52 protein-coding genes, 1 tRNA gene and 2 pseudogenes (1 of these 55 only partly in view) are annotated in these 56,594 nt (G+C 56.3%); 32 read left to right on the top strand and 23 right to left on the bottom strand.

Translation table 11 applies throughout. The features are described 5' to 3' along the window. Positions 1-26 precede the first annotated feature (26 nt). Positions 27-746: a hypothetical protein gene (locus B347_RS0104210; RefSeq protein ID WP_019408459.1), complete on the top strand. Its 720-nt coding sequence runs from the start codon at positions 27-29 to the stop codon at positions 744-746. Then, positions 743-1,690 carry a hypothetical protein gene (locus tag B347_RS0104205; protein WP_019408458.1) on the top strand — a complete coding sequence of 316 codons (948 nt, stop codon included), beginning with the start codon at positions 743-745 and terminating at the stop codon, positions 1,688-1,690. The genes B347_RS0104210 and B347_RS0104205 overlap by 4 nt, the downstream gene beginning before the upstream one ends. Positions 1,691-1,993: 303 nt before the next feature. On the opposite strand, the gene B347_RS0104200 is transcribed toward B347_RS0104205, so the two are convergent. From B347_RS0104200 to B347_RS0104185, 4 genes and pseudogenes are all read right to left on the bottom strand, one after another. After that, positions 1,994-3,745, bottom strand: coding sequence for an NtaA/DmoA family FMN-dependent monooxygenase (locus B347_RS0104200; protein ID WP_019408457.1), 1,752 nt, complete (start codon positions 3,743-3,745; stop codon positions 1,994-1,996). 64 nt (positions 3,746-3,809) lie between these two features. Beyond that, positions 3,810-4,190, bottom strand: coding sequence for a putative quinol monooxygenase (locus B347_RS0104195; protein ID WP_019408456.1), 381 nt, complete (start codon positions 4,188-4,190; stop codon positions 3,810-3,812). Positions 4,191-4,665: 475 nt separating this feature from the next. After that, positions 4,666-4,797 (bottom strand): annotated as a pseudogene (locus tag B347_RS25405) (tyrosine-type recombinase/integrase); the annotation flags it as partial. A gap of 167 nt (positions 4,798-4,964) precedes the next feature. Beyond that, a tRNA-Arg gene (locus B347_RS0104185) sits at positions 4,965-5,041 on the bottom strand. A gap of 491 nt (positions 5,042-5,532) precedes the next feature. Between B347_RS0104185 and gabD the strand changes: the two genes are divergently transcribed. The 3 genes from gabD (at position 5,533) to B347_RS0104170 (ending at position 9,809) form a co-directional block, all read left to right on the top strand. Beyond that, positions 5,533-6,975, top strand: coding sequence for an NADP-dependent succinate-semialdehyde dehydrogenase (gene gabD, locus B347_RS0104180; RefSeq protein ID WP_019408454.1), 1,443 nt, complete (start codon positions 5,533-5,535; stop codon positions 6,973-6,975). Positions 6,976-7,153: 178 nt separating this feature from the next. Further along, positions 7,154-8,437: a 4-aminobutyrate--2-oxoglutarate transaminase gene (gene gabT / locus B347_RS0104175; RefSeq protein WP_019408453.1), complete on the top strand. Its 1,284-nt coding sequence runs from the start codon at positions 7,154-7,156 to the stop codon at positions 8,435-8,437. A gap of 145 nt (positions 8,438-8,582) precedes the next feature. Then, the gene (locus B347_RS0104170; RefSeq protein ID WP_019408452.1) at positions 8,583-9,809 is read left to right on the top strand and encodes an HDOD domain-containing protein; all 1,227 of its coding nucleotides are present in this window, start codon (positions 8,583-8,585) and stop codon (positions 9,807-9,809) included. Between the two features lie 62 nt (positions 9,810-9,871). Here B347_RS0104170 and desA read toward each other — a convergent pair whose 3' ends face one another. Next, complete coding sequence (gene desA / locus B347_RS0104165; protein ID WP_019408451.1) at positions 9,872-11,056, bottom strand: delta-9 fatty acid desaturase DesA; 1,185 nt, start codon at positions 11,054-11,056, stop codon at positions 9,872-9,874. Between the two features lie 149 nt (positions 11,057-11,205). On the opposite strand from desA, the gene dibA reads away from it, so the two are divergent. Continuing rightward, on the top strand, positions 11,206-13,128 hold the full coding sequence (gene dibA, locus B347_RS0104160; protein WP_019408450.1) for a phosphodiesterase DibA: 1,923 nt from the start codon (positions 11,206-11,208) through the stop codon (positions 13,126-13,128). 8 nt (positions 13,129-13,136) lie between these two features. On the opposite strand, the gene B347_RS0104155 is transcribed toward dibA, so the two are convergent. Beyond that, the gene (locus B347_RS0104155; RefSeq protein ID WP_019408449.1) at positions 13,137-13,421 is read right to left on the bottom strand and encodes a hypothetical protein; all 285 of its coding nucleotides are present in this window, start codon (positions 13,419-13,421) and stop codon (positions 13,137-13,139) included. Between the two features lie 126 nt (positions 13,422-13,547). Between B347_RS0104155 and B347_RS0104150 the strand changes: the two genes are divergently transcribed. Next, a complete protein-coding gene (locus B347_RS0104150) occupies positions 13,548-14,207 on the top strand; it encodes a glutathione S-transferase family protein (RefSeq protein WP_019408448.1) in 660 nt (219 codons plus the stop codon). Positions 14,208-14,395: 188 nt separating this feature from the next. After that, on the top strand, positions 14,396-15,055 hold the full coding sequence (locus B347_RS0104145) for a glutathione S-transferase family protein (RefSeq protein ID WP_019408447.1): 660 nt from the start codon (positions 14,396-14,398) through the stop codon (positions 15,053-15,055). A gap of 81 nt (positions 15,056-15,136) precedes the next feature. Here B347_RS0104145 and argH read toward each other — a convergent pair whose 3' ends face one another. Beyond that, entirely contained in the window at positions 15,137-16,531 is a 1,395-nt protein-coding gene (argH, locus tag B347_RS0104140; RefSeq protein ID WP_026013981.1) for an argininosuccinate lyase, read from the bottom strand. 271 nt (positions 16,532-16,802) lie between these two features. Between argH and B347_RS26370 the strand changes: the two are divergent. The 8 genes and pseudogenes from B347_RS26370 to B347_RS0104105 form a co-directional block, all read left to right on the top strand. After that, positions 16,803-16,919 (top strand): annotated as a pseudogene (locus B347_RS26370) (sensor histidine kinase); the annotation flags it as partial. Beyond that, positions 16,916-17,662 carry a LytR/AlgR family response regulator transcription factor gene (locus tag B347_RS0104135; protein ID WP_019408445.1) on the top strand — a complete coding sequence of 249 codons (747 nt, stop codon included), beginning with the start codon at positions 16,916-16,918 and terminating at the stop codon, positions 17,660-17,662. The pseudogene B347_RS26370 and the gene B347_RS0104135, both read left to right, overlap by 4 nt. 128 nt (positions 17,663-17,790) lie before the next feature. Continuing rightward, positions 17,791-18,732, top strand: coding sequence for a hydroxymethylbilane synthase (hemC, locus tag B347_RS0104130; RefSeq protein ID WP_019408444.1), 942 nt, complete (start codon positions 17,791-17,793; stop codon positions 18,730-18,732). Further along, a complete protein-coding gene (locus B347_RS0104125) occupies positions 18,729-19,496 on the top strand; it encodes a uroporphyrinogen-III synthase (protein WP_019408443.1) in 768 nt (255 codons plus the stop codon). Before hemC ends, B347_RS0104125 begins: the two co-directional genes overlap by 4 nt. A gap of 16 nt (positions 19,497-19,512) precedes the next feature. Further along, the gene (locus tag B347_RS0104120; RefSeq protein ID WP_019408442.1) at positions 19,513-20,640 is read left to right on the top strand and encodes a uroporphyrinogen-III C-methyltransferase; all 1,128 of its coding nucleotides are present in this window, start codon (positions 19,513-19,515) and stop codon (positions 20,638-20,640) included. Further along, positions 20,637-21,863, top strand: a complete 1,227-nt coding sequence (locus B347_RS0104115; RefSeq protein WP_019408441.1) for a heme biosynthesis protein HemY — start codon at positions 20,637-20,639, stop codon at positions 21,861-21,863. Before B347_RS0104120 ends, B347_RS0104115 begins: the two co-directional genes overlap by 4 nt. A 192-nt stretch (positions 21,864-22,055) precedes the next feature. Next, entirely contained in the window at positions 22,056-22,589 is a 534-nt protein-coding gene (locus tag B347_RS0104110) for a disulfide bond formation protein B (protein WP_019408440.1), read from the top strand. 185 nt (positions 22,590-22,774) lie between these two features. Beyond that, positions 22,775-23,245, top strand: coding sequence for an Rsd/AlgQ family anti-sigma factor (locus B347_RS0104105; RefSeq protein ID WP_019408439.1), 471 nt, complete (start codon positions 22,775-22,777; stop codon positions 23,243-23,245). Between the two features lie 125 nt (positions 23,246-23,370). Here B347_RS0104105 and B347_RS0104100 read toward each other — a convergent pair whose 3' ends face one another. Continuing rightward, positions 23,371-24,033: an FKBP-type peptidyl-prolyl cis-trans isomerase gene (locus B347_RS0104100; protein ID WP_019408438.1), complete on the bottom strand. Its 663-nt coding sequence runs from the start codon at positions 24,031-24,033 to the stop codon at positions 23,371-23,373. A gap of 237 nt (positions 24,034-24,270) precedes the next feature. Here B347_RS0104100 and B347_RS0104090 point away from each other — a divergent pair, with 237 nt between their 5' ends. Next, positions 24,271-25,215, top strand: a complete 945-nt coding sequence (locus B347_RS0104090; protein ID WP_019408436.1) for an AlgP family protein — start codon at positions 24,271-24,273, stop codon at positions 25,213-25,215. On the opposite strand, the gene B347_RS0104085 is transcribed toward B347_RS0104090, so the two are convergent. Further along, positions 25,212-25,676 (bottom strand): TIGR02444 family protein, encoded by a 465-nt coding sequence (locus B347_RS0104085; protein ID WP_019408435.1) that lies wholly within the window; start codon positions 25,674-25,676, stop codon positions 25,212-25,214. The two genes, B347_RS0104090 and B347_RS0104085, sit on opposite strands and share 4 nt — an antisense overlap. A gap of 50 nt (positions 25,677-25,726) precedes the next feature. On the opposite strand from B347_RS0104085, the gene B347_RS0104080 reads away from it, so the two are divergent. The 4 genes from B347_RS0104080 to B347_RS0104065 all read left to right on the top strand — a co-directional run bounded on the left by B347_RS0104080 (position 25,727) and on the right by B347_RS0104065 (position 30,937). Then, a complete protein-coding gene (locus B347_RS0104080) occupies positions 25,727-27,637 on the top strand; it encodes an ATP-binding cassette domain-containing protein (protein ID WP_019408434.1) in 1,911 nt (636 codons plus the stop codon). Continuing rightward, complete coding sequence (locus B347_RS0104075; RefSeq protein ID WP_019408433.1) at positions 27,637-28,194, top strand: mechanosensitive ion channel family protein; 558 nt, start codon at positions 27,637-27,639, stop codon at positions 28,192-28,194. Before B347_RS0104080 ends, B347_RS0104075 begins: the two co-directional genes overlap by 1 nt. 145 nt (positions 28,195-28,339) lie before the next feature. Further along, on the top strand, positions 28,340-28,972 hold the full coding sequence (locus tag B347_RS0104070; RefSeq protein WP_019408432.1) for a LysE family transporter: 633 nt from the start codon (positions 28,340-28,342) through the stop codon (positions 28,970-28,972). A gap of 66 nt (positions 28,973-29,038) precedes the next feature. Then, positions 29,039-30,937: an FTR1 family protein gene (locus tag B347_RS0104065; RefSeq protein WP_019408431.1), complete on the top strand. Its 1,899-nt coding sequence runs from the start codon at positions 29,039-29,041 to the stop codon at positions 30,935-30,937. Positions 30,938-30,969: 32 nt separating this feature from the next. Here B347_RS0104065 and B347_RS0104060 read toward each other — a convergent pair whose 3' ends face one another. Continuing rightward, positions 30,970-31,896 carry a hypothetical protein gene (locus tag B347_RS0104060; RefSeq protein ID WP_026013980.1) on the bottom strand — a complete coding sequence of 309 codons (927 nt, stop codon included), beginning with the start codon at positions 31,894-31,896 and terminating at the stop codon, positions 30,970-30,972. Between the two features lie 467 nt (positions 31,897-32,363). Between B347_RS0104060 and B347_RS0104055 the strand changes: the two genes are divergently transcribed. Then, the gene (locus B347_RS0104055; protein WP_026013979.1) at positions 32,364-33,503 is read left to right on the top strand and encodes a hypothetical protein; all 1,140 of its coding nucleotides are present in this window, start codon (positions 32,364-32,366) and stop codon (positions 33,501-33,503) included. Between the two features lie 71 nt (positions 33,504-33,574). Then, a complete protein-coding gene (locus tag B347_RS0104050) occupies positions 33,575-34,027 on the top strand; it encodes a YaiI/YqxD family protein (RefSeq protein WP_019408428.1) in 453 nt (150 codons plus the stop codon). On the opposite strand, the gene elbB is transcribed toward B347_RS0104050, so the two are convergent. Both elbB and B347_RS0104040 read right to left on the bottom strand, forming a co-directional pair. Beyond that, complete coding sequence (elbB, locus tag B347_RS0104045) at positions 34,028-34,693, bottom strand: isoprenoid biosynthesis glyoxalase ElbB (protein ID WP_019408427.1); 666 nt, start codon at positions 34,691-34,693, stop codon at positions 34,028-34,030. A gap of 131 nt (positions 34,694-34,824) precedes the next feature. Further along, positions 34,825-35,445: a DedA family protein gene (locus tag B347_RS0104040; RefSeq protein WP_019408426.1), complete on the bottom strand. Its 621-nt coding sequence runs from the start codon at positions 35,443-35,445 to the stop codon at positions 34,825-34,827. 351 nt (positions 35,446-35,796) lie between these two features. On the opposite strand from B347_RS0104040, the gene ppk1 reads away from it, so the two are divergent. Further along, the gene (gene ppk1, locus B347_RS0104035) at positions 35,797-38,034 is read left to right on the top strand and encodes a polyphosphate kinase 1 (protein ID WP_019408425.1); all 2,238 of its coding nucleotides are present in this window, start codon (positions 35,797-35,799) and stop codon (positions 38,032-38,034) included. A gap of 121 nt (positions 38,035-38,155) precedes the next feature. Here ppk1 and ppx read toward each other — a convergent pair whose 3' ends face one another. The 5 genes from ppx to B347_RS0104010 form a co-directional block, all read right to left on the bottom strand. Next, positions 38,156-39,658: an exopolyphosphatase gene (ppx, locus tag B347_RS0104030; RefSeq protein ID WP_019408424.1), complete on the bottom strand. Its 1,503-nt coding sequence runs from the start codon at positions 39,656-39,658 to the stop codon at positions 38,156-38,158. Positions 39,659-39,912: 254 nt separating this feature from the next. Then, positions 39,913-40,644 carry an amino acid ABC transporter ATP-binding protein gene (locus B347_RS0104025; RefSeq protein WP_019408423.1) on the bottom strand — a complete coding sequence of 244 codons (732 nt, stop codon included), beginning with the start codon at positions 40,642-40,644 and terminating at the stop codon, positions 39,913-39,915. After that, positions 40,631-41,281, bottom strand: coding sequence for an amino acid ABC transporter permease (locus B347_RS0104020; protein ID WP_026013978.1), 651 nt, complete (start codon positions 41,279-41,281; stop codon positions 40,631-40,633). Before B347_RS0104020 ends, B347_RS0104025 begins: the two co-directional genes overlap by 14 nt. Then, entirely contained in the window at positions 41,278-41,943 is a 666-nt protein-coding gene (locus B347_RS0104015) for an amino acid ABC transporter permease (protein WP_019408421.1), read from the bottom strand. Before B347_RS0104015 ends, B347_RS0104020 begins: the two co-directional genes overlap by 4 nt. Before the next feature lie 21 nt (positions 41,944-41,964). Then, positions 41,965-42,750, bottom strand: a complete 786-nt coding sequence (locus B347_RS0104010) for a transporter substrate-binding domain-containing protein (protein WP_019408420.1) — start codon at positions 42,748-42,750, stop codon at positions 41,965-41,967. A 257-nt stretch (positions 42,751-43,007) separates the two neighbouring features. On the opposite strand from B347_RS0104010, the gene B347_RS0104005 reads away from it, so the two are divergent. From B347_RS0104005 to B347_RS0103985, 5 genes are all read left to right on the top strand, one after another. Further along, positions 43,008-43,715, top strand: a complete 708-nt coding sequence (locus B347_RS0104005) for a FadR/GntR family transcriptional regulator (RefSeq protein WP_019408419.1) — start codon at positions 43,008-43,010, stop codon at positions 43,713-43,715. A 120-nt stretch (positions 43,716-43,835) separates the two neighbouring features. Continuing rightward, positions 43,836-44,165: a thioredoxin TrxA gene (gene trxA, locus B347_RS0104000; RefSeq protein ID WP_003206727.1), complete on the top strand. Its 330-nt coding sequence runs from the start codon at positions 43,836-43,838 to the stop codon at positions 44,163-44,165. Positions 44,166-44,398: 233 nt separating this feature from the next. After that, the gene (rho, locus tag B347_RS0103995; protein WP_003438291.1) at positions 44,399-45,658 is read left to right on the top strand and encodes a transcription termination factor Rho; all 1,260 of its coding nucleotides are present in this window, start codon (positions 44,399-44,401) and stop codon (positions 45,656-45,658) included. A 154-nt stretch (positions 45,659-45,812) separates the two neighbouring features. Next, on the top strand, positions 45,813-47,279 hold the full coding sequence (ubiD, locus tag B347_RS0103990) for a 4-hydroxy-3-polyprenylbenzoate decarboxylase (protein ID WP_019408418.1): 1,467 nt from the start codon (positions 45,813-45,815) through the stop codon (positions 47,277-47,279). After that, the gene (locus tag B347_RS0103985; RefSeq protein ID WP_019408417.1) at positions 47,279-48,247 is read left to right on the top strand and encodes a CDP-6-deoxy-delta-3,4-glucoseen reductase; all 969 of its coding nucleotides are present in this window, start codon (positions 47,279-47,281) and stop codon (positions 48,245-48,247) included. Before ubiD ends, B347_RS0103985 begins: the two co-directional genes overlap by 1 nt. A gap of 171 nt (positions 48,248-48,418) precedes the next feature. Here B347_RS0103985 and B347_RS0103980 read toward each other — a convergent pair whose 3' ends face one another. Then, on the bottom strand, positions 48,419-48,901 hold the full coding sequence (locus B347_RS0103980; RefSeq protein ID WP_019408416.1) for a hypothetical protein: 483 nt from the start codon (positions 48,899-48,901) through the stop codon (positions 48,419-48,421). A gap of 218 nt (positions 48,902-49,119) precedes the next feature. On the opposite strand from B347_RS0103980, the gene B347_RS0103975 reads away from it, so the two are divergent. Both B347_RS0103975 and B347_RS0103970 read left to right on the top strand, forming a co-directional pair. Continuing rightward, positions 49,120-49,776 (top strand): gamma-glutamylcyclotransferase, encoded by a 657-nt coding sequence (locus B347_RS0103975; RefSeq protein ID WP_423812766.1) that lies wholly within the window; start codon positions 49,120-49,122, stop codon positions 49,774-49,776. A 101-nt stretch (positions 49,777-49,877) separates the two neighbouring features. Next, a complete protein-coding gene (locus B347_RS0103970; protein WP_019408414.1) occupies positions 49,878-50,282 on the top strand; it encodes a flagellar basal body-associated protein FliL in 405 nt (134 codons plus the stop codon). 159 nt (positions 50,283-50,441) lie between these two features. On the opposite strand, the gene B347_RS0103965 is transcribed toward B347_RS0103970, so the two are convergent. From B347_RS0103965 to B347_RS0103950, 4 genes are all read right to left on the bottom strand, one after another. Then, complete coding sequence (locus tag B347_RS0103965) at positions 50,442-51,560, bottom strand: ABC transporter permease (RefSeq protein ID WP_019408413.1); 1,119 nt, start codon at positions 51,558-51,560, stop codon at positions 50,442-50,444. After that, complete coding sequence (gene rbbA, locus B347_RS0103960) at positions 51,560-54,292, bottom strand: ribosome-associated ATPase/putative transporter RbbA (RefSeq protein WP_019408412.1); 2,733 nt, start codon at positions 54,290-54,292, stop codon at positions 51,560-51,562. Before rbbA ends, B347_RS0103965 begins: the two co-directional genes overlap by 1 nt. Continuing rightward, complete coding sequence (locus tag B347_RS0103955; protein ID WP_019408411.1) at positions 54,289-55,254, bottom strand: HlyD family secretion protein; 966 nt, start codon at positions 55,252-55,254, stop codon at positions 54,289-54,291. The genes rbbA and B347_RS0103955 overlap by 4 nt, the downstream gene beginning before the upstream one ends. A gap of 317 nt (positions 55,255-55,571) precedes the next feature. Then, positions 55,572-56,021 (bottom strand): EVE domain-containing protein, encoded by a 450-nt coding sequence (locus B347_RS0103950; protein WP_019408410.1) that lies wholly within the window; start codon positions 56,019-56,021, stop codon positions 55,572-55,574. 196 nt (positions 56,022-56,217) lie between these two features. Here B347_RS0103950 and B347_RS26650 point away from each other — a divergent pair, with 196 nt between their 5' ends. Beyond that, positions 56,218-56,367 (top strand): hypothetical protein, encoded by a 150-nt coding sequence (locus B347_RS26650; protein ID WP_019408409.1) that lies wholly within the window; start codon positions 56,218-56,220, stop codon positions 56,365-56,367. Positions 56,368-56,412: 45 nt separating this feature from the next. On the opposite strand, the gene B347_RS0103940 is transcribed toward B347_RS26650, so the two are convergent. Beyond that, on the bottom strand, positions 56,413-56,594 hold the 3' end of the coding sequence (locus tag B347_RS0103940) for a 5-formyltetrahydrofolate cyclo-ligase (protein ID WP_019408408.1). The gene runs 424 nt beyond the window's last position; only the last 182 of its 606 coding nucleotides appear in the window; its start codon lies beyond the right edge, outside the window; its stop codon occupies positions 56,413-56,415.

Below are 56,594 nucleotides of genomic sequence, written 5' to 3'. Positions count from 1 at the left end.
TCATGCATAAAAAAAAGGACCTATGTATGAGCAATAGTGGAAATTTACCGCTGATCAAAAAGCATATCTCGCTGGAAGAGGTGCTGCGGCTGGCGACGCCGGATGAGTTGCACGCCATCGCCGATATTTTGCTGGCTAAATCCAATGACCGCTTGCTAGGTAATGACGCTTCTAGGCAGAAACTTGCCCGCTGCCACCAAGAGGGCCAGCTATACCCAGCCGTCAACGAAATTGCTTTCGAAATTCGTGCGCTGGGCAGCGTCAGCCTTGCCAGTTTGCTGCGCCGAGGCGAGCCCGTCAGTTACGACGAAGTTGTGCGGGATGTCGCCAGTGAGTTGAAAATAAAATTTAGCAAGCAAGACACGACCGCGCGTATCGAGCAGATGATGCTCGAGATGCTTGCCGAAAAGTTGGCAGAGCAAGACGTGCAAGTGACTACAAAACCTTCAACTGTGGCTTCATCATTCGGCTCTTTACTCGGGCCGTTGAGCAAGTCGCGCTTAGGTCGAGTAGGAGCAACCGTAGTTGGCAGTGCGCTGGGTTCAGTTGCAGCAGCGGCCATGCACAAAGTATTACCGCTTGGCGCAATCGGTGTTGTTACCGCCAGCGTTTTGGCAGTGAAAAATAAAGCGCGACCAGAATTGGAAGGGCTGACCATGATTACCGTCCACATCGCGCGGATCCGTGCTGGCGTTGTCGCCGCGGACCACGAGGACTTCGCCAACAGATTGAGGGCGTGCGTATGAGCGCTGAAATTATTGCTAGAGCTATCAGTTCCGCGCCGGAGATTCTCGAGGGCATTAGCTCCGGGCTGTATACGGTGTGGGGCGGCGTTGTCAGGTTTTCTAAAGGTAACCCTAGAGGCGGGGAGATCGTGGGTCATCTGCAGTTTCCTGATAATGCAGACCAAGCTTCAGAACAGATTGGCCGTGTCTTGGAAACCCTAAGCGGTGCTGGCGGCATACAGGAGTCCTTGGGCGCGTTGCAAAGCCTGCAGTACGCGAACCTAGCGTTGTCTGGACTGAATCTGGCTGTTTCTGTCGCCGGTTTTGCGATTGTGTGCAAAAAGCTCAACGGTATTTCCGAGCAGTTGCACCAGCAATCGGAAAAGCTCGATCTGCTGCTGGATATGGCTCGCGATGTCAAAGCTCGGGAAGCGTTGCGCGATGACGCGCGTTTCCGTGCCGCGCTCAAGACCGTCCGCCAATTCGCCGAGCTTGGTGATCTTCAAGGGCTTAAGAGTCAAGTGGGTAATCTGCACGAGCAATACGAGATCACAAAACTGACATTGAACAGAGCGACAGCTGACGTCACCGGCGCAGGCTTCGTTGAATCCTTGGATGTGTTGAAAAGTTTGCAGCAACGCATGATGTACCTCGGATTTTTGCAGTCATACGTTCAGCAGCGCACAGCGGGGGAGACGTATGCCATCGAGACATTGCGAGAACTACAAGAGGATTGGCTGCACGTTAATAAGTCGGTTATAGACACCATCGCAGCTAATCAGGAGTGGGTAGAGCAGTTAACGCAGGATGCCGCTGACAACATCATTTCCTTTCTTGAGTACCGTAAACAGGCAGCTCCGGCCATCGAATACCAGAGTAGCTTGTTAGCGTTCACTGCCCAGCACCCTCAGGCGGTCGAGTTGCTCAATGAAAGTGTCACGCAAATTCGATTTCTGGCTGCCTGATTCAGGCTCGCCACCGTTACCTTGAGCCCAAGTAAGACGCTGATGTTGCGCTGGATCTGAGTAAGGCCTTGGTAGTGGTGGGCTCCTGGTAAATGGTTTACTCGATAGGCTTGCAGCCATAAAACGTTGGTGGACGTTTTATGGCTCACGGCCTGAGGTAGTAATCGGCCAGAAGCGAAAGTTCATTTACGCCGAGCATCGCTGAGTTATATCGGCTAGTGCGCAGCAGTCTGTCAGCCACTGCCGCGCTAGCCTAAAGCCGCTCCACCGAAACGCCAATGCACGTTGGAATGAGAAAGGCGCTTACACCAAAGCCTTAGGTGAGCTTTTCACCGCCAGCAAGTCGACTTGTCGAATTTCTGGCGGAATGGCCAGCATGTCGTGCTGTTCTTTGCGAAGTGACTTCACGATATTCCCGTGAATGTGCTGCTCGCGCCCTTCCTCCGTCAGGAACGTGTCATAGATGCCAAAGGTATGCTCATCGAGTTTGAACGCGTACCACGTCACGGTCCCTTGCTCATCCAGTGCAAAGCGCTGCATATCTTTGAGCCAGTTCTCCAGTTGGTGCGCGCTTTCGGGCTTTGCTGTCAGCGTCACCAGCAAGCCAACATTGCGTGGCGATGTGCGCAGGGTCACGGGAGCCGATCTACGTTGCGGTGCAGAGTGCGACTTGCCGTGCTTGAAGTGCGAGCCCAAATGATCGTCGCGAAGTTGAGAGTGGCCGTAGACGCGCTCGCGCAGCGTCTGGGAAGGCTGTTCTGAGGCCTCGGCGATCAGACCTCGGCGTCTTAATTCTGGAGTAATCAAGTCGCGAAAATCTTCAAACGTACCGAAGTTCGTCACGCGGGCAATGTTGAATCCGTCGACATCGGCGACCTCAAGCCACTCCTCCATATGATCCACAATCGTTTGTGGCGAGCCAACGCAGCTTGCGCTCATACCGCCTACGCAGAGCCATTCAGCTAAGCGGCGGGGGGTCCAGACCAGTTCGCTGTCAACACGGGTCAGCATATCGCTGAACGCACGAATGCCGTCTCCGCGGAATTGATCGAGTGGTTTGTCTGGATCAGCCCCGGCCAGGTCGATGCCGGTCCAGCCGCCCCAAAGCGCCAGCGCCGCATCGACTTGGGCGCATTCCTTGATGGTCGCCAGCTTCTGTTGGGCGAGTTCATCCGTTTGCGCAACAATTGGCGTCAGCATGATGATGATCTTCAGACTGCGCGGGTCGCGGCCTTGCTCAGCGGCCAGCATGCGGTACTGATCGACGACGGTACGCGTATCCTTCGGGTTGGTGCCAATCAGAAAGACCGCTTCAGCATGGGAGGCGGCGAAATTACGCCCCCTTGCCGACGCACCTGCTTGGAAAAGAAAAGGGGTTCTTTGTGGCGACGGCTCGCAAAGATGCGCGCCTGGAACTTTGAAATACTTTCCGACATGGTTGATGTCATGCACTTTCGACGAGTCGGTATACACACCTCGCTCTATATCCCTGACAACGGCGCCGTCCTCCCAGGATCCCTCCCAAAGCTTGTAGCAAACCTCCATAAACTCGTCGGCGATATCGTAGCGCTCATCATGTTCGATCTGGCGGTCAAGCCCGAGATTGACGGCAGCGCTCTGCTGATAGGATGTCACGATGTTCCAGGCGATTCGGCCCTTGGTAAGGTGGTCCAGCGTGGTCATCGTCTTCGCGAATTTGTAAGGCAACTCGTAGGTCAGCGAAACCGTGGCGCCGAAGCTCAGTCTTTTGGTGACGGCCGCCATAGCCGCTATCGTCATCAACGGATCCCCAACCGGTGCCTGCGCGGCGGTTCGCAAGGCCGCATCGCGATTGCCGCCATACACGTCGTAAAAGCCAAGAACATCAGCAATGAACAAGGCATCGAATCCACCTTGTTCCAGGACCTTTGCCATCTCTACCCAGTACTCGATGTCCTTGTAATTGTGTGTCTGGTCGTCCGGGTATCTCCACATGCCAGGGTTCTGGTGCACGACACAGTGCATATCAAAAGCGCTCAGGAAGATATGGGCACGGTTATTGTATTGTTTGGGCATGTTTGATCCTGCGTACGCTAATAAAATTAGGTGAGCTTCACTGGCCAAAGACGAATGGCGAACTTTAAATTTTCGAGGTCACGATCGACAGCGCTTGTATATCCAACGCGCCGTCCAGAAGTTCATCACTGACTTGCGCTAACGTCTTGCCGATATCACCGTTGAGATGAGCGCTGCGGCTCTCTTCGTCATTGAAGGTGTCGAAGATTCCGAATTTTGTGTTGGTAATGCGATAGGCATACCAGGTGACGGTGCCCGACTCACGAACGGCGACACTGAGGGCATTGCTGAGAATCGCAGCCACCTGGTCTTGCTTGCCGGCCTTTGCGGTCAGGGTCACGAGCAGCCCATACTTGGGGTCTTGAGCGTTACCGGCAGACGACCCAGCGTTAATACGTCGGTTAGATTCATTATTCGCAAGGTTGGCTTTTTCGGGGAGGGACATGCGTATAGCTTCCTTTGACAATTATCGACTGTTAATTGCACTCAGTCTGGGTCGAGGAATGACAGAGCAGGAACCGGGCCATTTATTAAATTAACTTTAAAATCAATGAGTTAAATATAATTCAGGCTGATCTTGGCTTTATTTGCTGCTACACACTGTTGAACTGCTGTTTGCCGGGCAACACTTATCTCTAAAGGCAGGTTGTTCTGCTGTTATTGGAAGCGAGAGTCGGGTTTTATTTGTCCGCCTGATGTTATGTCCGCTTCTTGCCGAGAGGTCCCGGTCATAAACTGCAGCAATCGACCCAAGGCAGACTTCCAGAGAGTCACGTCAAATCGCAGCCTTCGGCAGCTAGGAAACCCACCTCCGGCGGGCGTCGGGGATTTGAGCATGAGGGTTGCCAACAGCTACGCCTGGATTACTTCAAAGCACTCTGATCGAAGGGATAAGTTGCCATTTTTTCAAAGCCCGTCTTTTTTTGCCCATTAGCCTTTCCCCGGGAATACAGACCGTTGCCGTCCTGTTCGCGGTACGTTGCACTTTCTGGCTCCAAGCCTGCGCGCGTGGTATCAGCCAAGGGGCGGCGTTTGATTTCAGTTCGTTTCACTGCTTGTAGGCCTCCAGTTCAAGGAATTTCAAGGCATATACGTGGGCATACACGGCGTGAAGGTATAGGGGTGGACAGGGACGGATAGCCAGAAACAAGAAAGCCCGCACAGGGCGGGCTTCTTGAGGGGATTCGTAGACTGTCTGAGACAGGTCTAGATTGCTATATGGTGCACCAGACGGGATTCGAACCCATGACCCCTGCCTTCGGAGGGCAGTACTCTATCCAGCTGAGCTACTGGTGCGACGCGGGCGCCATAATACTCATCTGCGTGTCGCTCGTCCATGGAGATGATTCGTAGGGTGTTTCCTTTCGCGTTATGAGCTATTAATGGGGGCTAGGTGAGAAAAGGGTAAACAACACCGTTTGTTCTTTTTTTCGAACAAACTATTGTCCTTTACCCCCGTTGAACCTAGGATTCGTTTGAGATTTCAAACGCTCTTGTCTGAGTGCTGAACCGCACGGCTTATCATTTGTGCGCTATACAGGTACTTTGGCCAGTGAATGACTTCCTGACGGCAGCCTGCGAGGCTGCATGAAAACTGCTGCACTCGGAAATACTGCGTTAAAAACAGACTCGGAATGCTCATTTACAATCCGTAGACTCCGCTTCCTTGCCTGTTTTTATCTTGTCTTTCCTTCGCTCGCGACGTTTTCAAGCATCTCGCTTTATGGCGCCTTTCTTCTATTAATAATTCGCTCCGCGCCTGCGCGGTGCTGTTAAGGAAAGCCAACATGCAGCTCAAAGACGCCCAGTTGTTCCGCCAACAAGCCTATATCGATGGTGCTTGGGTGGATGCGGACGGTGGTCAGACGATCAAGGTTAACAATCCGGCGACCGGCGAAATTATTGGTACCGTGCCAAAAATGGGCGCCGCCGAAACGCGTCGTGCCATTGAAGCCGCCGACAATGCATTGCCCGCCTGGCGTGCTCTGACTGCCAAAGAGCGTGCTACCAAACTGCGTCGCTGGTTTGAACTGTTGATTGAAAACCAGGACGACCTCGGCCGCCTGATGACCCTGGAACAAGGCAAGCCACTGGCCGAAGCCAAGGGCGAAATCGTTTACGCCGCTTCGTTCATCGAGTGGTTCGCTGAAGAAGCCAAGCGTATCTATGGCGACGTGATTCCTGGTCACCAGCCGGACAAGCGCCTGATCGTGATCAAACAACCGATTGGTGTGACTGCGGCCATTACGCCGTGGAACTTCCCGGCCGCCATGATCACCCGTAAAGCAGGCCCGGCTTTGGCCGCTGGCTGCACGATGGTAATCAAGCCTGCTTCGCAAACGCCGTTCTCGGCCTTGGCTCTGGTTGAGCTGGCGCACCGTGCCGGCATTCCGAAAGGCGTGTTGAGCGTTGTGACTGGCAGCGCTGGCGACATCGGCGGCGAGCTGACCAGCAACCCAATCGTGCGCAAACTGTCCTTCACTGGCTCGACTGAAATCGGTCGCCAACTGATGGCCGAATGCGCGAAAGACATCAAAAAAGTGTCGCTGGAACTGGGCGGCAACGCGCCGTTCATCGTGTTTGACGACGCGGACCTAGATAAGGCCGTTGAAGGCGCGATCATCTCCAAGTACCGCAACAACGGCCAGACCTGCGTCTGCGCCAACCGTCTGTACATTCAAGATGGCGTGTACGACGCATTCGCCGAAAAACTGAAAGCGGCCGTGGCTAAGTTGAAGATCGGTAACGGTCTGGACGAAGGCACCACCACAGGCCCGCTGATCGATGACAAAGCTGTGGCCAAAGTCAAAGAGCATATTGCTGACGCATTGAGCAAAGGCGCAACCTTGCTGGCAGGCGGCAACAGCCTGGAAGGCAGCTTCTTCGAGCCGACCATTCTGATCAACGTGCCTAAAAATGCTGCTGTCGCTAAGGAAGAAACCTTCGGCCCGCTGGCGCCACTGTTCCGTTTTAAAGACGAAGCTGAAGTGATCGCAATGGCCAACGACACCGAGTTTGGCTTGGCCTCGTACTTCTATGCCCGTGACCTGAGCCGCGTCTTCCGTGTGGCAGAAGCCTTGGAGTACGGCATGGTCGGCGTCAACACCGGCCTGATTTCCAACGAAGTCGCCCCGTTTGGCGGTATTAAGGCGTCGGGCCTGGGCCGTGAAGGTTCCAAGTACGGCATCGAAGACTATCTGGAAATCAAATATCTCTGCCTGGGTATCTAAACCCGGCGGGTGGTTCAAGCAGAAGGGGCACGAGAGCGATGCTTCTTCTGCGTTTCAAACTGTTAATTTTTGTGGCCGGGCGCGCCATGCCAGTCGATCATCGCATGCTGGCATGAGTGACACCTCGGCGCGTCAGCCTTGAACCACGCTGCTTGATAAGCAGCGAATGAGGAACACCATGAGCAACAAGACCAACGCATCTCTGATGAAACGCCGTGAAGCCGCTGTCCCGCGCGGCGTTGGCCAGATCCACCCGATTTTTGCCGAGTCGGCGAAAAACGCTACCGTGACCGACGTTGAAGGGCGTGAATTCATCGACTTCGCAGGCGGTATTGCGGTACTGAACACCGGTCACCTGCACCCAAAAATCATTGCCGCCGTGCAAGAACAACTGACCAAGTTGACCCACACCTGCTTCCAAGTGCTGGCTTACGAGCCGTACGTAGAGCTGTGCGAAAAAATCAACGCCAAAGTGCCGGGTGACTTCGAGAAGAAAACCCTGCTGGTGACCACTGGTTCTGAAGCGGTCGAAAACGCCGTCAAGATCGCCCGTGCAGCCACTGGCCGTGCTGGCGTGATCGCTTTCACTGGCGCTTACCACGGTCGCACCATGATGACCCTGGGCCTGACCGGTAAAGTTGTACCGTACTCGGCGGGCATGGGCCTGATGCCAGGCGGTATCTTCCGCGCACTGTACCCATGCGAGCTGCATGGCATCAGCGTTGACGATTCCATCGCCAGCATCGAACGCATCTTCAAAAACGATGCCGAGCCTAAAGACATCGCCGCCATCATCATCGAGCCTGTTCAGGGTGAAGGTGGTTTCTACGTGGCGCCGAAAGCGTTCATGGCTCGCCTGCGCGAACTGTGCGACAAGCACGGCATTCTGCTGATCGCGGACGAAGTACAAACTGGCGCTGGCCGTACCGGTACGTTCTTCGCCATGGAACAGATGGGCGTCACTGCCGACCTGACCACCTTCGCTAAATCCATCGCTGGCGGCTTCCCGCTGGCCGGTGTGTGCGGCAAGGCTGAACTGATGGACGCCATTGCTCCAGGCGGTTTGGGCGGCACGTATGCCGGTAGCCCGATTGCATGCGCAGCGGCACTGGCAGTGCTCGAAGTGTTCGAAGAAGAGCACCTGCTGGATCGCTGCAAAGCTGTAGGCGAGCGTCTGGTGACTGGCCTCAAAGCCATCCAGGCCAAGTACCCGGTGATCGGCGACGTTCGTGCGCTGGGCGCCATGATCGCGGTCGAGCTTTTCGAAGGCGGCGACTCGCACAAACCAAACGCTGCAGCCGTGGCTCAAGTAGTCGCCAAAGCTCGTGAGAAAGGTCTGATCCTGCTGTCGTGCGGTCCTTACGGCAACGTATTGCGCGTGCTGGTGCCGTTGACCTCGCCAGACGAGCAACTGGATAAAGGCTTGGCCATTATCGAAGAGTGCTTCGCTGAACTGGCGTAAGCCCAACAGTGAAGATGTGACTCGATAGACAAAAAAAACCGCTTCGGCGGTTTTTTTTGGTTTGAGCGGTCTATTTACATGCTTTTTTCTGTATCCACGCGCTGCCTTTGACTAAGGTGCAGGCACTGTGCTGGGAGCAAATTGCATGACTGCTGTAGATTTATCCGCTGTACCGAGTGTGTTGATTGCAGAGGCCGATCCTTGGTCTCGGGATTTGCTCAAACAAGTGGTCTTAAGTGTGCGTTGTGACGCGCAGTTGGACGTGTGTAGTGAAGGCCAGCAAGCGCTCGTGCTGCTGAGCCAAAAAAGCTATGACCTAGTGATTGCAGACCGGGATCTTCCTGGCGTTAGCGGTCTAGACGTTTTGCGCTCAGTGCGCCAACGCCGCCGCAGCCCGGCCTTACCGTTTATGTTGCTGAGCAGCCGCAATGACAGCGCCAGTGTGCGTGAAGCCTTGCCGCTGGCGCCGACCGCCTACCTGACCAAGCCGCTGGACATGAACGGTCTGACCAAACGTCTGCACGCACTGTTGCTGAGCGCTGGACAAGAAGTGTTATGCGACGTAGTGGCGCTGGCCCCTGGCATGACCCTCAAGCGCTTTCTGACACAGCGCCGAGGGTCTTCAGACGGCGCGCCGTTGTGGGTTGACGCCCGAGCGGCGGTCAAGCGCAGCTTGAAACCTAATGGGTTGGACTTGAATGCGCTGGAACAGGAAGTGCACACCGATCCACAAATTACTGCCGTGCTGATTGCGGCGGCCAACAGCGCGGCGCAACACCTCACGCGCCCAGCCCAGACGCTTGCCCATGCGTTGCAACGGCTGGGCCCTGCGCAGAGCATGAACCTGGTGCAAGGGCTCACGCTCAAGAACAGCGCGCAGTTAAACGACCCTCGTTTGGCTGATTACGCCGAACACCAATGGGCCGTGTCATTGCGGGCGGCTGAGTATGGTCGCACGTTGGCAAACATGCTGAACCTGGACCAGGAACGCTGCTATTGCGCCGGCTTGCTGCATCGTTTAGGTGACTTGGCCGTGTTGCGATGTTTACAGAATTGGCAGCAGGCGGGCGGCGAACTGGACACCGCAGTGATCGACGAGTCGCTGGACGAGTTTGGGGCTGCTTACGGCTCAGCATTGCGCACGCGCTGGCGCCTGCCGCTGGAGTTGCGCGAGTTGATCGCGGCGGTCTACCACTTGGGGGGCGGGGTGTATTCGCGTGAAGCGCTGGTCATGAACCTGGCGGGGCAGGCGGCCCTTCTGGAGTCAGAAGAAGGCATTGAGACATTGGCTCACAGCAAAACAGCTCGCCTATTGAAAGTCGGCACCTCTGAGCTGTCTCGGTTGATGGGCAAGGTACAACGCATCCCATAAACCCGTAGTCGCTGCCGAGGTACGAAGGCAGCGACTACAGTGGTCGCTGCCTATGACCGCTCTTAAACCGCCGCAGGACGCAGCGAGTAAGTTTTCAATTGCTTGGCAAATTCGTGCAGCGAATGAATCCCGCTCGCCTCTGCCTCGTGTACCCATTCTTTGATGGCTGCCAGCATGTCGTGGCCATTGCTACTGGTCTTAACCCATATCTGTTGCAACGCCAAACGCTTCTCGTAAATCACTTTGAGCGAGTGGCTGTGCTCCAGCAGGGTTTCGATGCGCTGGTGATGGCGCTCTTCAAGCAGGCTGGTTTCACGCGACAGCAGACGCTTCGCGCGGCGGAACTGATGGCGCACCGAGTGATCGACCTTGGCCAGCTCTTGCTGAACCAGCGGCGCGATTACCAACTTGCGGTACTGAGCCATGATCTGGAAACGGTTGTTGAGGATCGCCATCGCGGTGTCCATGTCCAGGTTGCCTTTGCCCTCGACCCGATGGGCGATAGGCGCAACGCGCTGAACTTTGGCAAGACGCAAAAAGCTGAACACTTTGATCCAGGCCCAGCCCAGGTCGAACTCCCACTTCTTGACCGACAACTTGGCCGAGTTCGGGTACGTGTGGTGATTGTTATGCAGCTCTTCGCCGCCAATGATGATGCCCCACGGCACCAGATTGGTCGCGGCGTCGCGGCATTCAAAGTTGCGATAACCCACTGCATGGCCTAAACCGTTTACAACGCCTGCTGCCCAAACTGGGATCCACATCATCTGGATAGCCCAGATTGTCAGCCCGATGGCGCCGAACAGCAGCAAGTCGATAGCCAGCATCAACATCACGCCCAGCAGCTTGTAGCGTGAATAGAGGTTGCGCTCAATCCAGTCTTCAGGGCAGTTTTTACCGTAAATACGCAGCGTTTCAGGATTTTGCGCTTCTTCGCGATAAAGCTCTGCACCTTTTCGCAAAACGGTCGATAACCCTTTGACGACTGGGCTATGCGGGTCATCAGCGGTTTCACATTTGGCGTGGTGTTTGCGGTGGATAGCTGTCCACTCGCGCGTGTTCTGAGCCGTGGTCAGCCACAGCCAGAAGCGGAAGAAATGCTTTAGGCCACCGTTGAGCTCAAGTGAACGGTGCGCTGAATAGCGGTGTAGATAAACCGTGACACCGATAATGGTCACGTGGGTCATCAACAGGGTGACTGCAACCAATTGCCAGGCTGACAAGTCGAGAAAACCGTTGTACCACATAGGCTGTTTGGCCCTCGGGAAAATGAAAAAAACTGCAACACGCATTATCACTATGCAGCCAGATAAAACCAGTCGCCCTTTCAGATAAGAGTGCCCGGATGTTTCTTACACTATAATTCCCTTTTTTTTGTAGGCGCTATAACTTTCATATGTCGGTTTCTTATCGTGATGCCTTGCGTGCGGCCCTGTTATACGTACTGATATCGGTAGTCTGGCTGCAACTAACTGATTATTTATTGAGCAGCTATTTCTATGAGCCGACGCAGTTGGCCCGCTGGGAACTCATAAATAGCTACGTTTGGGCGTTTGTCAGCGCCGTACTGATTTTTGTCGCCCGAGCCCGGCTGTTGAGCTTTTTGGGAGCGGGCGCCAGCTTGCAGCGTCAACATCAGGACCGAGAGCGTCTACGCCAAGCTGAGGTGGTTTTTGATTGTACGCGCGAAGGTGTGCTGGTCACCGACCGTAATGGCGTGATTGTGCATGTGAATCGCGCTCTGGTTGAAATCACCGGATATACGGTAGAAGAGGTGCTGGGTCGACGTCCCAACATGTTCAAATCAGGCCACCATGGCCCCGAGTTCTATCAGGCAGTATTCAAGGCATTAAAAGACAACGGTGACTGGCAAGGCGAGATTTGGAACCGTCGCAAAAGCGGTGAAATTTTTCCGCAATGGCAAACCGTTCGTGCGATCAACGATTCCCAAGGGCAACTTAGCCACTACGTCGCGGTGTTCACGGACATATCGGCGATTAAAAAGTCGCAGAGTGAATTGGCACGGCTGGTCCACCATGACCCGCTGACCGAACTGCCTAATCGCCTGCTATTCACTGATCGCACCGAACAGGCACTGGTCACGGCGCAACGTCATACCTCAGGCTGCGCGCTGCTAATCATCGACCTTGATCATTTCAAAATTATTAATGACAGCCTTGGGCACAACGTCGGCGACCTTTTGCTCAAAGGGGTCAGCGATCGTTTGCAGGGGGTTTTTGGCAAGGGTTTTACCGTAGCCCGGTTGGGCGGCGACGAATTTGCCGTGCTGATAGAAAATTGCGCAACAGACAGCCAAGCAGAAGCCTTGGCGCAACAGGTGCTGGAGGTCATGAAGGCGGCTTTTGATATCGAAAAGCATCAGCTGTTTATCAGTGCCAGCGTGGGTATCAGCGTGTTTCCCAGTGACGCGCAGAACGCCGAACAGTTGCTGCGTAACGCGGACTCAGCCTTGTTCAAGGCCAAAAATGCGGGTCGTGAAGGCTACGCCTTGTATACCGAAGAACTGACGGTGCATGCACTTAACCGCATTGAGGTGGCCAGCGACTTGCGCCGTGCGCTGGAGCAACATGAACTGCGGGTTTACTACCAGCCCGTGCATGACCTGAACTCCAGCCGACTAATTGGCGTTGAAGCATTGGTGCGCTGGCAGCATCCGCTGCGAGGCTTGGTGCCCCCAGGCGAGTTTATTCCCATCGCCGAGCGCACCGGGCTGATTGCCGAAATCGACGCGTGGGTGTTGGAGCAAGCGTGTTGGCAGATGTGTCAGTGGCAATCGGCAGGAGTGGACTTGTCGTTCGTGGCCGTGAACATATCTAGCCGCTTGTTTGCTCGTCCGGAGTTGTACACGCTGGTTTCGACCGTGCTGGCGGACACCGGGTTAGACCCGGCCCTGCTGGAGCTCGAAGTCACCGAAAGCGCGGTAATGGATGACTCGCAAGGCGCGCTAGAGCAGATGCACCGGCTGCGAGCGCTGGGTTTGCGCTTGGCCATAGATGACTTCGGAACCGGTTTCTCATCACTGCTGCGGCTCAAGCGCCTGCCTGTGCAGAAACTCAAAATCGATCAGGGGTTTGTCGCCGGGCTGCCTGAAGATAACGACGACGTGGCGATTGTTCGCGCGGTCATCGCGCTTTCTCAGAGCATGGGGCTGCAAGTGCACGCAGAAGGGATCGAGCAAATTGAACAGGCGCAGTTTCTGCTCAACCTTAACTGCAATCTGGGGCAGGGCTACTGGTTTGGGCGCCCGATGCCGGCCAGTGAACTGGATTGGCAGCGAGCGCCTGTGATCAGTCGCTGAGCTAAGGATTAAGGCTTCTCGGGCGGCAACTCAGGCAGTGCACGAAGCGCAGTCTCGTACCACTCGGTGTTAAATGCGCGATCTTCATCGAGCATCGCGTCAATTTCTACGGCCAACACGTGGGCCATCAAGTTCAGAATCTCTTCGCGCTCGTAACCGACCAAGGTCAATTTATTGAACGTAGCTTTGGCGGCTGGAGGCGTGTCGCTTTCGATCTGGTTCTCAATCGCCTGGGTCAGCGTGGACTCGGTGAACTCTTCTTCGTCGTTGTCGATATCTGTTGGCTCGCTCACGGGCAGGCTCCTTAAGTTAAGACCGGCAGTTTAGCGGTATTCACCAAGGTGATGCTGCTAGCCAGCTTAGCGGCGAAGCTCTATAACAGCCGCTGCCAACCCCAACACGGCCTGGAGGTATAAGTAATGCTCAAGCTTTATGGATTCGCGGTTAGTAACTACTACAACATGGTCAAGCTGGCGCTGCTGGAAAAGGGCCTTTGCTTTGAAGAGGTGCCATTTTTTGCCGGGCAAACCCCCGAGGCGCTCATCGTAAGTCCGTGCGGTAAAGTGCCGGTGTTGGGTGTCGAGCAAGGTTTCGTCAACGAAACCAGCGTTATTCTCGACTACATCGAGCAGACTCAACCAGGCCCTAAACTGCTGCCGACCGATCCCTTTGAGCGCGCTCACGTGTTGGCGTTGGCTAAAGAAATCGAGTTGTATATCGAGCTTCCTGCCCGTGCTTGTTACGCCGAAGCCTTCTTCGGTATGCCCGTGCCCGATGCAATCAAGAAAAAGTCCAAGGCTGAACTGCTGCAAGGCATTTCTTCGCTCGCACGGCACGGAAAATTCTCACCCTATGTCGCTGGCGAAACGCTGAGCATGGCGGACATTTACTTCCTCTACAGCGTCAGCCTGGCCTGTGCTGTAGGTCATAAAGTGTTCAATCTGGACCTGCTGGCTGAGTTGCCAGCGGCCAAGGCGCTCCTTGAGCGCTTTGAGCAAAACCCGCACGTGAAGCGTATTGCTGCCGACAGAGAGGCGGCAATGCCGCAGTTCCTAGAGTGGGTCAGCGGTAAACAGTAACGGTTAGTCGTACGAACGCCAGCTATTACGCTGGCGTTTTTTCGAACACAGAAGTAGGGTTTTTCTCTAAGTTGTTGTCATAAGTAAACACATTTAGATGCATTCTGTAATAGGTCGTTTAGTGCGAATTCCGTCGCAGTCATTAGCCTAAATAGAGTTGATGCTCTAACTATTTAAGGATGACCGAGATGCTGAAACTTTACGGATTTGCGGCCAGTAACTACTTCAATATGGTCAAGTTAGCACTATTGGAAAAGGGTATTGCTTACGAGGTTGTGCCTTTTCACGGGTGTCAGAACCCGGCCATTCTCGCGGTCAGCCCGCGCGGCAAAGTCCCGGCGCTAGAGACCGAACAAGGGTTTCTCAGTGAAACCGATGCGATTCTGGACTACCTCGAAGAGACTCAATGTGGGCCTGCGCTATTACCGCCTGACCCTTTCGCCCGCGCCCAAGTGCGCGCCATGGCTAAAGAAATCGAGCTATACATCGAACTGCCTGCGCGGCTGTGTTACGCCGAAGTGATTTTTGGCGGACGACCTACGCCCGAGGCACTCAAGCGCAAGGCTGAGCGGGACATGATCAAGGGATTTGCGACATTGTCGCGGCGCGCGAAATTTGCCCCGTACGTGATGGGTGAGCAATTCACGGTGGCGGATCTGTACTTTCTCTACAGCGTGGATTTGGCCGCCATGGTGGCGAAAAAGCTGTTTGATGTGGATGTGCTGGCTGACATGCCCAAAGCGCGGGCGTTGCTGGCGTTGTTAGCCAAAAATCCGAACGTACAGAGAGTCGCGGCAGAGCGGATGGAGGATATTCCGCTGTTTCTGGAGCGAATCAAAACAGCCTGAGTTTGTAGGCCCGAGCTGCCTCGCGATCTTTTGAATGTTTAAAAGATCGCGAACAAGCTCGCTCCTACACGGTTCGCGCTATTAACGGCTGGCCAACAACGCCTTGCCGCGAACAACAGCTGCTTTCACCTGAGCAGGTGCAGTGCCGCCGATGTGGTTACGCGCATTGACCGAACCTTCCAGGGTCAGCACCGCAAACACATCGTCTTCGATCTGATCGCTGAACTGGCGCAGTTCTTCCAGGCTCATTTCAGCCAGGTCTTTGCCCGTCTCCACGCCATACTTCACGGCATGGCCCACGATCTCGTGGCAGTCACGGAACGGTAAGCCACGGCGCACTAGGTAGTCGGCTAAGTCAGTTGCCGTCGAGAAACCACGTAGCGCTGCTTCACGCATGATCGCGTGCTTGGGTTTGATCGCCGGGATCATGTCCGCAAAGGCGCGCAGCGAATCACGCAAGGTGTCGGCAGCGTCGAACAGCGGCTCTTTGTCTTCTTGGTTGTCCTTGTTGTAGGCCAATGGCTGGCCTTTCATCAGGGTCAGCAGGCCCATCAAGGCGCCAAACACACGGCCACTTTTGCCACGAACCAGCTCGGGCACGTCGGGGTTTTTCTTTTGCGGCATGATCGAGCTGCCGGTGCAGAAACGGTCTGGCAGATCAATGAACTGGAATTGAGCGCTGGTCCACAGCACCAGCTCTTCGGAGAAGCGCGACAAGTGCATCATCGCGATGCTGGCGGCGGCGCAGAATTCGATGGCGAAATCGCGGTCGGAAACGTTGTCCAGCGAGTTGCCGCCCACAGCGTCAAAGCCCAGCAATTGAGCAGTCAGTTCGCGGTCAATCGGGTAGGTCGTACCGGCCAGTGCGGCGCTGCCCAGAGGCATGCGGTTAGTGCGCTTGCGGCAGTCGATAAGGCGCTCATAGTCGCGGCTCAGCATTTCGAACCAGGCCAGCATGTGGTGACCGAAAGTCACCGGTTGAGCCGTTTGCAGGTGCGTGAAGCCCGGCATGATGGTCTCGGCTTCGCGCTCGGCTTGCTCCAGCAGGCCTTTTTGCAGGCGCGTAATTTCAGCCAGGATGACGTCGATTTCATCACGCAGCCACAGGCGAATATCGGTTGCTACCTGGTCGTTACGGCTACGGCCGGTGTGCAATTTTTTACCGGTCACACCGATGCGATCGGTCAGGCGCGCCTCAATGTTCATGTGCACGTCTTCTAGGTCGATGCGCCAGTCAAAGGTGCCGGCCTCGATTTCGCCCTGGATGGTTTTCAAACCTTCGATGATGCTGTCGCGCTCGGCATCGGTCAGCACGCCGACCTTGGCCAGCATGGTGGCGTGGGCCACAGAGCCCATGATGTCGTGACGATAAAGGCGCTGGTCGAAAGTGACGGAGGCAGTGAAGCGCGCAACGAAGGCGTCGACGGGTTCACTGAAGCGGCCGCCCCAGGACTGATTGGTCTTGTCGGTGCTCATGGATTCGCTCGTAATCGGCTGAGGGGAGTACATAAAAAAGTTGCTGCAGATCATAACAGGGTTGCCATTCATGGCGTTGACGCAGGTCGGCAGGTTTTAGATGAAGTGAGGTATAAACAAAATACCGAAACGAAATGTATCGATTGGCCACTTTCGTCTTGGCAAACGTCTACAGTTGCTCGTAGGGATCAGTCTTTACAGGTCGTTGTAGATTGTTGGACGTATCCGGTATTAAATCGAGCAACAGACACAGGTGAATTTTGCTGTGCCACTTGCGGCACTTTTTGGCCTTCGCGCTAGTCTTAGCGTGGATCGCCGTGACAGTCGTCACTTCACCTGTCTACGCTATCCTTGTGCGAGACTCACGCAGGAATACAGCGCTATATGAATGTCCTGATCGTTGATGACGAAACCTTGGCCCGCGAACATTTGAGCCGTTTGCTCAGCGTCGCCGGGGGTTATACGTTGCTAGAGCCCGCCGCCACTCATGGCGAAGAGGCACTGAGCCTGATCGAAAGTCTGAAACCGGATGTCGTTCTTCTCGACATCCAGATGCCGGGCTTGGACGGGTTACAGGTAGCAGCCAAATTATGTGAGCGTGAGTTGCCACCCGCGGTGGTGTTTTGCGTCGCGCCTGACGAGTTTTCCGTGCAGGCCTTGCAAGACAGCGGTGTCAGCTACGTGCACAAGCCGGTCAGCGCCGAGGCCCTGAGTGCGGCCTTGAAAGACGCCCACCGGCCAAATCGCGTGCAACTGGCGGCCCTTACGCGGCCTGCTGCGCAAACGGGCAGCGGCCCGCGTAGTCACATCAGTGCCCGAACCCGAAAAGGCATTGAGCTGATCCCCATCGACAAAGTGATTTACTTCATTGCTGATCATAAATACGTGACCTTGCGTCACGAGGGCGGCGAAGTCCTGCTTGATGAACCGCTCAAAGCCCTTGAAGACGAATTCGGTGATCGTTTTGTACGCATTCACCGCAATGCATTGGTGGCGCGTGATCGCATAGAGCGTATGCAGCGCACTCCGTTGGGGCATTTTCAGTTGTTCCTCAAGGGGCTCAATGGCGATGCGCTGATTGTAAGTCGACGTCATGTCGCGGGTGTGCGAAAAATGATGCAACAGCTTTAGCCTGCAGGGCTAAAGAGCACATGGGGGACGGTTTTGGGCCAGGGAGGCCACGTACTTTCTGATACAAGTCAAAGCTGTTTTGGCTGAGCTGTTATTATCAGCCGTATCTTTTCAGTACGGATTGATCCATGTCCTCTCGCGAAATCCGCATCGCTACCCGTAAAAGCGCCTTGGCCCTGTGGCAGGCCGAATACGTTAAAGCCCGTTTAGAGCAGGCTCACCCAAGTCTTGTGGTGACGCTGGTGCCTATGGTCAGCCGTGGCGACAAGCTGCTGGACTCACCACTGTCGAAAATCGGCGGCAAGGGCCTGTTCGTCAAAGAACTAGAAACCGCCCTGCTCGAAAACGAAGCCGACATCGCTGTGCACTCGATGAAAGACGTCCCGATGGACTTCCCTGAAGGCCTTGGTTTGTTCTGCATCTGCGAGCGCGAAGACCCGCGCGACGCTTTCGTCTCCAATACGTTTGCCAGCCTCGACGATTTGCCTCAAGGCAGCGTGGTCGGAACGTCTAGCCTGCGCCGTCAGGCCCAGTTATTGACCCGTCGTCCTGATCTGCAAATCCGTTTTCTGCGCGGCAACGTCAACACCCGTCTGGCCAAGCTCGACGCGGGCGAATACGACGCCATCATCCTGGCTGCTGCGGGCCTGATCCGCTTGGGCTTTGAAGACCGCATTACCTCGGCGATCAGCATCGAAGACAGCCTGCCGGCTGGCGGCCAAGGCGCCGTAGGTATTGAATGCCGCAGCGCTGACAACGAAATTCACGCCTTGCTGGCGCCGCTGCACCATGCCGACACAGCCGTGCGCGTCACTGCCGAGCGAGCGCTTAACAAACATCTGAATGGCGGCTGTCAGGTGCCGATTGCCTGTTATGCAGTGCTTGAAGGTGAGCAAATTTGGCTACGTGGCCTGGTCGGCGAACCGAGCGGTGGCGTGCTATTGAGCGCCCAGGCCCGTGCCCCGCAAAGCGCAGCGACAGCATTGGGGATTCAGGTGGCTGAAGACTTGCTGGCGCAAGGTGCTGGTGCGATTCTCAAAGCGGTTTACGGTGAGGCGGGCCACGAGTGACAGGCTGGCGCCTGCTGCTGACCCGACCCGCCGAAGAGTCGGCGGCTCTCGCGAGCGCGTTGGCCGCCGCGGGGGTGTTCAGCAGTCGTCTGCCGCTGCTGGCCATCGAGCCATTGGCATTGAGCGATAGTCAGCGCGATCTGATCGCGAACCTGAACCGTTATTGCGCGGTGATCGTGGTAAGCAAACCTGCGGCTCGACTTGGCCTAGAGCTGGTCAGCCACTACTGGCCGCAACCCCCCGCGCAAAAGTGGTTCAGTGTCGGTGCCGCTACCGCGCAGATTCTCGCCGACTATGGCCTCGATGTTAGCTACCCTTTATCCGCAGATGACAGCGAGGCCTTGCTGGCGCTGCCGGCATTTACGCAGGCTGTTGCGTGTAACGAGCCACGGGTGTTGATCATGCGGGGCGAAGGCGGGCGAGAGATGCTGGCTGAACGCATGCGCAGCCTTGGCGCACAGGTCGACTACCTTGAACTGTATCGTCGAGACTTGCCGTTATACCCGCCTCAAACACTGCCTCAGCGCGTAAAAGTGGAACGCCTGAACGGCCTAGTGGTCAGCAGTGGACAGGGGTTTGAACATTTGCACCAGTTGGCAGGCGATGCCTGGCCGCAACTTGGCTGCATGACGTTGTTTGTTCCAAGCCCTCGGGTTGCGCAGATAGCGCGCAGTGCGGGGGCCAAAAACGTTGTGGATTGTCGTGGCGCGAGCGCTGCGGCTTTGCTGGCGGCGCTACGGGAACACCCCGTACCTGCTTTCTAACGCAAAGGATGGATACGTGAGCGAAACAGTCTTGCCAAAAGAACACGTGCAGCCCGCGCCAGAAGCGCCGGTTGAAAAGCCAGTGAGCAAACCTGAGCGTCGGAGCAATGGCTTGGCCGCCTTTGCACTGTTGCTAGGTGCTGCCGGTATTGCGATTGGCGGTTGGGGGGTGTGGCAGGTGCGTCACCTGCAGGCCAGCACCGCAGAGCAGTTGTCTGAGGTTCAGGCACTGGGCGCGCAAACACTGTCGATCAAACAGGGCGAGCAACAATTGCTGACCCGCCTCAATCAATTGCCTGCTGCCAACGAGTTGGATAACCAACGCCAGTTGGTTGTGCAATTGCAGGGCGATCAACAGCGCTTGAATCAGCGCCTTGAAACGGTACTGGGTGCGAGCCGCAAAGACTGGCGTCTGGCTGAAGCCGAGCACTTGCTACGCCTGGCCAGCTTGCGTTTGTCAGCACTACAAGACATCAGCAGTGCGCAGGCATTGGTGCAGGGCGCGGATGATATTTTGCGTGAACAAAATGATCCGGCCTCATTCGCTGCGCGCGAACAATTAGCCAAGAGTCTGGCAGCCTTGCGCAGCGTTGAGCAGCCTGACCGCACCGGCTTGTTTTTGCAGTTGGCGGCCTTGCGCGATCAAGTGGTTCAGCTCAACGCATTAGCGCCCGAATTCAAGGATTCAGGCGATTCGTTACTGGGGCTGACTGCCGATGGTGACGGCGCAAGCCGCTTCGCGCAGTGGTGGGATGAGATTTCGCATTACATCCGCATCGACTTCAATGCCGACAAAAACGTGCGGCCACTGCTGGCGGGCCAAAGCCTGACTCAGGTGCGCCTCGCCTTGAGCTTGGCGCTGGAGCAAGCGCAATGGGCTGCACTCAATGGTCAAGAATCGGTGTACACCCAGGCGCTGGCCCAAGCGCAAGAGGTGCTCAAAGGCAACTTCAATCAAGACAATGCCCTAAGCAAAAAGATTCTGGAACAAGTGGTTGAGCTCAGTAAACAGCCAGTTGCGGTCAAAACCCCAGACCTCGCGGGCACCTTGAGTGCGGTTCAGGCGTACCTTGAACGCCGCCATGTCGAGGCTGATGAACCGGGTCGTGCGGCTGCCAATCCTGCGCAGGAGACCCGTCCATGAAACGCCTTTATGTGATTGTGTTCTTGTTGATTGCGGCCGCTGCTTGCGTCGGCCTGGCAATCGCTGAGGACGCAGGTTATGTGCTGGTTGCCTACAAAAACTTCCGCTACGAGTCCAGTGTGTGGGCCTCTGCGGCTGTGCTGGTGATCCTGTGGCTGGTGATTTGGGGTATCAAGTTGCTGGTTGAGCTGTTCACAGCGTCGACCGGACTGGTTAACCCTTGGTCGCGACGCAACCGCAGCCGTCGGGTGCAGGTCGCTATCGAGCAGGGGCAAATGGATCTTGCCGAGGGGCGTTGGGCCAGTGCTCAAAAACACCTTTCTCGTGCGGCAGAAGCCGAACGTCAACCGCTGCTTTACTACCTCGGTGCAGCGCGAGCAGCCAATGAGCAAGGGCGCTACGAAGAAAGTGACAGCCTGCTTGAGCGCGCGCTGGAGCGTCAGCCTCAGGCCGAACTGGCCATTGCGTTGAGCCATGCGCAATTGCAGGTCGACCGTGCTGACACAGAAGGCGCGCTGACGACCTTGCAAGCCATGCACGAACGCCACCCGCACAACGTGCAGGTGTTGCGTCAGTTGCAACGTCTGCACCAACAGCGCGGCGACTGGGGAGCGCTGATTCGCTTGTTGCCCGAGCTGCGTAAAGACAAAGTGTTGCCGGCCCAAGAGCTTGCTGAGCTTGAGCGCCGTGCCTGGGGGCAAAACCTCAGCTTGGCGGCGCAACGCAATACAGAGGGCGATGCGGGCCTGCAATCACTGACACTGGCGTGGCAGCAATTGACCTCCGCACAACGTCAAGAGCCGACACTGGTTTTGGCTTACTCCGAGCAATTGCGCCGACTGGGCGCGCAGTCCGAGGCCGAAGAAGTTGTGCGCGGGGCACTCAAGCGCACCTACGACAGTCACCTGGTGCGACTCTATGGCCTGCTTCGAGGCAGCGACCCGGTGAAGCAATTGCAGACTGCCGAAGGCTGGCTTAAAGCGCATCCTGCGGACGCCAGTTTGCTGCTGACCCTGGGGCGTTTGTGCTTACAAAACAGCCTGTGGGGCAAGGCTCGGGATTACCTCGAGAGCAGCCTCAAACTCGAGCGAAACCCTGAAACGTGTGCAGAGCTTGCACGGCTTCTGGCGCAGTTGGGCGACACTGCCCGCAGCAATCAGTTGTTTCAGGAAGGCTTGAACCTGCTGGATGAGCGTCTATTGGCGCTGCCGTTGCCGGAATAGGGCGCTGCCACTGCGGGTGTTATTCGCTTTTGAGGTGCTTGCGGAAATTTCAGACGCCATTTTCTCTCAATGCTTCCTAAGCCTGTCGGTAATTCCCTACAGGCTTAAGGAAGTGTCCGTATTGGCTGGCCTTGAAAGGGCTGATGGCTTTCCTCTACCGTAATCGCCTGTCCCTTTTGTTTCGGATAAGCCATGTTTTTGGCCTGCTCACGTGTCCTGTTCCTTGTGGCTTTTTTAGCCAGTGCCTTGGTGCTGTACGCTTCGCTGTACCTAGAGTATGGGGCGGGGCTGACGCCCTGTTTGCTCTGTTTAATACAGCGTTACCTCTTGCAGGCATTCTGTTTCGTCAATTTGATTGCATATGTTCATGCACCTCGCCATTTCGGTTCGCTGGCGTATTCATTTCTGGTCATGTTGCTGGCAATCGCTGGCGCGGCGAGTGCGACCAAGCAGGTGCTCAGTCAGCGATTTGCGCCTGAACAACTGATGATCTGTCAGCCCGATCTGGCTCATTTGTGGAGCAACCTTTCGCTCAGCCAGATATTTATGTCGGTCTACCGGGACACGCAAGCCTGTGCGCAAATTCAATGGACGCTGTTTGACTTGAGCATTCCCGAGCTAAGTCTGCTGGCCTTTTCAGGGCTGGCAGTGCTGAGTCTGTTTCAGGTGTTGCGCTCCTTTTTCTTCAGAAAACGCATTCGGCCTGCGACGGGAAGTAGCAGTTAGTATTAAACGCTTGTATGAACTTTCTCTCGTGCGTACCTTGAAGCAGTTGTCGAGCGGGCATAATCTGGCCCGCACGCATTATTGGAGTTATGCCGCCCAATGCCGGTGTACCAACACAGGTTTTGGTTCACTTAGGCCCGGTCAAAAATCGGGTGGCATGGGCCCACAAGGGAAGAGAGATCATCATGCTCGAAAGATGTGAGAGTGCTCAGGAACGTTTCAATGGTGTCCACCAGTTGATAGATCGCTGGTTGAACGAGCGCCGTAAACTTGTTATGGCTTACGCAGCGGTCATTGATCAACAAAACAACCCCAAGCGCGGGCCTCAAAAAGAGTTCTGCCAAGTGTTGGTTGATTACGTTTCTGCAGGCCATTTCGGGATCTATGAGCAGCTCAATCAGGAGGCTCAAGCCTTCAATGATAAGCGCGGGCTCGCATTGGCTGAGACCATCTATCCTCGAATCAACGTGATTACCGAGGCCGCCCTGGCTTTCAACGATCACTGCGACGGTAAAGCCCATCGTCCGGATTGTGAAAAACTCGCAGGCGAATTCAAAAAACTTGGCGCCTTGCTGGATGAGCGTTTTGAGCTTGAAGACTGCCTGATTGAAGTGCTGCACAGCGCTCACAAACAGAAAGAAGCAGCGCAGGTTTAAGCAGGGTGTGAGCCTGGCTTGCCAGCGATGCAGACGGCGCGGTTTGAGACACCTTGTCGGTCCAATCGCGGGCACGCCCGCTCCCACAGGTCTAAAGTCGCACTCAACAGCGACTAAGACACGGCCTACTTGGTATCGAGCAACTCGATCTCAAACACCAATGGCGTGTAGGGCGCAATCAAATCTCCCGCCCCTTCAGCGCCATAAGCCTGATCAGACGGTATCGCTAATCTCCACTTCGAACCCACCGGCATTTGCGTCAGCGCTGAGCGCCAGCCTGCAATCACGCTGTCCAGGCGAAACCATTGCGGCTGAGTGCTGTGGTCGAATACGGTGCCGTCAGGCAGGCGCCCCACATAGTTCACATACACCGACGCTTGAGCGCCTGGTTTTGCCCCGGTTCCAGGCTTGAGTTCAGTGACGAGAATGCCGTCGACCAACTCGCGAGCACCGGGTTGCTGTTTTTCTTTGAATAAAAAAACACGCTCAGCGCTCAGCGCTTTTTCACTGCTCGGTTGAGCATTCTCGGCGTCTGCTTGTACCTGGTGCGCAGTCAGAATCTGCTCAATACGCTCATCGCTCAGTGCCAGCGGTTTACCTTGGTAGGCGGTTCGTAAGCCTTCGATCAATGCTTGAATTTGTAGCTCGGGGACCTCATCGCGCAAGCGTTCACCAAGGCTAGCCCCCAAGCTGTAAGCCAGGTCGTGCGCGGCTTGCGGGCTTGGCGAAGGGGCGGCATGAGCCCACTGAGTAAGGCACAACAAGGACAATAGAAACGTACGCAGCATGGGCACTCTCCGGCCTGAAGTGCGAGCGATTATGCCAACATCCGAGGTTTTATTCAGGGCTTTGAAAGATGTTGAAGCGGCTGCAAAAATTAGCACCGAACAGATTTAAAGATTGATCCAGCACAACCTTTTGCAACGCCATGCAACCCGTGGCTATGGTTAGTGTCAACATGATCTAGCGGCGGTTCTTGCAGAGGTCTAGTATGAGCCGCACTCACTTCAGCCAGGAGGTAAACCATGTCGGCCAACAAGAAGTCTGTTAACACGCCGTTGCACCTGCTCCAACAACTCTCAGGCAGCCTGCTTGAGCATTTGGAAAGCGCTTGTTCCCAAGCGCTGGCTGATGCTGAGAAGCTGCTGGCCAAACTTGAAAAACAGCGCGGCAAAGCTCAGGAAAAACTGCACAAGTCGCGTGAAAAACTGCAAGACGCTGCACATGCAGGCAAGTCCAAGGCACAGACCAAAGCCAAGTCTGTGGTGAAAGAGCTTGAAGACGTGCTCGATTCGCTCAAAGAGCGCCAGACCGAAACGCGCAGCTACATCCTGCAACTCAAGCGTGACGCTCAAGAAAGCCTGAAACTGGCCCAAGGTATTGGCCGTGTTAAAGAGGCTGTTGGCAAGGCTCTGTCGACTCGTGACGCTAAGCCTGCAACCAGCGCCAAAAAACCTGCTCCTAAAGCTCCCGCTAAAACCGCCGCCAAGACTGCTGCTAAAGCGCCAGCCAAAGCCCCGGTAAAAGCAGCCGCCAAGCCAGCCGCTAAAGCACCGGCACAAAAGCCTGCCGCAAAACCCGCTGCGACCAAAGCCCCTGCAGCCAAGCCAGCCGCCGCTAGAACAGCTGCTGCCAAACCAGCGGCCAAGCCTGTAGCCGCTAAACCGGTGGCTGCCAAAGCGCCGACTAAGCCTGCCGCTAAAACAGCTGCAGCAAAACCGGCAGCGGCCAAACCCGCTGTGGCAAAACCAGCCGCCAAGCCTGCTGCTGCCAAACCTGCTGCAAGCGCAGCGAAAGCCCCGGTTAAACCCGCTGTCAAACCAGCGGTTAGAAAGCCTGCTGCCAAGCCCGCTGCTGCTCCTGCCAAGGCCACTACAGCGCCAGCTGCCACGCCTGCGGCTTCTGCTGCTGCGCCCGCTTCGGCGGCGTCTGCTGCAACCCCGGCTACGACCCCTTCCAGCGCTTCCTAAGCGTGATTGATTGCGGCGCGCAGCTTTTGCAGCGCGTCGTAATCAGGGTGGTCGACACTGTCTGCCATCCTTTGCAGCCAATCGCAGCTGCTTTGCGATTGGGTTGGCAACCATTGCTGGGTTGCCGACTCCAGCCGCCGCAATAAGGTTCGCTCCGCCTCTAACTCCAACCCTTTGACCTGTTCGCGTAACGCCGATAGCGCTTCATCGTGCGTGGCCGCTTCGCGCCATTGCGTACGTAACTCGCGCAAAGGTTGCACCACGTTACGTTGCCATGGTTGGGCGAGGGCTCTTAAGCACTCAAGACGCGCTTCGTCATAGCCCACGTTGCGGTGTTCCAGCCACGCGGCGCACATCAACAGGCACACATCCAGGCCCTGGCTTTGCAGGCGTAAACACGCGTGCTCAATCCCGGGGAGGGCATAGGCCTTCAAACAGTAATTCCACAGATCAGTCTGCATAGTGCAATTCGCGCCAGTTGAGAGGGAAGCTGGTAGACTCCGCCGCCATTATGATCCGACTTCAGAACCTGACTTTACAGCGTGGCCCGCAACGTCTGCTAGAAGACGCCGAGCTGACCCTGCACGCCGGCCACAAAGCCGGTTTGGTCGGCGCCAATGGCGCCGGTAAATCCACTTTGTTCGCCTTGCTGCTGGGTGAGTTGACGCCTGATTCCGGGGATTGTCTGCTACCGGCCGACTGGCGGATTGCCCACATGCGGCAAGAAATCGACACGCTCGACCGTATTGCGATCGACTACGTGCTCGATGGCGACCAGCGTTTGCGCGAGGTTCAAGCCAACCTCGCGCAGGCTGAAGCCGACCAAGACGGAGCCGCACAGGCCCGTTGGCACGCCGAGCTGGATAGCGCCGACGGCTACACCGCCGATGCCCGTGCGCGAAAAATGCTCGCTGGTTTGGGGTTTACCAACGAACAAATGGACCGTCCGGTTGCCGACTTCTCCGGTGGCTGGCGCATGCGCCTCAACCTGGCGCAGGCTCTGATGTGCCCGTCCGACCTGTTGTTGCTCGACGAACCGACCAACCACTTGGACCTCGACGCCATTCTGTGGCTCGAAGACTTCCTCAAAAGTTATCCCGGTACCTTGCTGTTGATCTCCCACGACCGGGATTTCCTCGATGCCGTGGTCGATAACATTGCTCACGTTGATCAGCGCAAAATCACCCTCTACCGTGGGGGTTACAGCGCTTTTGAACGCGCCCGCGCCGAACGTCTGGCCCAGCAGCAACAGGCCTACGAGAAGCAACAGGCGCAACGTGCACACATGGAAAGCTACATTGCCCGCTTTAAGGCCCAAGCCACCAAGGCGCGTCAGGCGCAGAGCCGGATCAAGGCCCTTGAGCGCATGGAAGAACTGAGCGCGGCCCACGTCGACTCACCGTTCGATTTTGTGTTCCGCGAGGCGGTCAAACTGTCCAGCCCGCTGCTCGACTTGTCGGACGCACGCTTGGGTTACGGCGACAAAACTATCCTTGAGAAGGTCAAGTTGCAGTTGGTTCCGGGCGCGCGGATTGGCTTGCTCGGCCCGAACGGTGCCGGTAAATCGACCCTGATCAAAAACCTGGCGGGCGAACTTGAGCCACTGTCGGGTCGTTTGGCCCGTGGCGAAAACCTGGTGGTGGGCTACTTTGCCCAGCACCAACTCGACTCGCTGGACTCCAAGGCCAGCCCATTGCTGCACATGCAGCGCCTGGCGCCGACCGAACGAGAGCAAACCCTGCGTGACTTCCTGGGTGGTTTCGACTTTCGGGGTGCGCGCATCGACGAGCCGGTGCTGAACTTCTCGGGCGGCGAAAAAGCCCGTCTGGCACTTGCGCTGATTGCGTGGGGCCGGCCGAACCTGCTGCTGCTCGACGAACCCACCAACCACCTTGACCTCGAAATGCGCTTGGCCCTGACCATGGCCCTGCAAGAGTTCAGCGGCGCGGTATTGGTGGTCTCTCACGATCGACACTTGCTCAAAAGCACCACCGACGAGTTCTTATTGGTCGCCGATGGCAAGGTGCAGGAATTCGACGGCGACCTCGAAGACTACGCCCGCTGGCTGGCCGATTACCGCCTGCGCAACGCGCCGGTGAGCAACACCGTGATCAACCCTGACAAGACCGATAAAAAGGCACAGCGTCAGGCCGCCGCAGCCTTGCGCCAGCAGTTGGCACCGCACAAGCGCGAAGCCGACAAGCTCGAAAGCGAGTTGGGCAAGGTCAACGAAAAGCTCGCCAAAATTGAAGCTAGCCTAGGCGACAGTGGTGTCTACGAGGCGGCACGCAAAGACGAGTTGCGCGAGCTGCTAGCTGATCAGGCCAAGCTCAAAGTGCTCGAGGGCCAACTCGAAGAGCGCTGGATGGAAGCCTTGGAACTGCTTGAAACTTTGCAAGCTGAGCTGGAAGCCCTGTCCTGATGGAATCGCTCAACTTGCCGGTCCCGGCCGAGCTGATTGCACCACTGTGGCTTGGCTTACAGATCTTGCTGATCCTGCTTGCAGGGTATTTCTCGCAGCGCTTCGTCGCACGATTCCTGACCCGACTCAGTGAGCGTTACCCGTTCCCGCCGCAGTTGATGATGCCGCTGCGGGGTGGTTTGCGCTGGTTCATCATGGGCAGTGCAGTGATCGTCGTCCTTGAGCGTCTAGGCGTCTCGGCCACCGTGTTGTGGACCGCGCTCTCGGGGTTTGTGGCCGTTGCGGCCATAGCCTTCTTCGCGATGTGGAGCGTGCTGTCCAACCTGCTGTGCGCCGTATTGATCTTCACCGTGGGCCCGTTCCGCATTGGCGATGTGGTGGAATTGCTCGACACCCTCGACAAACCGGGCGTCAAAGGCCGGGTCGTTGCGATCAACCTGCTTTACACCACCCTGATCGAGCCTGCAGAAGCGGGCAGTGGCAGCAGCATGGTGCAAGTCCCCAACAGCCTGTTCTTCCAACGCTCCGTACGTCGCTGGCGCGAAGGCGACATCTAAATACACGCCTCCTTGCGATCTTTTAACGATCAAAAGATCGCGAGGCAAGCTCGTTCCTACAGGGAATGTCAGCAAAAAAATCTGGTCAATTTTCATCCAGCCCATTAGCTTAACGACTTGTTACAACTTTTGTCCGAGGTGCACGATGTCGTTGGAAACGTGGTTGGCCTTTTTTGCTGCCTGTTGGGTCATCAGCCTGTCTCCTGGCGCGGGCGCCATTGCTTCGATGTCGTGTGGCTTGCAATACGGCTTCTGGCGCGGCTACTGGAATGCATTAGGCCTGCAACTGGGGCTGGCGCTGCAAATAGCGATTATCGCCGCCGGTGTCGGCGCCGTCCTTGCCGCCTCATCCACCGCCTTCTACGCGATCAAATGGTTCGGTGTGGCCTATCTGGTCTACCTGGCGGTCAAACAATGGCGCGCCCTGCCAACTGACCTCAACGATGATGCCGCCATCCGCCCCATCGGCAAGCCGCTGGCGCTGATCTTTCGCGGCTTTCTGGTCAACGTCAGCAACCCTAAAGCATTGGTCTTCATGCTCGCGGTATTGCCGCAGTTTGTAGACCCTCACGCACCGCTGATTAGCCAATACCTCACGCTAGGCGTGACCATGATCGGTGTCGACCTGATCGTCATGGCGGGGTACACAGGTTTGGCGGCTAAGGTGCTGCGTCTGCTGCGCACGCCTAAACAGCAACGCCGCATGAACCGAACCTTTGCGGGTTTGTTTTTGGGTGCCGCCGGTTTTCTTGCGACGTTGCACCGCGCTACCACCTAAAAATCTTGAGTCGAGGTCATGGGAAGTGAACAATGTGTTACTTCTCATTTCCGTCCGGATGTATTAATGACCGCCCGCTCGCGTTTTTTGGCCTGGTTGATAGTGCCAGTGCTCGCGTTGTGCAGCTTTGCAGTGTCTGCCAACTCCCCCGAAGGTGCCTCTCAAGCGCTGCACCTTATTGACTACATTGGGGCGGACTATCCGCCTACGGTTGAAGACGGCAAGGTCATCGACGAAACCGAATACCGCGAGCAGTTAGAGTTTTTGACGGTTCTCAAGGGCCTGATTGCTGATTTGCCAGAACGCCCTGAGCGCGCGCAACTGGCGCAGGGTGTCAATGCCCTGCAATCGGCTATAGAACAACGTGAAGACGGCGCTAGCGTCGCCCGTGCGGCGCGCCAGCTAGGCGCCAAACTCGCCGTCGCCTACGAAGTCAGTCAGGCGCCGGTTATTACCCCTGACCCAACCCGCGGTGCGCCGCTGTATGCACAGCATTGTTCGGTGTGCCACGGCGCAGCCGGTGCAGGTGATGGCCCGGCTAGCGTGGGCATGACACCGCCGCCAGCCAACCTGCGCGATGCAGCACGTCTAGACCGCCTGAGCCTTTACGCGATTTTCAACACGCTGGGGCTAGGTGTTGAAGGCACAGACATGCCAGCGTTTGCCGACCAGTTGGATGAGCGCCAACGCTGGGACTTGGCCACCTATGTCGCCGGTTTGAGTGCTGATCCGGCGGCGACCAAAGCTGATAAAAACTACAACCTCGCCGATTTGGCCCGCCAGACACCCGGCGAAGTGTTAGCTGCTGAAGGCCCGCAGGCCGCCGCCACATTCCGTGCGCAGCGTGCTCAGCCGCCTCAGGTTAAGCGTGGCCCGGCGCAGTTGCTCGATTACACCCGCGAAACCCTCGATAAAAGCCTCGCGGCTTATCGTGCAGGTGATCGCGAACAAGCCTACGACCTGTCTGTAGCTGCGTATCTGGAAGGTTTTGAGCTGGTTGAAAGCTCGCTGGACAACGTCGACAGCAACGTACGTAAAACTACCGAAAAAGCCCTGATGGCTTACCGGCAATCGTTGCAGGACGGTTTGCCGATTGAGCAAGTCGAACAGCGTCTGGACACGGCCAAAGCCTTGCTCAAAGAGTCGGCCGGGTTGCTCGGCAACGATGGTTTGAGCTGGTCACTGAGCTACATCTCGGGCCTGTTGATTTTGCTACGTGAAGGCCTTGAGGCAATTCTAGTCTTGGCCGCTGTATTGGCGTTCTTGCGCAATACTGGCCAGCAGTCAGCGGTACGCAGCGTCAACATCGGCTGGATGCTGGCCTTGGTCGCGGGCCTTGCGACCTGGGCGCTGGCGGCCTATGTGATTGACGTCAGCGGTGCTCAGCGTGAACTGCTGGAAGGCTGCACGGCGCTGTTTGCCAGCGTCATGGTGTTGTGGCTGGGTGTGTGGATGCACGACCGCCGCCATGCCGCCGCGTGGCAGGATTACATCAAAAGCAGTTTGGTTAAAGGCGGTGGGCGATTTGGTTTCGCGGTACTGGCGTTCTTCTCGGTCTACCGCGAACTGTTCGAAGTGATCCTGTTTTACGAAACCTTATGGCTGCAAGCCGGCCCTGCAGGCCATAACGCTGTGCTGGCGGGCGGCGCCACGGCGCTGGTGCTATTGATCGGCCTGGCATGGATCATCCTGCGCGGCTCGGCGAAATTGCCACTGGCCTTGTTCTTTGGCATCAACGCCGCGTTGCTGTGTGCCTTGTCAGTCGTCTTCGCGGGCCATGGTGTGAAAGCGCTGCAAGAAGCCGGGATCTTCGGCACAAGGCCTGTGCCGTTCTTTGAGTTCGACTGGCTGGGCATTCATGCCGACGCCTACTCACTGAGCGCACAAGCCGTAGCGATACTGGCGATCATCGTGCTTTACGGGCGCAGCAAACTGGCCGAAAAGCGCCGGATGCAGATGTCGTAATCCGCTGTTCCCCCTGTAGCCGCAGCTAGCGACTACAGGGGTGGCGTAGGGCTGAACACCGCACCGGGGCATAGAAAATCGATGTGATAGCCCGACGATCCATCACCCAGAGCAACATGTATTCCGCTAATCCCCTCGTTCATTTGGGAATTAATCGAGTAATCAATAAAAGGGGCGATGGCGTCATTAACCCCGACTGCAAACTCTGTCAGTTTCAACCCTCTAGAGCCTGCCGCGTGTTTAAGTAAAGTGCTGTACTCAATGTGATTAACTTTGAACGAGGTAATGATGTTTTGTTCTGTAATCAATAGTGCAGTGTGTTGCGCCACGTCTAGCGTTAATTGTTCCAGTGCTCGCTTTAAATCGTTATCGGGTAAGAGTGGGTTATTTCTGAGAACAGTAAGAATGCCTGAAATAGCTAAGTGTCCACTGAACTGAAAGGGACAGGCAATCTGAGCATTCATATGGGCGTAATGAACTTCGAAAAATTCAGCGGCTGAATAAATGAAGTTGCTGCTTATATCTTCTTCAATCATGGCGTAGGGCGTGGCATCTTCTGAAATCACGACGCTGGCGTTTGAGTGTTGGCCCTTTATGTCGAACCGCGTGTGGGCATCCAGCAAAGCCAAAATGAGTTTTTGCTTGTGGAGTGCAGCGTAAAAATCGCTCTTCATGATGAGTGATAAACCATAAAGTGCACTTTTGACTGATGGTTCGAAAACATGAGTCGCGCAAAATACGCTTTGTTTATTTGAGGCATGCTTTGCTATGTCGAATGTTTTTCGTGCTGCATCATTACAAAATGAGAACACAACACTGCAGGCCGGGAGGTTTTCGATTTGGTTGAGTGATTGTGTGTTAAAGCCTGCAGCGGTGCATTGTTGAAGAAAATCGTCATTGTCAGAAACAACCCAAGTGTCCTTAAAGTCTAGAGGCGCAATTTTTTTGGGCACACGCATATCCTCTGAAAAAGTGAGTGCCCGCTGGTGGGATTTCAGGCACTCACATAGGCATTGGTTTATCGGTGACTAATCTGGCTGGTAAGCCCATACAAGGGGCGCCCAGCCAAAATTATCCGGGCCAGAAGTTATGCGGTTGAATGTTGGTTTTGGAATAGTTAGGTCAGTCATTTTTATTGTCCTTATGGGTGGGGCTCCTGAGTTTTCAGGAGGTTGATATGTTATAGGGCGGTATTTTAATAAAGGGTAGTCCTATTTTGGTCTGGTTATATCATTTCGGTGTTTGGAGCGCTTTCTGGGATTTATTCGGTTATTTGTGTAGGAAGTGTATGTAGTCCATGTCTGATGTTAGATGCTGCTTGGGTGTTTTTATTAATTTTCGTTGTGAGAAGCTGCATGTTTGGTCTAGATTCGGAACCTTACAAAGTCTGCGCGTATATTCACCGTGGCTCGAGTGAGGGATGGTTATGCATTCATCGAAAGCTTATTTGTGTGCCCGCTCGGTCAATGAGGCTCTTGAGCTTAGTGACCTGACAGAGTTGAAATACCCGGCCCACGCTATTGGTCTTTTATTAAATGAAGTACTTGAAGGGTTGAAAACGCGAGGGTGGCCTGTTGCACAGGTTTTAAGAGGGCCTCGAATAGTGTCTGCGCAAGAAAACTATGGATTGCTTGGCTACGACCCTGCGGAGGTCACCCTGGGCAGTGAGCACACACGTTGGGTGGATGAGCATTCGCTCCTGCGTACTCAAACAACCAGCCAAATACCAAAGGCATTGCAGCAGGCGGCGCAGAATCGTAAAGCCGGAGAGCTTATTTTATTGGCGGCGCCCGGGATCACTTTCAGGCGTGACAGCCGCGACAGGTGGCATTGTGCAGAACCTCATCAAATGGATATCTGGGTACTGGGCGATCCGCAGCTTGCAACGCGTGAGCACTTGCTCAGATTAGTCGCAGATATCCTTGAATGTTCAGTGCCCGGCATGTCGTGGACTTATCAGAGCAGCCCGCATCACTACACCGAGGGTGGTATTGAAGTGAACCTGCTCCTGGATAAGCAGCCCATTGAAGTGCTTGAGTGTGGCCGTATTGCTCGTTCGCTGTTGCAAAGACTGGGTGTGGATCCTGTCAAGCATGGTGGTTTGGCGTTGGGCATGGGTTTGGATCGCCTTACCATGCTGCGCAAAGGCATCCCCGATATTCGTCTGCTGCGTGATCCAAATGACCGCGTCCAGGCACAACTGCATGATCTGCTCCCTTGGAAGACCGTTTCGCGATTGCCCTCCATTTCACGGGATATTTCGCTGGCCGTGACACCGGGCTTGAGTGAAGAGGTACTGACCGAGAAGATGTTGCTGGCAGCGGGGGATAACGCGGCTTGGATTGAAGAAATGCACATTAAAGGGCGCTGGGCTATGGCGGATCTGCCCGTGCAGGCGATTGAGCGGCTGGGACTTTTGTCGGGTCAGGAAAACGTTTTGCTGAGGGTGGTGCTTCGCGATTGTTCGCGCTCTATCACCACGTTAGAAGCCAATGCGCTTTATGAACGCATTCAGTCGTCTTTACATGAAGGCGCTGAAGGTGGCGGATACAAAATCAATGGTTAAGCCTGCGGGCTGCTAGGACTTGGCCGGGAAATGCTAGCCTTCACCTTATTAATTAATGTGGAGCTACCCCCATGCGTGTCTGGATCGACGCAGACGCTTGCCCCAAGGCCGCGAAGGATCAAGTCATCAAGTTCGCGCTCAAGCGTCAGTTTGAGGTGGTTTTGGTGGCGGGGCAGAGTCAGATCAAGCCAACGTATGCGTTGGTCAAACTGATTGTGGTGCCCAGCGGCCCGGATGCGGCGGATGACTATCTCGTTGAGCACGCGGTGCCTGGTGAGTTGGTGATTTGCAGCGATGTGCCGCTGGCGGATCGACTGGTCAAGAAAGGAGTGGCCGCGCTGGACCCGCGTGGCAAAGAGTTTGACCCGCAAAACATGGGTGAGCGGCTGGCGGTGCGCAATCTATTCACTGACCTGCGTGAGCAAGGTCAAGTGGGAGGCGGGCAGGGCGCGTATGGCGAACGCGATAAGCAGGCGTTCGCCAATTCGTTGGACCGGATTCTGACCCGGCTTGCACGCCGCTGATTAGGCTTTTTGGGTCAGTTCGAGTACGCGATCGACCATTTTATTGATGCCCGATGCGGCTTCGCTGATGGACTGAGCCAGCATGTACGCAGGCGTGCTGACTAATTTGCGCGCCTTGTCTTCAACCATTTCGGACACTTCGCACTCTTGGTGGGTGGCGCCCATTTTTTCAACGGCGGCTGCGGTGTCGGGATCGTTGCCGATGGTGCACGTCACGCCGGGGCCGTAGATCTTGGCGGCGATGGCCGGAGAAATGCACATCAGGCCAATCGGCTTGCCCGCCTCAGCGAAGGCTTCGGCCAACGCCAGAACATCCGCTTGAACGTTACAGGCGGTGCCTTCAGAGGCAAAACTGGACAGGTTTTTTGCCGCGCCAAATCCGCCGGGTACGATCAGCGCGTCAAAGTCTTCGACCTTGGCTTCGCGAATGTCCTTGACCTCACCCCGGGCGATTCGCGCCGACTCAACCAGCACATTGCGCGACTCGGGCATTTCTTCGCCGGTCAGGTGGTTGATGACGTGCAATTGCGCAATGTCGGGCGCGAAGCATTGCACCTTGGCGCCGCGCTGGTCGAGGCGCAGCAGGGTGATCACGCTTTCGTGAATTTCGGTGCCGTCATAGACGCCACAGCCGGAAAGAATAACGGCAACGTGTTTGGTGGTCATGGTGGGTCTCCTTGTTTATGGCGTTAATGTCGCCTTATTTGGCAGTGGATGCCATAGGGAGTTTCCCGCTGTCCGCAGGCGCTGCGATCGCAACGCCGTGGGGGAAGGTGTGTGCGAGTGCACAAACCGGTTTACTCAACAGGTGGCTTGTTAACCTCGCCAGCCTGGATTTTTTGTTCTTCAAGCGCGGCCTGTTTGGCCTGGCGGGCATTTTTGAAGCGCCGACGCGCCCACAGACCTAAGCCAATGACCAGCAAGCCACCCAATACCCACAATTCGTACTTCTTGACGCTGCCCAGCAATCCTTCAAGCACGGCGCCAAAGTGATACGCAGCAGTCGCCAGGGCGATGGCCCAAATGGCCGCACCAATGCCGTTCAGCAGCAAGTAGCGGCCCGGCGGGTAGCCCGAAAGACCAATGGCCACGGGCATGACAGTACGCAAGCCGTAAACGAAGCGAAAACTCAAGACCCAGATGTCGGGGTGCTTGCGGATGTGCTCCAAAGCCTTGTCGCCCATAAGTTGCCAGCGCGGCTTTCGCGCCAACAGTTTGCGGCCGTGCTTGCGCCCCAGGAAGTACCACAGCTGATCGCCGGCATAGCTGCCGAGGAACGCCACGATCATGACCAGTTTGAGGTCCATGTATCCGCGGAACGCCAAGAAGCCTGCGAGAACCAAGATGGTTTCGCCTTCAAAGAACGTCCCTAGAAACAGGGCGAAGTAGCCAAATTCTTGAAGAAATTGTTGGAGCATTGTCTGGATGCTGGCGAAATGAACGCGCAGCCTACGCCTTAAGGGACGTTCGGGAAAGTATCGAACTGTGTCTTGTCGTTAACAAATCTTACAAGTCGTAAGTATTTGACCTACATCAGTGGCGTTGTCATCTAGTGTTCATAGCAGGTTGCTATAAAGGGCGCGCGCGACACAGCTACACATACGGCGTCGCAGAACAAATTCAACAAATCACCCTCTAACCATGCTCCAGCCCGCATAAAGCGCCTCTGAGCGGTTTAAACCCGCAGGCGTTGGTGGCATTCTGGCAGCTTGATTGCACGCGCCGCTTAACGGTCACGAGAGTCAAACCCGCTCTTACAGGAACATTCAATGAATACCGAAGGACAGACAGAACTCGTTGCTACTGAGGCTGAACCGGTTTTGGAAGAGGCGTTAGAAACGCCGCCCGTACCGGAAGCCCACGCACCTGCTGCGACTGAGGCGCCTGCGGCGGCGCACCCAGCGATTGTCGTTCCTGGTCTGGATGACAGCAGCTTGTATATCCATCGCGAGCTGTCGCAACTGCAATTCAACATCCGTGTGCTAGAGCAAGCACTGGATGAGTCCTATCCGTTACTGGAACGGTTGAAGTTCCTGCTGATTTTCTCTAGCAACTTGGATGAGTTTTTCGAAATTCGTGTTGCTGGCCTGAAAAAACAAATCACCTTCGCCCGTGAGCAAGCGGGTGCCGATGGCCTGCAGCCGCACCAAGCGCTGGCCCGGATCAGTGAGCTGGTACACGGCCACGTGGACCGCCAATACGCGATCCTCAACGACATTCTGCTGCCCGAGCTTGAAAAGCATCAGGTGCGCTTTATTCGTCGTCGTTACTGGAACACCAAGATCAAGGCGTGGGTGCGCAAATTCTTCCGTGACGAAATTGCACCGATCATCACCCCGATCGGTCTCGACCCGACGCACCCGTTCCCGTTGCTGGTTAATAAGAGCCTGAACTTCATCGTTGAGCTTGAAGGCATTGACGCCTTTGGCCGCGACTCTGGGCTGGCGATCATTCCGGCTCCGCGTCTGTTGCCGCGTGTCATCAAGGTGCCTGAAGAGGTGGGTGGCCCAGGCGACAACTACGTGTTCCTGTCGTCGATGATCCACGCACACGCTGATGACCTGTTCCAGGGCATGAAGGTTAAGGGTTGCTACCAGTTCCGCCTGACGCGAAACGCCGACTTGGCGGTCGACACTGAAGACGTAGAAGACTTGGCCCGCGCCCTGCGTGGCGAGTTGTTCTCGCGTCGCTATGGCGATGCGGTACGTCTTGAAGTGGCCGACACCTGCCCGAAACACCTGTCCGATTACCTGCTTAAGCAGTTCAACCTGCACGAGACCGAGCTGTATCAGGTCAACGGTCCGGTGAACCTCACGCGTCTGTTCAGCATTACCAGTCTGGACAGTCACCCGGAGCTGCAATACACGCCATTCACCCCGGCGATTCCTAAGCTGTTGCAGAACAGCGAGAACATTTTCAGCGTGGTCAGCAAACAAGACATCTTGCTGCTGCACCCGTTTGAGTCGTTTACCCCGGTGGTCGATTTGCTGCGTCAGGCGGCCAAAGACCCGCATGTACTGGCCGTGCGCCAGACGCTGTATCGCAGCGGCGCCAACTCAGAAATCGTCGACGCGTTGGTGGATGCTGCGCGTAACGGCAAAGAAGTGACGGCGGTTATCGAGCTGCGTGCGCGCTTTGACGAAGAGTCCAACTTGCAACTGGCCAGTCGCTTGCAAGCGGCCGGTGCAGTGGTGATCTACGGCGTGGTGGGCTTTAAGACCCACGCCAAGATGATGTTAATTCTGCGCCGTGAGGCGGGTGAAATCGTGCGTTACGCGCACTTGGGCACAGGTAACTACCACGCGGGTAACGCGCGCCTGTACACCGACTACAGCTTGCTGACGTCTGATGATGCACTGTGCGAAGACGTGGGCAAGCTGTTCAGCCAGTTGATCGGCATGGGTAAAACCCTGCGCATGAAAAAGCTTCTGCATGCGCCGTTTACCCTGAAAAAAGGCATGCTCGACATGATTCAGCGCGAAACGCAGTTCGCGTTAGAGGGCAAGCCTGCGCACATTATTGCCAAGTTCAACTCGCTGACCGACCCGAAAATCATTCGCGCGCTGTACAAAGCCAGCCAGTCGGGCGTACGCATTGATTTGGTGGTGCGTGGCATGTGCTGCTTGCGTCCTGGCATTCCAGGCGTATCGCACAACATCCACGTGCGCTCGATCATTGGCCGCTTCCTTGAGCACACGCGGGTGTTCTACTTCCTCAATGGCGGCGAAGAACAGATGTTCCTGTCGAGTGCTGACTGGATGGAGCGCAACCTCGATAAACGCGTCGAGACGTGCTTCCCGATTGAGGGCAAAAAGTTGATTTTGCGGGTCAAGAAGGAGCTGGAATGCTACCTGACCGACAACACGCACAGCTGGAGCCTGCAACCCGACGGCCGTTACGTGCGTAACACGCCGACCGGCAACCAGAACCCGCGCAGCGCCCAAGCAACATTGCTGGACCGCCTGAGCCTGCCTGTACTGACTGTCAGCACCGGCCCGTCGGTGTAACGCTATGTAAACCTGTGGGGGCGGGCTTGCTCGCGATTCAGGCGGCGCGGTGTTTCAAACTGACCGCGTCGATCCAATCGCGAGCAAGCCCGCTCCCACAGGTGTTTGATGGCCGTGCGACTCAAGAAATAGTCAGCACAATCCCGACTCGCTCCAGCCATTGGGCTTCTTGCTCGAAGTCGGCTTGGGTCAATGGGTTTTGTTCCAGCCAGCCTTCGGCAAAAATCACTTCCAGATGGTCGCCCTCGGCGCGCAGTTGCACTTGCGACGCTTCTTGGTTGCCGCGGATGTGGTAGAACAAAATCGAGAAGCGCAACAGCACGCACAGGCGAATTAGCTTGATGCCATCACCGCCAAATTCGGCGAACTTGTCTTTAGGAATATTACGGCGATGACCGCGCACCAGCAGCGCGAGCATTTCTTGATCTTCGCGTGAGAAACCGGCGAGGTCGGAGTGCTCAATCAGGTAGGCGCCGTGCTTGTGATAGTGATAGTGGGCAATGTCCAGCCCCACTTCATGCACCTTGGCTGCCCAGCTCAGTAGTTCACGCCAGACACCGTCGTCGAGTTCCCACGACTTGGCCACTTGATCAAAGGCGCGCAGAGCTTTGCGTTCAACCCGCGCCACTTGCTCAAGATCAACGTGATAACGCTCCATCAGCGAGCTGAGGGTGCGTTCGCGCACGTCTTCGTGATGATGGCGGCCCAGCAGGTCGTAGAGCACGCCTTCGCGCAGAGCACCGTCACAGTGATCCATGCGTTTCAATTCCAGAGCGTCAAAAATCGCTTCAAGAATGGCCAGGCCCGCTGGGAAGATCGTGCGACGGTCAGGCTTGATGCCTTCGAAGTCGATTTTGTCGACTTCGCCTAGTTTAAATAGCTTGCGCTTGAGCCAAGCCAGGCCTTCGGCGTTGACTTCGCCGGTGCCATGGCCACCGGCTTTCAGGGCCAGGCCAATTGCCCGAATGGTGCCCGAGGAGCCGATGGCTTCATCCCAGGTCAAACGGTGCAGCGCGTGCTCAATGCTCATGATTTCGAGACGCGCAGCGGTGTAAGCCTGGGCATAGCGCGCGGGGGTGATCTTGCCGTCGCGGAAATAACGCTGGGTAAAGCTCACGCAGCCCATTTGCAGGCTTTCGCGCAGCAGCGGCTCAAAGCGTTGGCCAATGATGAACTCAGTACTGCCGCCGCCGATGTCGGCCACCAGGCGCTTGCCCGGAGTGTCAGCGAGGGTGTGCGACACGCCTAGATAGATGAGGCGCGCTTCTTCACGTCCAGAAATGACTTCAACGGTGTGGCCCAGAATTTCTTCGGCGCGCACGATAAATTCGTTGCGGTTGCGGGCTTCACGCAGGGCGTTGGTGCCAACGATGCGTACGGCGCCCAATGGCATGCCCTTAATCAACTGTGCAAAACGCTTTAGGCAATCAAGCCCGCGCTGCATGGATTCTTCGTTGAGTTTGCGATCTTCGTCGATACCGGCAGCGAGCTGCACTTTATCGCCAAGACGTTCAAGAATACGTATTTCGCCGTTCTGGGCTTTGGCCACCACCATATGAAAGCTGTTAGAACCCAGATCTATAGCGGCGATCAGGGAAGGATTCTTGCTTTTGGATTGGGGCATGGTAGAGGGGTCTCGGTCGATAACTACGCCATCGTGCCACGATCAAACGCCCGCGCCAACGCGTGATGTCAGATGCATTGATGTGGAGCATGTAAGAAATGACGTTAGCTTGTTCTTGTCGACACGTTTTTTTCAGCGACCTAATTACCGTCACATAAATCCTGTAAAAGCCGCCCGCTAACTATAGGCGCGAGCTTGCCTCGCGATCTTCTCACCCCTTAAAAGATCGCGAGGCAAGTTCGCTCTTACGGGATCTAAGCCTCAACTGAACCAATAAAATTTGCCAGCTCAGGGGTTTTCGGGTTGGCGAACAGCACTTTTGGGTCGCCCACCTCATGCACTTTGCCTTGGTGCATAAACACCAGCTTGTCGCCGACTTCCCGGGCGAAGCGCATTTCGTGGGTCACCATAATCAGCGTCATGCCTTCGCGGGCCAACTGGCGCACCACGTTGAGCACTTCGTTGACCAGTTCGGGGTCGAGCGCCGAGGTGATCTCGTCACACAACAGCACTTTGGGTGACATGGCCAGCGCTCGGGCAATCGCCACCCGCTGTTGCTGCCCGCCCGACAGACGTTCGGGGAAGGCGTCGAACTTGTCGCCCAGCCCCACGCGTTCTAGCATCTCGCGCGCTAGCTGTGCGGCTTTGGCCTTGGGCACTTTTTGCACCACTTGCGGGGCCAGCATGACGTTTTCACCGACACTCAAGTGCGGAAACAAATTGAACTGCTGAAACACCATGCCGACCTTCTGGCGCAGGCTGCGCAAGTCGGCACGGGCGGCGTCCAGGTATTCGTTATCGACTTCAATGACTCCGTCATTAATCGACTCAAGACCATTCAAGGTTCTGAGCAGCGTGCTTTTGCCTGAGCCGCTGCGCCCGATGATCGCAACGACTTGGCCTTGTTCGACACTCAGGTCGATACCTTTAAGCACGTGATGGTCGCCGTAGTATTTATGCAGGGCGGTAACTCTAAGCAGAGGCATGCAGTCTCCTTTCCAGATAGCGCGCGCTGAGCGACAAGGGGTAGCACAAGAGGAAGTAACCGAGCGCCACGAGGCCGTAGACCATAAAAGGCTCAAAGGTCGCGTTGGCCAACATGCTGCCGGTCTTGGTCAGCTCGGTGAAACCGATGATTGATGTGACGGCGGTGCCTTTAATTACTTGCACCGAAAACCCGACGGTGGGCGCGATGGCCACCCGAAAAGCCTGCGGAAAAATCACATAGCGCATTTGCTCCAGCGGGCTCATCGCCAGGCTGGCCGAGGCTTCCCACTGGCCATTGGCAATCGACTCGACGCAGCCGCGCCAGATCTCGGCCAGATAAGCGCTGGTAAACAGCGTGAGTGCCAGAGCGGCGGCCATCCACGGCGAAATATCGATGCCCAGCAACGCCACGCCAAAGAAGATCAAAAATAGCTGCATCAGCAGGGGCGTGCCCTGAAACAGCTCTATATAGCCGCGCGCCAACGTACGGGCGAAGCGGCTTTTAGAGATGCGCATCAGCAACACCAGCAAACCGATCAGGCCGCCGCCGATAAACGCGACGACAGACAGCGCAGCGGTCCACTGCAATCCCGTCAGCAAATTGCGCACGATGTCCCAGAAGGTAAAGTCCATCAGCGGCTCCTGCTCAGGTAGCGGCGGCCGAACGCATTCAGCAATTGGCGAATCAGCAGCGCCATGCACAGATAAATCAGGGTGGTCAGGGCGTAGGTCTCAAAGGCCCGGAAGTTGCGCGACTGGATGAAGTTGGCGTAGAAACTCAGTTCTTCGGTGGCAATTTGTGAGCACACTGCCGAACCCAGCATCACGATGATGATTTGGCTACTCAGCGCGGGCCATACCTTGGCCAGTGCGGGCTGCAGGACCACGTGGCGAAACGCCTCGAAACGGGTCATGGCCAATGCAGAGGCCGCCTCCAGTTGGCCTTTGGGGATGGCTTGAATCCCGGCGCGGATGATTTCGGTGGAGTAAGCCCCCAAGTTAATCACCATCGCCAGCACTGAGGCTTGCCATTCACTGATATGCAGGCCGAGGCCCGGCAGACCGAAGAAGATAAAGAACAACTGCACCAGAAACGGCGTGTTGCGAATTAACTCGACATACAGCCCAAACAGTGCGGCGAAAGGGCGGATGTTCCAAGCCCGCACTACGGCGCCAACAATCCCCAAGCTGACGCCTAGCAGCGTGCCGATGGCGGTCAGTTCAAGGGTGAACAGGGCGCCGCGTAACAACAGGTCACTGTTTTGCAGCACCGGTAAAAAATCGAACTGATAAGCCATGACTGACCCCGTTGTGCGTGATCAGAGGTCGGCGGGCATCGGCTCTTTAAGCCATAGCAGCGCATTCTTTTCCAGGTTGCCGTCGGCTTTGGCAGCGGCCAGAATCTGGTTCACTTTGTCCAGCAGTTCGGGCTGACCCTTGTTCACACCCACGTAAACCGGCGAGTCCTTGAGTTTTAGCTTCATGGCCGGAATGCGCTTGGGGTTGCGTTCGCTGATGGCCACCATCACCACGTTGCCGCTGGCGATCAGGTCCACTTGGCCGGCCAGATAAGCCGCAATGGTCGAGTTGTTGTCTTCGAAGCGCTTAATCGTCACGCCAGCGGGGGCCACGTTAGTCAGCTCAATGTCTTCGATGGCGCCACGGGTCACGCTAATGGTTTTACCTTTGAGGTCATCCAGCGTCTTGATTTCTGCGTCCGGTGGGCCAAACACACCCAGGTAGAAGGGCGCATAGGCGTGGGAGAAGTCGATGACTTTCTCGCGATCAGGGTTTTTGCCGAGGCTGGAAATCACCACGTCGACTTTGCCGGTGGTCAGGTAAGGGACGCGGTTGGTGCTGTTAACGGGCGTGAGCTCAAGTTTGACCTTGAGCTGGTCGGCCAACAGCTTTGCCGTGTCGATGTCTAGGCCGCGCGGCTTCATGTCGGGGCCGACCGAGCCGAAAGGCGGGAAGTCTTGCGGGACCGCAACCTTTAACGTGCCGCGTGCCATTACCTCATCAAGGTCATTAGCGTGGGCCGGTGCCTGGCTCAGCATCAGGCTGGCAAACAAGGCGCAGATCAGGGCGCTGTAGCGCTGGGTCATGGCAACTCTCCGAAAACAAGCGGACGGTGATGTCTGCTATAGGACAGAGCACAGGCCATGCCAACAGCCGTTGACGGGCCGCAGAGGCTGAATTTAAAAGGCTTCTGGCGGTCTGACTGGTCTGAACAGTTCGTAAGTTTTTTGCACCTGAATCGAGCATGGGGTTCAGGGCTTGAACCCCTATGGGGCGTGACTTGCCGAGCGCTGGCAATAGCTTTACAACTACGTCTTTCTTCAGCCGATCAAGCCGATTTGTGATGAATTTAAGCGCGCGAGCTGTACCCGAAGTGGCGCTGTTGGCCATTCGTAAACTGATCGATGAACGCGGATTTGCGCCCGGCGACGCGCTGCCTTCGCAACGCGATCTGGCCGTGCAGCTAGGCGTTAGCCGAGCCTCCTTGCGTGAGGCGTTATCGTCATTGAGTGCGCTGGGCGAAGTCAGTGTGCAGCCGGGTAAAGGCGTGTACGTGCAGTCGATGGATGAACCTGCGCTAATTGCCACGGCGTCTGATTGGCCCTTTGCTGCACACGCCTGCCCGCAAGACATCTTTCAACTGCGCTACGCGTTGGAGGGTTTTGCGGCAGGTTTGGCGGCAGTGAGGCTGACCCGCGATGAGCTGGACGTGCTGCAAGACAATGTCGACACCATGCGCAGCGAGTTAAAGGCCGAGGATTTTGTGCAGGCGGCCCATCTGGACTTTGAGTTTCATCAGATCATCTTGCGGGCCAGCGGTAATCAGGCCATGGCGAATATTCTGATAACGCGCGCTGATATATTCCTAGAAAGTCAGAAGTTGCCCTTTATTCGGCCCGAGCGAGCGATGGAAACCTGGCAAGAGCACCGAAAAATCCTTCGAGCATTAGCCCGCCACGCCAGCGGGGCTGCGCACAAAGCCATGTGCGAGCATATTAGACATGCGGCTTCGCGCACCGGGATCACTTTTGTGACACCCGGAGCGTCTTGACCGGGCGCGTACCCAGGCTCATGCAGTGCCATAGTAAGAGTCAATGATGTGTCAGCTTCCTGAACGCTGAGATGACGGCTATGATGTGCTACGTTTTTGCTTACAACCACGGAGACTTCCATGAGCAGCGATCTTATTAAACACGTTAGCGACGCTAGCTTTGAGGCCGATGTTCTCAAGGCTGAAGGCGCTGTATTGGTCGACTACTGGGCTGAATGGTGTGGCCCTTGCAAAATGATCGCGCCAGTTCTGGATGAGATCGCCGAGACATACAAAGGCAAGCTGACTGTTGCCAAGCTGAACATCGATGAAAATCAGGAAACCCCTGCCAAGCACGGCGTACGTGGTATTCCAACATTGATGCTGTTCAAGAACGGCAACGTTGAAGCCACCAAGGTAGGTGCGCTGTCGAAGTCGCAACTGGCTGCATTCCTCGACGCTAATATCTAAGCGTTGATAAAAGCCCCGCAAAATGCGGGGCTTTTTCATGGCTCAAGGACTAGACGCTATGAAACTCAAGTGGTACATTCGGCCCCGCACTGGTTTCTCCACTGCCCCCTGCAAGCCGTCGCCGACGCACTCCTTATCGAATTAGTACGCGATCCTGTCGCCTTCTCTGCGGCGCGGCCTCATTAAGCCAAAAGCTTAATTTCCCCCTCCATAAATGATTACGTCATTCCTATATGAACCTGACTGAACTCAAGCAAAAGCCGATTACCGAACTGCTCGAATTGGCCGAACAGATGGGCATAGAAAATATGGCCCGTTCGCGCAAGCAGGACGTGATTTTCTCCCTGCTGAAAAAGCACGCGAAAAGCGGCGAGGAAATCTCCGGTGATGGCGTGCTGGAGATCCTCCAGGACGGCTTCGGCTTCCTCCGCTCTGCTGATGCCTCTTACTTGGCCGGCCCAGACGATATCTACGTCTCACCTAGCCAGATTCGACGTTTCAACTTGCGTACTGGCGACACCATCGTCGGCAAAATCCGTCCGCCAAAAGAAGGCGAGCGTTACTTCGCACTGCTGAAAGTCGACACGATCAATTACGATCGTCCAGAGAACGCGAAAAACAAGATTCTCTTCGAGAACTTGACCCCGCTGTTCCCGACCGTACGCATGAAGATGGAAATCGGTAACGGTTCCACCGAAGATTTGACCGGTCGTGTTATCGACCTCTGTGCCCCGATCGGTAAAGGTCAGCGCGGTCTGATCGTTGCTCCGCCTAAAGCGGGCAAGACCATCATGTTGCAGAACATCGCGTCGAATATTTCGCGTAACAACCCAGAAGTGCACTTGATCGTTCTGTTGATCGACGAGCGCCCAGAAGAAGTAACCGAAATGCAGCGCACCGTGCGCGGCGAAGTGGTTGCTTCCACGTTCGACGAGCCACCAACCCGCCACGTGCAGGTTGCTGAAATGGTGATCGAAAAGGCCAAACGCCTGGTTGAACACAAGAAAGACGTGGTCATCCTGCTCGACTCCATCACCCGTCTGGCACGTGCCTACAACACCGTGATTCCAAGCTCTGGCAAGGTATTGACCGGTGGTGTTGATGCTCACGCCCTTGAGAAACCAAAGCGTTTCTTCGGTGCTGCGCGAAACATCGAAGAAGGCGGTTCGCTGACCATCATCGCCACCGCACTGGTTGAAACCGGTTCGAAGATGGACGAAGTGATCTACGAAGAGTTCAAAGGCACCGGCAACATGGAACTGCCTCTGGACCGCAAAATCGCTGAAAAACGCGTCTTCCCTGCGATCAACATCAACCGCTCTGGCACACGCCGTGAAGAGTTGCTGACCGCTGACGACGAGTTGCAACGCATGTGGATTCTGCGCAAGCTGTTGCACCCGATGGACGAAGTCGCAGCCATCGAGTTCTTGATCGATAAGCTGAAACAGACCAAGACCAACGATGAGTTCTTCCTGTCGATGAAGCGTAAGTAAATCGCCGGAAGTTAAGCAAGAGCCGGGGAAACCCGGCTTTTTGCTGTCTGACCTTTCTTGATTAGGTCTTGATTTGGGCAGCTCTCCCTTCTGAACACGCGGCTTGGGCGCTACACTCGTTGCCCCAACGCCACGGCCAACACGAGGCTCAAGCATGCAGTACCGCGACTTACGCGACTTTATCAGCGGCCTGGAAAAGCGCGGCGAACTCAAGCGCATCCAGGTTCCGGTGTCTCCAAAGCTGGAAATGACCGAAATCTGCGACCGCACTTTGCGCGCCAAAGGCCCGGCTTTACTGTTTGAAAACCCGATAGGTCACGACATTCCTGTGCTTGGCAACCTGTTCGGCACGCCCGAACGCGTGGCCTTGGGCATGGGCGCTGAGGCGGTCAGCGAACTGCGTGAAATCGGCAAGCTGTTGGCGTTCCTCAAAGAACCTGAGCCGCCTAAAGGCCTGAAAGACGCGTGGTCCAAGCTGCCGATCTTCCGCAAAATCATTTCCATGGCCCCGAAAGTCGTCAAAGACGCGGTGTGCCAGGAAGTCGTGATTGAAGGCGACGACGTCGACCTTGGCCTGTTGCCCGTTCAGCATTGCTGGCCGGGTGACGTGGCGCCCCTGATTACCTGGGGCCTGACCGTGACCAAAGGTCCCAACAAGGACCGCCAGAACCTGGGCATTTATCGCCAGCAAGTCATTGGCCGCAACAAAGTCATCATGCGCTGGCTGAGCCACCGTGGCGGTGCGCTGGACTACCGTGAGTGGTGCGAAAAGCACCCCGGCCAACCGTTCCCAGTATCGGTTGCGCTGGGTGCCGACCCGGCCACCATTTTGGGTGCCGTGACCCCGGTGCCCGATAGCTTGTCCGAATACGCCTTTGCGGGCCTGTTGCGCGGCAACCGTACGGAGCTGGTCAAGTGCCGAGGCAATGACCTGCAAGTGCCCGCCACGGCCGAAATCATCCTGGAAGGCGTGATTCACCCCGGCGAAATGGCCCCCGAAGGGCCGTATGGCGATCACACCGGTTACTACAACGAAGTCGACAGCTTCCCGGTGTTCACCGTTGAGCGCATCACCCATCGGATTAAGCCGATCTATCACAGCACCTACACCGGCCGTCCACCGGACGAACCGGCGATTTTGGGTGTGGCACTCAACGAAGTGTTTGTGCCGATTCTGCAAAAGCAGTTCCCGGAAATCACCGACTTCTATCTGCCGCCCGAAGGCTGCTCGTACCGCATGGCCATCGTGACCATGAAAAAGCAGTACCCCGGACACGCCAAGCGCGTAATGCTGGGAGTGTGGTCGTTTTTACGTCAATTCATGTACACCAAATTCGTTATCGTGACTGACGACGACATTAATGCTCGCGATTGGAACGACGTGATCTGGGCTATCACCACGCGCATGGACCCCAAACGCGACACGGTGATGATCGATAACACGCCAATCGACTATCTTGATTTTGCCTCGCCGGTCTCTGGCCTTGGGTCAAAAATGGGCCTTGATGCCACCAACAAGTGGCCGGGTGAGACCACCCGAGAATGGGGTCGGGTCATCGTCAAGGATGAAGCGGTCACTCGCCGTATCGATGACATCTGGAATCAATTAGGAATAGATTGATGCGTGTAACCTTACAGCCTTCAGGCGCCGTGTTGGAAACCTTGCCTGGCGAGCGGATTCTCGATGCGGCGCAGCGCCTGGGCTATGAATGCCCGCAAAGCTGCCGCAATGGTAATTGCCATGTGTGTGCGGCCTTGCTGGTTGAAGGTCAAGTGGAACAGGCGGGAGCGATACATGACCATGGCGAGGTCTATACCTGCCTGGCCGCGCCGCTTGAAGACTGTGTGGTGTTGTGGGATGGCGTGCTTGCGTTGGGAGAGTTACCGGTGCGTAGCCTGGCGTGTCAGTTAACAGAATGTGTCGAGTTGGGTGGCGATGTGTGGCGGGTGCGCTTGCGTGCCCCTGCGGGTAAGGTGCCGCGTTACCACGCTGGGCAATATGTGATGCTGGAGCGTGAAAACGGCGCGAAATCGGCGTTCTCGCTGGCCAGTGCGCCGCACTCGGGGCGTGACCTTGAGCTGCATGTGTTGGTGCGTGAAGACAGCGCCCGCAGCCTGATCGAACAACTGCAACGCAACAAAATGGTCCGCCTTGAACTGCCCTTTGGCGACACGCATTTGTCTGAGTTGCCGGACGGACCGCTGGTGCTAATTGCTGCGGGCACCGGCATGGCGCAGATGCATAGCCTGATCGAGCACTGTCGCGCTAAAGGTTTTGCGAATCCCGTGCATTTGTACTGGGGTGTACGTCGTCCTGAAGATTTTTACGCGCTGGAAGAGTGGGAATCCTGGCTGCAGATTCCTAACCTGTTCCTGCATAAAGTTGTGAGTGACCTGTGCGGCTGGGAAGGGCGTTGCGGGTTATTGCATGAGGCCGTGTGCGAAGACATCAGCGACCTCAGCGGCGTTTACGTGTACGCCAGCGGTTCGCCGGCCATGATTTATGGCACCCTCGACGCATTGGTTGAAGCCGGCATGGACGCGCACCAAATGCGCGCCGACGTGTTTGCCTACGCGCCACGGCCTTGAAGCAAGGCCATGAACGCGTAGCAGTTGCCGAAGGCTACGTCCGGCGACGTAGTCGTCGCAGAGTCAGACACTGCGGTGTGTCAGTTAAACCCGGTTTGCAGGGTTTACGATCGCTTCGCAATCGGACGCAGCCTTCGTGCCTCGACAGCGACTACAGGGTTTTAGCCCGCCTCAGAAACGTATCCCGGTAGTAATCATTGCGGCATTGAACCCGAGCAACACCAACTCGGCGGCTACAGGGCCGTAATGAGTGCCCACCGAAGGGATAATCACCGGGGCCACGCCAAAGCGGTTGAGCGGGATCTTGTCCTGATATTTGCCGTGATAGCCTTCCAGCAGGCCCGCCGTTAACTTTAAATACACCGGATAAGTGTCGCTTTCAAAGCGTTTACCCGCGTAGGCGTAATACGAGCGCTGGCGAAAAGAGTTGCGGAAAGTGGCGCCGCCCACTAACCAACCAGAACCATCATTGCGCTCAATGCCAATAAGGTCTTGATTGTTGTTGTGATCAGGATCGGGCGAAAAATGCCGTGTATAGACACTGGTTTGTAAGTACCAGAAACCCTCATCCTTACTGTTTTGCGTGGTGTCTTGTGCCATCGCTGAGCTGGCTTGAGCCAATAACAGCAGACCGCAGATCCCGAAGCATTTCATTAATGGGCCTCTGTTGTCAGGTAATGCGCGTAGGGCGGGCTACTATACAGACCTATTTCTGTAAGTAGGCTGAATCAGAGCTCGTTATAACAATGAGTTTAGGTATTAGTACTCAGTCGTCTGCCATACGTCTTGCTGTGCGGGTCATTTCATTATTAGTGCTATAAGCTTCTTAACGTTATTTTTTAGTTTGCAGCCTGTAATGCCTGTAGGACTCCATGCCTTCTGTGATAACGACTCCCGAATCTGTTTGTTTAAACATGTCTTATCCTCCGCGACTCGATCTTGGGGCGCCTCTGACCCCTGAACAACTCAAACAATCCTTGCAAGCCACTATGGCGTGCCATCAAGGCGGCCCTGTTTGGTTGTTCGCGTATGGCTCGCTGATTTGGCGCCCTGAGTGCTCAGCGGTTGAGCGCGTGCGGGGTCGTGTTTATGGCTATCATCGCGGGCTGTATTTGTGGTCTCACGAGCACCGTGGCACCCCGCAGTTGCCGGGTCTGGTCTTTGGACTTGATCGGGGCGGTTCGTGCAGTGGTTTTGCGTATCGCCTGCCCGAAGACAACCTTGAAGCAGCGCTCAATGCGCTGTGGCTGCGTGAAATGCCCGTCCCTTCCTATCGGCCACACTGGCTGACCTGCCGCCTCGAAGACGGCAGCCAAGTACAAGCATTGGGTTTTGTACTGGAGCGGCATCTGCCTAGCTATGCGGGCAACCTGCCAGACGGTGTACTCAGCCAAGTATTGGCCAACGCCAGCGGGCGTTACGGCACCACCCGTGATTACGTCGAACAGACTATCAGCGCCCTGCGAAACCACGCCATGCCAGACCGCAACCTAGAAGCGCGGCTCAAACGCTGTGTGTTGGGCCAGTAAGGCCTGCAGCCCTACGGCTTTTGAGGTGTTGGCCGATAACGGTAGATAGACGCGCGAGCAGCCCCGTATGCTTGCCGCCAAACCGGATAAAGGAGCGAATTGTGAAAGCGTGGATCGTATTGATGCTGGCGCTTGCCATGCCAATGATGGCGGTTGCCGAAGAAGCCGAAGAAGGCGCCGCGAAGGTCAGCTACATCACCTTGAGCCCACCGTTTGTGGGCAATTACGGGCTGGACGGCAGCGCCAAGCTCAAGGTCTACAAGGCGGATATTTCATTGCGCGTGACGGGCGCTGAAGCGGCCAAAGCCGTTAAAGCCAATGACCCGTTGATCCGCAACCAATTGGTGGGTTTGTTTACCCAGCAAACCAGCGAAAGCTTGGGCAGCGTCGAGGCCAAAGAAAAGCTACGCCAAGAAGCCTTGAAACAAGTCCAGCAAGTGATGAACGACGAGACCGGCAAACCGATGGTGGAAGACTTGCTGTTCAACAACTTGATTGTTCAATAAACGATTCGAGCCCCATACAAAACGTATTGGAGCAGCCGGTCGACGCTCGATTGCCTCGCGATCTTTTAAAGATCAAAAGATCGCGAGCAAGCCCGCTCCCACAGAGGCAGAAATCGCTTAAGTGAATAGTATTGCGCTATAGAAGTGTTTTTCTGCGTTTTACGACGCCAAACTTTTGCGGAACCGACCTAGCGCAATCGCAAAGAACACCAGCCCGATGGCCGTCAGTGCCAGCAAATCCGGCCACACTACTTCCACCCCCGCACCCCGAAACAGAATCGCCGCGCTCAAGCTCACAAAGTGAGTCGAGGGCGAACACTGCATCACCCATTGCAGCCACTCGGGCATGCTGTCCAGCGGCGTACTGCCGCCTGAAAGCAAGAGCATCGGGATGATCACCGGAATCGCCAGCAAACCAAACTGCGGCGTGGAACGGGCCAGCGTCGCGAGGAAAATCCCCAGCGCCGTACTGGCAAACAGGTACAGCGCGGTGACCATCAAAAACAGCGTCAACGAACCCGCCAGCGGCACGCCGAGCGCCCATTTGACGATGACTTCCAGCGACACCCAGGTGCACAACACGACCACCAGCATGTTGCTCCATATTTTCGCGAGCATGATTTCCAGCGCCGTGAGCGGCAATACCAGCAAGTGGTCGAGGGTGCCGTGTTCACGCTCGCGCAACAGGGCAGTCCCGGTCAGCACGATGGCCAAAATAGTGATGTTGTTGACGATCTGAATCACCGCCAAAAACCAGCCGCCTTCCAGGTTGGGGTTGAACAACGCTCGGCTGCTGACCAGTGCTGGCGCTTTTGCAGCAGCGCCGCTTTGCCCTGCATAGTCGAGCAATTCACGTTGGAAAATCTGCCCGATATAGCCCGCCCCCATAAAGGCCTGGCTCATGGCGGTGGCGTCGACGTTGACCTGCACGGCGGGTTCGCGTCCTGCCAACAGGTCAGCCTGGAAGTTGGCAGGCACGTTGATCACAAACGTGTAGTCGCCGTTGTCCAATGCCTGGTCCAGTTGGTCATAGGGTAAGGCTTGCGGGGTTTTAAACTCCGGCGGCAACAGTGACTCGCTGAGCTTGCGCGACAGGGCGCTGTGGTCTTCATCAATGATGGCGACGCTGGCGTTGTGTACGCCAATGATCGAGCCCGCCGCAGGCATGTAAATCGCCACCGTAAAGGCATACAGCAAAAACAGCAGCAGCACGCTGTCATGGCGCAGGCTGGTGAGTTCCTTGAGGCCAAGACGCAGGATGTGCGAGAGCTTATGCATCAGACCTCCTGCTTCTTGAGCATGACCAGGCTCAGGCCGGTGAAGGCTATGAAAAAACCGAACAGCGCCAGGCATTGTGGCCACAGCTGGCGCAGGTCGAGCGCTTTGGTGAAGGTGCCCACGGCAATGTCGAGGAAGTGCCCGGCGGGGAACAGCATGCCCATCAACGCCGCTGAACCTTCGAGCGAGGAGCGCGGCACGATCAGCCCAGAGAACTGAATGGTCGGCAGGCTGGTGATGATCATAGTGCCCAAAATCGCAGCGATCTGAGTGCGGGTGAATGCTGAAATCAGCAGGCCCATGCTGGTGGTCGACAGCACATACAGCACGCCGCCGAACGCCAGCGTAAGGCCGCTGCCTTTGAACGGCACGCCAAACAGCCAGCGGTTCATGGCCACCAGCAGCGCCAGGTTGACAAGGCTTACGGCCAGATACGGCGCCTGTTTGCCTAATAAAAATTCCAGCCGGGTCAGCGGGGTGGCGTAGAAGTTGGTGATCGACCCCAGCTCCTTTTCCCGCACGATGCCTAACGCTGTGAGCATCGCCGGGATAAACGCGAGAATCAGCGCCATCACGCCGGGGCCAATGGCATTCACGCTGATCACGTCTTGGTTGTAGCGAAAGCGGGTTTCGAGCTTGGCGGCGGCCTGTTTGTTCTGAGCCAGGCTGCTGAGGGCGCTCAACTGCACAAGGTTGGCTTGATGAACGGCTTGCACGTAGCTGCGACTGGTCTCTGCGCGAAACGGCATGCCGCCATCGAGCCAGGCCGCGACGGTGGGCTGACGCCCGGCATACAAGTCACGGCCGAAGCCTGGTGGTATTTCCAGTGCGATTTTGATTTCGGAGCGTTGCAGGCGTTTGTGCAATTCATCGGCGCTTTGAATGGGCGCGTGTTCTTCGAAGTAACGAGAACTGCGAAAGGCTTCTAGGTAGGCCCGGCTTTGCGGACTTTGGTCCTGGTCGTACACGGCAAAGGCGAGGTTTTCGACGTCCAGCGAAATGCCGTAGCCAAAAATAATCATCATGAACACCGCGCCTAAAAGTGCGAAAGCCATGCGTACCTTGTCGCGTAAAAGCTCTTTGGATTCACGGCTGGCCACCGCAATCAACCGAGACAGACTAAAACCGGTTTTACTCGGCGGCGGCGGGGCGTTTACCACCGGTGTGGCGACGGTCTCGGCGTCAGGAGAAGGGCTAGCGCTTTGATCATTTTGCGCCTGCTCCAGACAGGTCACGAAGGCAGCCTCTAGCGTGTCGCCCTTGAACTGCTGTTGCAGCGCATCGGGCGTGTCGCAGGCCAATACCTTGCCCGCGTGCATCAGCGAGATACGGTCGCAGCGCTGGGCTTCGTTCATGAAGTGGGTCGACAGAAAGATCGTCACCCCTTGGTCCCGCGAGAGTTCGATCAGCAGTCGCCAAAAGTCATCGCGAGCCGCCGGGTCGACGCCCGAGGTGGGTTCGTCGAGAATCAGCACTTCCGGGCGATGCAGCACCGCCACTGCCAATGACAAACGCTGGCGCAGGCCCAGCGGCAATTCGCCAGACTGCTGCTCGGCCACTTCACCCAAGTCAAAACGCGTGATCAGTTCTTCGATGCGCGTTTGGCTTTCTTCTTTGGGCAGGTCAAACAATTGCGCGTGCAATACCAGGTTTTGCCGAACGCTCAACTCGCCATACAGCGAGAAGCTTTGCGACATAAACCCCACGCGTTTGCGGGTGGCCAAGTCTTTGGCGTTCACCGGGTTGCCCAGCAGTTTTGCGCTGCCTTCGGTGGCGGGCATCAAACCGGTTAGCACCTTCATGGTGGTGGTTTTGCCACAGCCGTTGGAGCCCAAAAAGCCAAAAATCTCGCCTCGGCCAATAGCAAAGCTGACCTTGTTCACCGCAGTGAAATCGCCAAATTTAAGGGTCAGGTCGTGGGCTTCAATGGCAATGTCGCTGTTATCGCCGGTGCGGGGCGGGATCACCAGCGGCTCGTTACTGTGGCCGCTGTCGCCCTGATAGTGGGTAAACGCTTCATCCAGCTTGCCGTTAGGGGTGACGGCGGCCAGCTCCTGGCTTAACCCAGCAGCAATCAACTTGCCGCGGTCGAGCATCAGGCAGTGTTCAAATTGCTCGGCCTCTTCCATGTAGGCCGTGGCCACCAGCAGCGTCAGTTGCGGGCGTTGGCTGCGAACGTCCTCCACCAACTCCCAGAAGCGCCGCCGTGACAGCGGGTCGACGCCGGTGGTGGGCTCATCGAGTATCAGCAAATCTGGCTCGTGGATCAGCGCACAGCACAGCCCGAGCTTTTGCTTCATGCCGCCCGACAGCTTGCCCGCCGGGCGCTCCGCGAAGCGCTCCAGGTCGGTGGCCTTGAGCAATTGCTCCATGCGCTGTTCGCAGTCGGCTTTGGACAGACCGAACAGGGTGCCGAAAAAACGGATGTTTTCACTGATCGACAATTCGGGGTAGAGGTTGCCGCCTAGGCCTTGGGGCATAAAGGCAATCAGCGGGTACAGCGTGTTGCGATGGTGGCGGTTATCAATCGGGCCACCGAGCACGTCAAGCGTGCCTTGCTGAAGTTTTTTGACCCCGGCAATCAGCCCGAGCAGGCTTGATTTACCAGCGCCATCCGGGCCAATCAAACCGCAGCGCGTACCTTTAGGCAGACTGAACGCAATGTCGATCAGCGCCTGCTGTTTGCCATACCGGTGGCAGATGCCACTGGCGTTGAGCGCCAGGTCGCTCATTGCAGATTAGCCGGCCAGTCCACATCGGCGGTTCGTACATAACCGGCTCCCGGCATACCCGGCTTTGCTTGAGGCACGGCAGCGGGGTCGGTCAGGCGCAACTTGACGCGAAACACCAGTTTTTGCCGCTCGTCACGCGTTTCAACTTCTTTGGGTGTGAACTGCGACTTGGCAGCCACAAAGGATATTTTTGCCGGCAGTGGCGTGTCGGGCAGGGCGTCGAGCACGATGCGCGCCTCAGCACCGACCGTCAGTTTGCCGACCACTGAGGCGGGCAAGTAGAGGTTCATGTACTGGTCGCCGGGGTCGATCATCATAAAGACCCTGCCACCGGAACCCAGCACTTCGCCGGGTTCGGCCAAGCGCAGTTGGATGACGCCGTCGATAGGCGCCCGCAGGCTGCTGTCTTCGATTTCGCTGGTGAGTTGCGCGACCTGAGCCTGGCTGGAAACGATGGCAGCTTTGGCGGCAGCCACTTGTGCTTGCGCTGCGGTCACGGCGGCATTGCTGGTGTCGAATTGTGCTTGTTGCTGATCGACTTGCTGGCCACTGGCGAAACCGCGCTGTGCCAGTTGGCGGGTACGTTTTAGCTCTTGGCTGGCCAGCAGTTTTTCACTTTGGCGCAATTGTACATTCGCCTCGTTGGCAGCCATCGCTTGGCGGGCGCGTTGCACTTCGGCTTCTGCCTGTGCTCGGCTGGCTTCCAGGGTGCGGGTGTCCATGCGGGCCAAGAGTTGGCCCTTGGTCACGCGATCGCCTTCGTCGACGATCACCTCGGCGAGGCGACCGGGAATTTTGGCGGCGATCTGGACTTCTGTTGATTCAAGTCGACCATTGCCCATGCTGATGCCTTCGGGGAGGCGGTCATGCTGGGATTTCCAGTAACCGAACCCGCCTGCTGCGACCAGTAGAATAGCCAAAGGAATAACGAAGTAATGGGAAATGCGGTGATTCTTCGACATGCCAACATCCTGGTCACAGAGCGCTCTAGTTTGACCGTTTCAAGGCTCAGGGCGTTTGATGCCAGTCAAAGGAAGATCAGAGCGTAGACGTGAATACAGAATGTTGCTTGATATGAAATAGATTGATAGCGCGCGAAGTGCGTAGCAGCTGCCGAGCCTGCGAGGCTGCGTCCGACTGCATTGCAGTCGTAAAACCAGGCACTGCAGTGTGTCAGTACAACCTTGCATGTAGCGTTTACGATCGCTTCGCAATCGGACGTAGCCTCGCAGGCTCGGCAACTGCTACGAAATTGGCTTTCAGCGCACCCCGGAATCGCCTACAGCAACCCCATCACCACCGCCCATTCTTCGGCCGTCACCGGCATCACCGACAAACGACTGCCTTTTTGCACCAGCGGCATTTCAGACAGCGCGCTTTGCTGTTTGAGGTAGTCGAGCGTGATGACATTGGGGAAGGTCTGCACATGCGCCACTTGCAGTGCGCTCCACGGGTTTTTCTCGGGGCTGGCCTTGGGGTCGAAATAATGGCTTTCAGGGTCGAGCGCGGTCGGGTCTGGGTAGGCGGCCTGAGCGATGCGACCAACCCCGGCAATGCCAGGCTGCGGGCAACTGGAGTGATAAAAAAAGAACGTGTCGCCCACCGCCATGGCGCGCATGAAATTACGTGCCTGATAGTTGCGAACACCATCCCAGCGGGCCTCGCCAATCTTCTGTAAATCCTTGATCGAGAATTCGTCAGGCTCGGATTTCATCAACCAATAGGCCATCTTTTCTGCTCCTTAAACATGCCGTGGTTATTTTGTCTGGCAACATCTTGATAAACCGACAGTCGGTTGACGCCAGCGTTTGCGTGTCTGTTCGCGTTGCCTCAGAATGCCGGGATTTTAAGCTTGACGCTGCTGCACGGCCTATAACAGAAACCGTTGCTGTCATCGTGTTGATTTGCCTGAAGGGGGGCAATCGATGAAACGCAAACCGGATTTACTGTGGGTTTTGGTTATTTTGTTCGGTTTGGGCGTGGTCACAACGGGTTATGCGCAAAGCCTCTGGTCAAACACCAGCGATGAACCGATTGAATTGGCACAACAGCAAGTACAACCCTTTAAACGCTAATTATTTATGAACTAAGGCATCGCGTTAACCGTGATGCCTTGGTACTCAGTGGGCGACGTACCACTGCTTGTCTGAGACCGTGCCCTGTAACGGTACATCCCAGCTGGCTTGCGCCAGACTCCCAACTTTTTGACATTCATGGGCCAGGCCCAGTAACGTCGGTTTGCGCCAGCTTTGGCGACGAGCCTGATACGCCAGGCTGCGGTCATAAAAGCCGCCGCCCATGC

The organism is Pseudomonas psychrophila HA-4 (assembly GCF_000282975.1).
In the GTDB taxonomy this organism is placed as follows: domain Bacteria; phylum Pseudomonadota; class Gammaproteobacteria; order Pseudomonadales; family Pseudomonadaceae; genus Aquipseudomonas; species Aquipseudomonas psychrophila_A.
This window is presented reverse-complemented; position numbering and strand designations above follow the sequence as displayed.

Coding starts and splice junctions, on each gene's coding strand:
- B347_RS0104110 (WP_019408440.1), top strand. CDS start 22,056: ATGTTTTTGGCCTGCTCACGTGTCCTGTTCCTTGTGGCTTTTTTAGCC.
- B347_RS0104105 (WP_019408439.1), top strand. CDS start 22,775: ATGCTCGAAAGATGTGAGAGTGCTCAGGAACGTTTCAATGGTGTCCAC.
- B347_RS0104070 (WP_019408432.1), top strand. CDS start 28,340: ATGTCGTTGGAAACGTGGTTGGCCTTTTTTGCTGCCTGTTGGGTCATC.
- B347_RS0104200 (WP_019408457.1), bottom strand. CDS start 3,745: ATGCCCAAACAATACAATAACCGTGCCCATATCTTCCTGAGCGCTTTT.
- rho (WP_003438291.1), top strand. CDS start 44,399: ATGAACCTGACTGAACTCAAGCAAAAGCCGATTACCGAACTGCTCGAA.
- gabT (WP_019408453.1), top strand. CDS start 7,154: ATGAGCAACAAGACCAACGCATCTCTGATGAAACGCCGTGAAGCCGCT.
- argH (WP_026013981.1), bottom strand. CDS start 16,531: ATGAGCACCGACAAGACCAATCAGTCCTGGGGCGGCCGCTTCAGTGAA.
- ppx (WP_019408424.1), bottom strand. CDS start 39,658: ATGCCCCAATCCAAAAGCAAGAATCCTTCCCTGATCGCCGCTATAGAT.
- B347_RS0103965 (WP_019408413.1), bottom strand. CDS start 51,560: ATGCATAAGCTCTCGCACATCCTGCGTCTTGGCCTCAAGGAACTCACC.
- B347_RS0104080 (WP_019408434.1), top strand. CDS start 25,727: ATGATCCGACTTCAGAACCTGACTTTACAGCGTGGCCCGCAACGTCTG.
- ppk1 (WP_019408425.1), top strand. CDS start 35,797: ATGAATACCGAAGGACAGACAGAACTCGTTGCTACTGAGGCTGAACCG.
- B347_RS0104205 (WP_019408458.1), top strand. CDS start 743: ATGAGCGCTGAAATTATTGCTAGAGCTATCAGTTCCGCGCCGGAGATT.
- B347_RS0104145 (WP_019408447.1), top strand. CDS start 14,396: ATGCTGAAACTTTACGGATTTGCGGCCAGTAACTACTTCAATATGGTC.
- B347_RS0104135 (WP_019408445.1), top strand. CDS start 16,916: ATGAATGTCCTGATCGTTGATGACGAAACCTTGGCCCGCGAACATTTG.
- B347_RS0104170 (WP_019408452.1), top strand. CDS start 8,583: ATGACTGCTGTAGATTTATCCGCTGTACCGAGTGTGTTGATTGCAGAG.
- B347_RS0104090 (WP_019408436.1), top strand. CDS start 24,271: ATGTCGGCCAACAAGAAGTCTGTTAACACGCCGTTGCACCTGCTCCAA.
- B347_RS0104075 (WP_019408433.1), top strand. CDS start 27,637: ATGGAATCGCTCAACTTGCCGGTCCCGGCCGAGCTGATTGCACCACTG.
- B347_RS26650 (WP_019408409.1), top strand. CDS start 56,218: ATGAAACGCAAACCGGATTTACTGTGGGTTTTGGTTATTTTGTTCGGT.
- dibA (WP_019408450.1), top strand. CDS start 11,206: ATGTCGGTTTCTTATCGTGATGCCTTGCGTGCGGCCCTGTTATACGTA.
- B347_RS0104025 (WP_019408423.1), bottom strand. CDS start 40,644: ATGCCTCTGCTTAGAGTTACCGCCCTGCATAAATACTACGGCGACCAT.
- elbB (WP_019408427.1), bottom strand. CDS start 34,693: ATGACCACCAAACACGTTGCCGTTATTCTTTCCGGCTGTGGCGTCTAT.
- B347_RS0104100 (WP_019408438.1), bottom strand. CDS start 24,033: ATGCTGCGTACGTTTCTATTGTCCTTGTTGTGCCTTACTCAGTGGGCT.
- B347_RS0104150 (WP_019408448.1), top strand. CDS start 13,548: ATGCTCAAGCTTTATGGATTCGCGGTTAGTAACTACTACAACATGGTC.
- B347_RS0104195 (WP_019408456.1), bottom strand. CDS start 4,190: ATGTCCCTCCCCGAAAAAGCCAACCTTGCGAATAATGAATCTAACCGA.
- B347_RS0103955 (WP_019408411.1), bottom strand. CDS start 55,254: ATGTCGAAGAATCACCGCATTTCCCATTACTTCGTTATTCCTTTGGCT.
- B347_RS0104010 (WP_019408420.1), bottom strand. CDS start 42,750: ATGACCCAGCGCTACAGCGCCCTGATCTGCGCCTTGTTTGCCAGCCTG.
- gabD (WP_019408454.1), top strand. CDS start 5,533: ATGCAGCTCAAAGACGCCCAGTTGTTCCGCCAACAAGCCTATATCGAT.
- B347_RS0104065 (WP_019408431.1), top strand. CDS start 29,039: ATGACCGCCCGCTCGCGTTTTTTGGCCTGGTTGATAGTGCCAGTGCTC.
- B347_RS0104015 (WP_019408421.1), bottom strand. CDS start 41,943: ATGGCTTATCAGTTCGATTTTTTACCGGTGCTGCAAAACAGTGACCTG.
- B347_RS0104005 (WP_019408419.1), top strand. CDS start 43,008: ATGAATTTAAGCGCGCGAGCTGTACCCGAAGTGGCGCTGTTGGCCATT.
- B347_RS0104040 (WP_019408426.1), bottom strand. CDS start 35,445: ATGCTCCAACAATTTCTTCAAGAATTTGGCTACTTCGCCCTGTTTCTA.
- hemC (WP_019408444.1), top strand. CDS start 17,791: ATGTCCTCTCGCGAAATCCGCATCGCTACCCGTAAAAGCGCCTTGGCC.
- B347_RS0104050 (WP_019408428.1), top strand. CDS start 33,575: ATGCGTGTCTGGATCGACGCAGACGCTTGCCCCAAGGCCGCGAAGGAT.
- rbbA (WP_019408412.1), bottom strand. CDS start 54,292: ATGAGCGACCTGGCGCTCAACGCCAGTGGCATCTGCCACCGGTATGGC.
- ubiD (WP_019408418.1), top strand. CDS start 45,813: ATGCAGTACCGCGACTTACGCGACTTTATCAGCGGCCTGGAAAAGCGC.
- B347_RS0104085 (WP_019408435.1), bottom strand. CDS start 25,676: ATGCAGACTGATCTGTGGAATTACTGTTTGAAGGCCTATGCCCTCCCC.
- B347_RS0103950 (WP_019408410.1), bottom strand. CDS start 56,021: ATGGCCTATTGGTTGATGAAATCCGAGCCTGACGAATTCTCGATCAAG.
- B347_RS0103985 (WP_019408417.1), top strand. CDS start 47,279: ATGCGTGTAACCTTACAGCCTTCAGGCGCCGTGTTGGAAACCTTGCCT.
- trxA (WP_003206727.1), top strand. CDS start 43,836: ATGAGCAGCGATCTTATTAAACACGTTAGCGACGCTAGCTTTGAGGCC.
- B347_RS0104055 (WP_026013979.1), top strand. CDS start 32,364: ATGCATTCATCGAAAGCTTATTTGTGTGCCCGCTCGGTCAATGAGGCT.
- B347_RS0103980 (WP_019408416.1), bottom strand. CDS start 48,901: ATGAAATGCTTCGGGATCTGCGGTCTGCTGTTATTGGCTCAAGCCAGC.
- B347_RS0104060 (WP_026013980.1), bottom strand. CDS start 31,896: ATGCGTGTGCCCAAAAAAATTGCGCCTCTAGACTTTAAGGACACTTGG.
- B347_RS0104115 (WP_019408441.1), top strand. CDS start 20,637: ATGAAACGCCTTTATGTGATTGTGTTCTTGTTGATTGCGGCCGCTGCT.
- desA (WP_019408451.1), bottom strand. CDS start 11,056: ATGTGGTACAACGGTTTTCTCGACTTGTCAGCCTGGCAATTGGTTGCA.
- B347_RS0104210 (WP_019408459.1), top strand. CDS start 27: ATGAGCAATAGTGGAAATTTACCGCTGATCAAAAAGCATATCTCGCTG.
- B347_RS0103975 (WP_423812766.1), top strand. CDS start 49,120: ATGCCTTCTGTGATAACGACTCCCGAATCTGTTTGTTTAAACATGTCT.